The sequence below is a fragment of the Acetobacter fabarum genome (assembly GCF_011516925.1).
GTDB classification, from domain to species: domain Bacteria; phylum Pseudomonadota; class Alphaproteobacteria; order Acetobacterales; family Acetobacteraceae; genus Acetobacter; species Acetobacter fabarum.
The window spans coordinates 57,672-115,342 of the sequence record NZ_WOTG01000007.1 but is presented as its reverse complement, the minus strand read 5'-3'; the positions used below and the strand labels follow the sequence as shown (position 1 = coordinate 115,342).

Genomic DNA, 57,671 nt, shown 5'->3' with positions numbered 1-57,671 from the left:
AACCAGCAGAATTTTCAAATATCTGGAAACCAAGAATTACATCAAAAAACTCAACCACCGGCAGATACAACTCAACACCCGCATGCTGCTGGACCCATAACCTGTTCGGCCAAACCCACCTGCGCGGCATAATCCAGATCAACCCATCATCTTTTTCTGGTCATAGCTTTGGAAGACCTTATTTTACACTGCTGCGCAGATCATAAACACGCCTGCCTCTTCAGAATTTTTTATATTCTACGCTCCTTTTCCTCCTATGGTTTACTGAAAAACCATTGTGTCAGTCTGGCACTTCCGGCCGTTTGGGCAGCCTGAATTCGCCCTGTATGGATGGGTCGCCAAATTGGCATATCTAGACTGGAGCAATACCCGTTAAATCACTGCTTCGTTACCGGTAAGGCGTTGAAAGGATAATCGTCTCCAGCCGGCCACACGAGGATCGGTCAGGGTGAAAAAACAGTCTTTTCTACATCTCTACACGCAGGATCTCTGGTATTTCGGGCTATCATGCGTTCTGGGCTGCATGGTGAGCTTCCCCCGCGCAGCTCTGGCGGATAATAGTGCCGAAATTGCACAATTGCGCAGCATGGTTCTGCAACTTCAAGCACAGGTTAAAGACCTGCAGAAAAACCAGCGGACACCCCGTAGCCCCCTCCGCCACCAGCCCCGTGCGGAACAGAACCCCACCCGCCACTATGCCTCTGGTCAACAGGCTTCTGGCACAGCGGACACACGTCTGGCACGCTCACCCTCCATGCCAAGCCAGCAGACGGAAGAACTGGCCGGGCCAATCCGGATCAACAACCAGCCAGTCGAACCATTTTCTGCCGACCCTGCCCCCACAGCCATGGCGCAGGACACGCCAAGCGTTAAAAACATCAACCTGTCTTCTTCCAGCCCTACCGCGCTCACCCAGACAGAAGTGGACAGCCTACCCCCTATTTTTAAAATTGGCTCAGTCTCAGTCAAACTGGGTGGTTTTGTGGATATGTCCAATATCTACCGAGACAAAAACCTGACCGCAGGCCCCGCAACCCCTTGGGGTGCCTTCCCTTACTCCGGAAACCCCAATGCCCATGCCTCCGAATACCGCCCGACCGCCCAGCTCAGCCGCTTCAGCCTGCTGATTGAGGGCAGACCCGCCCGGGGGGTTACCGTTGAAGCTTACGTGGAAAGCGATTTTGGCGGTTCTGGCAGCAATTCCAATGCCGTGCAGACCAACAGCTACGTGCCCAGAATGCGACAGGCCTATCTGGCGGCAGACGACCGGGATCTGGGCCTGCACTTTCTGGCCGGTCAGGCATGGAGCCTGACCACGGGCTACACCAGCACCCTGCTGCGCAGGCACGAACAACTCCCCCCTGTTGTGGATAGCAACCTTATTCCCGGCGTAACCTTTACCCGTGTGCCTCAGGTGCGCTTTATCAAGGACTTCCACCGCAAGTGGTGGCTTGGCCTGTCAGTTGAAACCCCGCAGGCTACCCTTGGGTTTGATGATTCCACGCTGGATTCCGGCGGCAACATTCCACCCGCCATGGGGCAAACGTCTGGCCCGCATGTAATCTATAACAGCACGGGTACAGGCATGCTGGACCCCGAAGCCCATTACAGCCTTGATGCCGCGCCGGATATTGTTCTCAAGACTGCGGTGGACACTTCTGCCGGGCATTACGAACTATACGGCTTGGCGCGGTGGTTCCGCACTATTGTTGTCAATGGCGGGGCCAGTGGGGGGCTTGGTGGTCAGGCGCATTCCCGGGTTGCCTTTGGGGGCGGTGTTGGTGGCTCCATGGCTGTGCCGCTTCTGTCTGGTAAAATGCAGCTAGTGGGGGATGTGCTGGCAGGCAGAGGAATTGGCCGCTACGGCCCCAGCCAGTTACCCGACATGACCTTCCGCAGCACCGGCGCACCCGCCCCCTTGCACGAAATTATTGGCTCCCTTGGCCTGATCGGCCACCCGACGGACAACCTGCTCCTGTATTCCTATGGTGGTGTGGAAGCCGCCCACCGCACGGTTTATGAAGGAGCAGATGGCAACTATTATGGCTATGGCTCCCCCAATGCCAGACTTTCGGGCTGCTCCCTGATGATGGGGGTCTGCAATGCCCAGACCCAGTCCCTTATATCGTACACAATGGGTGGGTGGTGGCACCTGCTGGATGGGCATTACGGTAGTGTTATGGCGGGCCTGCAATATACCTATGTTCGCAAATTTGCTTTTCGGGGCGTGAATGATACCGGCACCACAACCCGCCCAACCGTAAACGGCAACACGGTTTTTGTAACCTTCCGGTATTACCCTTTCCAGAACTAGGCCAGAAGCAGGCCGGAGCCTGAAATACCTGAAGACAAAAACCGGAAAACACAGGGGCCTACAACTCCCCCTAATCCTGCTTGGCCGGGACTAATCCAGCCTTACAGGGGGGCGGATAAAGGTTTCAATCCTGTCCGCAAAAATGGAGGCCAGACCACGCAGTAATCCGTACAGTTCAACCTGATGTTTTCTGTAAAGCATGATATGGCCAATACGGGCAGAAAGCCCACGCATAAAGCCGCCCCCCAACACACGCCCACCCGGCAGGGCCGCCCAGCCATTATAATTGCCCAAGGCAACAATAGCCCCCTTGTTATGAAAAATGCAGCCAGGCACTTCTTGACCGTGTTCAATCCAGGCAGGCAGGTGCCGGGCAAGGTGAATGGCCTGCTGGCGGGCAACCTGCGCGGTTGCTGGCAAAGGGTCATCCACAATAAAGGAGCAGTCCCCCATTGCAAAAATCCGGTTATCATCCACTGAGCACAGGTTGGGTTTAACCTGTATCTGCCCCGCACGATTGAGCGATAGCCCCCCATAGGCACGCGTAACTTCCGGCGCTTTAACCCCAGCAGCCCAGACACGCAGCATGGCAGGCACATGCGTGCCATCCTTGAGGATAAAGCCGCTCTGATCCGCCCCCGCCACTCTGGCCGATGTGCGCACGGTTACCCCAATACGCTCCAGCTCCTGCTGCGCTGCCACCGAAACAGATTCGGGAAAAGCCGGGAGAATACGTGCACCGGACTGAAGCAGCGTAATACTGAGTTTGGGCGGCTCCTTACCAAAGGCATGCAGGCTGACCGGGTCCACGATTTCGAGCGATTTATGCAATTCCGCAGCCAGCTGGGTGCCCGTTGCACCGCCACCAACAATGGCAATATCCAGCTTGGATGTGCTGGCGAACGCCTTGAGCAGTTCCATGCGGAACTTCTCGTTAAAAGAATTGGCTTCGACCAGATTATCAATAAACAGGCAGTTTTCCTTAACTCCCGGTGTACCAAAATCGTTCGCGCAGCTCCCCACCGCCAGCACTACGGCATCATATGTCAGTGTCCGGCTTTCCAGCACCGGTGTGCCATCGGACGCATGAAAAGGGCTGAGAGTTAGCTGCCGTTTCTCCCGATCCAGAGAGACGACCTCACCGGGCCAGAACTCAAAATGGTTGCCGCTGGCCTGCGACATAAAACTGATCCGGTCATTTTCGTTCATGACCGTCCCTGCTGCAAAACAATGCAACATGGGCTTCCACACGTGGCAGAAGCTTTTATCCACCAGTGTAATGCGGGCCTTACCCTGCCTGCCCAGCGTTTTACCCAGACGCGTTGCAAGAGCCAGCCCGGCCACACCACCGCCAACAATAAGAATTTCAGACCTGGATGCCATCGGTTTTACCAACCTCTTTAAAAAACACGCAGAATGGAAGAGCAGCCAAAAGGGTTTCCCGCATGGGAAACACAGAAGAATTATTTTAGTCCGGGAGTTTCAGTCTGATACTTTTATAAAAAAGTATCTTATTCAGTCAGTACATTTTGCAAAACCCGGTGGAATATCACTTCCACCGGGCTGTGTTCATCAGAACGGTGCGTCAATATCAACAGTGTTGATCAGCTTGTGGTTAACAAACTCCTTGATCCCCAGACCGATCAACTCGCGGCCATAGCCGGAACGGGCAATACCCCCGAACGGAAGATCGGCCTTTGGTGCCAGCGGATGGTTGATAAACACCATGCCTGTGCGGATCCGGGCTGCAACACGTGCACCACGTGCCTCATCCCGCGTAAAGACAGACCCACCCAGACCATAGGGCGAATCATTGGCAATACGCACGGCGTCATCTTCATCTTTCGCACGGTAAAGCTGTGTCACCGGGCCAAAAAACTCCCAATGGCGGGCTTCGTTATTCTCATCCAGACCGGTCATGAGCAGCGGCTGGAAGAACGCGCCCTTACCCGGCACGGGAGCACCAATAACTTCTACCTTTGCGCCATGGCTCATGGCCCGCGTTACCTGATCGTGCAGGTCATCCTTGGCACTCTGGGAAGAAAGCGGAGCCAGTGTGGTGGCTGGGTCCATAGGGTCACCCGCCTTAAGCTCGGCAACACCTTTTTTGTACAGCTCCAGAAAGCGGTCATACACGGCATCAGCCACAATCAGGCGCTTGGCAGACACACACACCTGCCCTGCATTCCAATGGCGGCCCAGCACGGCCCATTTGGCAGCCTTTTCAACATCGGCATCATCCAGAACAATAAAGGCGTCTGCGCCACCCAGTTCCATGGTTGCCTTTTTAAGGGCTTTGCCAGCCGTACCTGCAATAATAACGCCAGCACCTTCGGACCCGGTCAGGGCCACGCCGCAAACGCGGGGGTCATTCAGGATCATGGCTGTATGCGGGCGCGCAGCATACAGGTTGCGGAACAGGCCTTTGGGCAGACCGGCTTCTTCCATCAGGCTCTGGCAGGCTGCTGCACACTGCGGCAGGTTGGAAGCATGCTTGAGCAGCACGGCATTACCAGCAGAAAGCTGGGGCGCAATAATGCGCACAACCTGATAGAAGGGGAAATTCCAAGGTTCAATTGCCAGCACAATACCCAGCGGTTCATGCACCAAAGTAGCCTTGCCTTCCGAAGGATCGGCAACCGGCAGGGATTCAGGCTGGAGCAGTTTTTCGGAAAATTTTGCGTAATATTCAAAAATTTCGGCTGAAAGAATCACTTCTTTTTTGGATTCTTCAAACAGCTTGCCCATTTCCAGCGTGCCAAGCAGGGCATATTTATCCACATCCCGGCGCAAAATGGCGGCGGCGGCCGTCATGACCCGTGCACGTTCTGCAAAGGATGTTTCGCGCCAGCTTTCATAAGCTGCGTGAGCCTGTGCCAGTGCGGTCTGCACTTCCGCATCCGTTGCATCGGGGAATGTGGCTAGAACTTCGCCCGTATAGGGGTTTGTTGACGCGTAGGCCATTTTTTCCTCACAAGTATTAAAAGTCGCCAAGGCAGAAGTGTGCACAATCTACCCCGCACCCGATGCGCGACCGCGCACAACATCGGGGCGATTAAAAATAGACCAGTCTATTTAATTGTTGGCGCATGAGAAGCAGCCGGATGCTGCCCGCTCTTGCGCCCACAACCTGGAACAACAGTGCACGACCATAACTCCACACAAACAGCACCCCGCCAAAACCGTGGCTTGCTGGTTTGTGCTACTCATCTTGTCTATATATGTATGGATATAGCTGCGGTCAACGACGAAAATAGACCGATCGGCTCATATCCGCCCTGCACGTTACGCACATGCTTGTAACAAAAGCATTTTAAAAAAGACCAAACCGGGTCGGTTTGAGCTACACACCCCGCCGGATCAGGGCAGAAGGAGCCGCTGGGACGCCTGCCATGTTTTTTCAAACGGCTGGGAGCGGTGCGTAATCTTGACCATTAAGGTCGCGCCAAGCCAGAGCTGGTATAAAGCTCCCGCCAGTGCCTGAGCCTCCATACCGCGCTGGACCGAGCCTTCCTGTTGCCCTTCCGCAATGGTGCGGGCAATGCGGTCTATGGCTTTGGCTGTGCCGGTATCCAGAATTCTGCGCATGCGTTCGGACAGGTCAGATACTTCGGCTGCCAGCTTAACAATCAGGCATTTATCGCCTGTTTTCCCATCCACATGCGTTTCCTGCCAGAAGCGAAAATACGCAAACAGCTGGTCCGCTGCATTACCAACATCGGGTGAGAACAGAGTGTCCATTTTTTGCAGATAATCATCCATGTAAATCCGCAAAAGTTCTTCGCCAAAAGCCTCCTTCGAATCAAAATAATGGTAAAATGATCCTTTGGGGATACTTGCAACTTCCAGTATCTGGGAAATGCCTACAGCAGAAAACCCACGCTCCCCAACAATAGACCGTGCGGCTTCTACAATACGCCTTCTGGCTGCATTATGCTTTTCTACAACACTCATGCGTATTTAATAGAGTATCTACAGTGCTCAGTCAATACAACTAGACCGATCGGTCTATAAAATCCCCTTTTACTCTGCCGAATTCTTTGCGCCATGCGGGCACCAAAGGGGCCTCTCCGGCTCCATGCCCCACATACTCATCACATTGCTGCTCATGCGCTTAACCTGCTGTGCAAAGCGTTCAAAATCTGTTCCAATTACGGCATGGCCACCGCACAAACATCTGCCGCATCCCCGATCAGGAAGGTTCTTTCCGTCGTTCTGTTCAATCTGCTTGTCTATATTGTTATAGGCATGCCCAATGCGGTCCTGACCATTTTTGTGCATACAACGCTGGGCTACAGCACAACGCTGGCCGGGCTAACCTTTGCCCTACAATATCTGGCCACCTTTGCGGCCCGCTCCTCCGCCGGACGGCTGGTGGACAGAATAGGCCCCAAACCCGTGGTTATTGGCGGGTTACTGACTTGCGTCTGCTCCGGCCTGCTCTTGGGGGGGGCGGGTCTGCTGCCATATGCCCCCTCTGCTTCCCTTGCCATTATATTGCTCAGCCGTCTTTTTCTGGGCTGGGCAGAAAGCTGGACAGCAACGGGTGTTATCATATGGAACATCCACCGCGTGGGGGCCGAGAACACAGCACTGGCCATATCATGGAACGGAATATGCTCTTACGGGGGCATTGCTCTGGGGGCACCGGTTGGTGCGGCACTTGCACTCCTGCCTGCACCGTATGGGGGGCTGGTTTCAGTTGGTGCCCTTTCTGCCGCATTACCACTCTTCGGGCTTGCTCTTATTGGCTTTTACCACGGAGCCCAGCCTCACCCATCAACTGAAACACCTATTGCTTTCAGCAAGGCATTGCATCTGGTTCTGTGGCACGGCTCGGCCCTTGCCGCAGGCTCTATCGGGTTTGCCGCCATCTCGTCTTTTCTGGCACTGTATTATGCAGCCCATCATTGGACTGGCGCGGCTACGGCACTTGCTGTTTTTGGCATCGTGTTTGTGTGTATCCGGTTTTTCTTTGCATCCCAGATCAAACGGCGCGGAGGCGTGTTTGTCGCCATTGTTTCCTTGCTGGTCGAAGCGATTGGACTGGTTGTTATTGGTGTTTTTCCGTCCCATACCAGTGCATTGCTGGGGGCAGCCCTAACAGGGGCAGGCTTTTCGCTTCTGTTCCCGGCATTAGGGGTTCTGGCGGTTAACAAGGCAGGCCCTCATAACCGTGGTGCCGCACTCAGCGCTTATTCCATCTTTCTGGACCTGGCCATTGCGTGTTCGGGCTTTACACTCGGGCCTATCATTGAACTTGCGGGCTACCCCGCCATGTTCCTGGCCAGTGCTACCTGCTGTCTGGTCGGAGCCATGATCAGCTATCTGTTAACACGTGCGCCAGACCACACCTGACCGGGCTTAACCCCAGACATAAAAAAAGCCGCCCCGAAAGGCGGCTTCAGACAGCATTTCTGCTGGTCTGGTCTTAAACTGCCTTGAGATTGACAGCAGACTTTTTGCCGTTACGGCCAGCTTCGATTTCGTAAGAAATCTGCTGCCCTTCGCTGAGCGAAGCCATACCTGCACGTTCGAGAGCAGTAATGTGAACGAACACGTCCTGCGCACCATCCTCAGGCTGGATAAAACCGAAACCCTTGGTCGAATTAAACCATTTTACGGTGCCTGTTGCCATAACTAGGCTCCTTTTTAACGTCGTGGTCGCGCACAGAACACGTGCGCAATCGTAACTTCTAACAGGACAAGGCTGGCACAACGCGCACCAACTCGCCTTATAAGAGCATCCACTCTATATTTTTCCCATACACCCAATACAAAGGCAAGTTATTATTTTTATAATGGACATAATTTTATTTTATAAGATCAAGAAATTTATGCATGACATTGAATTTGTTACACCTTATTAATTTACATATCATTCCGATTTATTTTTACACATCTCTTTTTTATAATCTTTTAAAGACTGTTCCTTTCCATAGCCCCCTCCCCAACATTGCCCCTGCATGCTGGGTGGAAACCACAGTTCGCGTTATGGAGCACTCTTTGGTCCATACAAAAACACCAAGGCCTGTCTGCATGCCCCACTCCTCCGCCCCACAAAACCAGACAACGGGTTCTGATGGTGTTGTCTGGAAAGATTTTCCTCAGGCGGCCCTTCTTAACCTTGTAACAACAGAAATCGTGCGCAATTTTGCACGCCCGTTACAAGATGATAACCGGCGCGTACATGCCCCTACGCTATTTGCGGCTTTAGGGAGTGTTTGTGGGTTTGCCGCCCAAACCAGCCTGCTGGCGCTCATACATTCTGGGCAACGGCCGGAGCAGGATATAATGGCCCATACACTGGCTGGGGGGCGGACCTTTCTGTTTGGTGAGCAGCTCAACCAACTGCTGATGCAAGGTGACGCCAGTGTGCATAACCCCGGCCTATGGCCCTGCCTGAGTGGGCCAGCACTCCAGAACGGCTGCTCCGCACAGGACTTACCGGACCTGAACGCCCAGTTTGCAAGCGTTGCCAGCCGTCTGGGCACAGCAGAAGAAGGCATGCCTGATGTTGAAGCCCACTTCCGCCCCCTGATTGCTACAGAAAACCTGCGCGAAGCCATGTGGGCATACGTGGAACCTATTTTTCAGCAGGACTACCCCGATCAACCCGGACCATATGGTCCGCTCCCCAAGCCGTTCTGGGGCTCCGCCATGACCGTTGCCACAGGCATGCTGTTCAACGCCATGTTCAAGGTCATGGACACACACATTGCCATGACCATTATCCTGCAATCCGCCATTTTTGGTTCAAAAATTATAGAAGCCTGAAACAGCGGCCCCAACCCGGTCAACTCACGAGTTGACCGGCCTTGTCTGCCTTACGGGCTTTACGGCGGGCAAGGCGTTCCTTCATGGCCATCCGCTCATAGCGGATTCTCTGACGCACCCAGTTCAGAATACCGGAAGACATCAGCACAATAATACCCACGAATGTCCAGCCATCCAGCGGCTGGCGGAATACGAGGTAGCTCAGGGCCACCCCCCACACCATCTGGCTGTACTGCGGCAGCGCAACACGGTTGGCAGGCGCTCTGGCTGTTGCCATCATCATCATCAACTGCCCCAGAGCCGCAAGAAAGCCATAACCAAACAGATAGACCCATGCTGTCATTGTGGCAGGCCATTGTGCATGCAGCCCCATAAGCAGCCCATTGCCAACCAGAGGACCAATCAGGCTTGAACCAAACAGGGACAGGCGCGTAGGTTCCTTATCCGCCAGACGATAGGCAATAACACTGCCAGCGTTGGCAAAAGCTGCGATCAGCGCACACAGATGCCCCCATTGCAGCGCCCGAAGCCCGGGGCGCAGAACAATAAGAACCCCGGCAAACCCCAGCACAACCGCCAACCATGCCCAGAATGACACTTTTTCCTTGAGCAGCAGCACGGACAGGATTGTCACAAACAGCGGCATAAGAAACATGAGCGAAAGGGCTTCGGGCATGGGGAGCAGCATAAACGCTTCCACACTGGCAGCCGTAGCAGCAAACACACACCCTGCACGCAGCAACCACATGCACCATTTTTGCGGCCTGACGATATCTAGGTAGGATTCACCGGACCTGCGGATAAAGGGCAGAATAAGAAAACCAAAAACCCCGCCAGAAAAAGCCACTTCAAATGGATCAAGCTGGCCAGCCAGCAATTTGGAAAATGCATCACTCACTGCAAAAGACGCATAAGCGCCAAAGGCCAGAGCCATGCCGGAAAAAAGAGTCTTTGTGTCCATTGAAGCCGCTATATCTGTGAGAAAAGTCCTGTATTCAGGACAATATTTGGTAGCAATAAGGGCCAGCTAGCACAAAGTAAAACGGTAATTTTTGCGCTGTATTTCTGGCATCAGGTTTTTCAATCAATCCCATGTTGCGCATAAGGCAAACTCAGGCCAACAGAAAACACCTCTTTTGCACCATGCGGAGCCCGCTACCTCAGGGTAGAGGAGCATCCGGTGCGTCACCTGCAAGATCCTTCACCAAAAACCACCATTTTTCACGCGTTTTTTTATTCTGTTTTGCGTGATACATGGCCTTATCGGCCCGTTTGAGCAAACTTTCGGCATTTTCACCATCCTGCGGGTACAATGCCACCCCCAGTGTCATACCAACAGTTGCGGTGTCCTCCACTGTAACCGGAAAAGGCTTTTCAACTGCTGTATGCAACGCGGCCAACACAACTTCCACCTGCTCAACCGCCTGCGTGGGTGTCAGTCCTTCAAACACCACAACAAACTCATCCCCACCCAACCGGGCAACAAAATCTGTCTGGCGTATCCGGGCTTGCAGGTTTTGCCCCAGTTGCTGCAAAAGCCTGTCCCCAGCTTCGTGCCCGTATGTATCATTCACCTGTTTAAAGCCGTCCAGATCAATCATGCCAATGGCAACACTGGTCGTCTGGCGCTGCGCACGGGCAAGAGCTTGCGGCAGATACTCCGTAAGCGCCAGACGGTTGGGCAGGCCGGTCAGCATATCATGGCGGGCGCGGGCAGCTTCCTGCTCCTGCAAGCATTCAATGCGCTGCTTCACGTCAAGCTTGTCCAGCGCATGGCCCAACAGGCTGGCAACCCGTTTGCACAATGCAATGCTTGGCGCATCAAAAACCTGCGCCTGAGGGGAAACAAAGGTCATGATCGCCCATATCTGGCCATCACGCCAAATGGGTGCACACAGCACCGCACGCCAGTTATTGGTGCGTATAAACTCAAAGCAGGGGCTATTGGCCTGCTCTGCAAGTTCATCGTTGCTATAAGCAAGCTCCCTGTCGCGCCATGCGCGCATAATCACCAACGGCTGGGACAGGGAGCAGGATTGATCCAGACAGTTGTTGATCTGCTCTATCCCTTCGGTACCCTCCCCGGCATGGGATAAAACCTCCAGATGCCCCACGTCGCTTACTCGACCAATCCAGACCGCATGGAACAGTGTATCCCGCACCAGATCCAGGCAGGCCCGGCGACACATCTCGCGTTCATCCGTGGCCAGCAACACGGCATCTGCCGCGTTCACCAGTGCATGGTACAAACGCCTTGCGACATCCCTGCTGGTCACATCCTCGAGCGTCCAGACAGAAATATCATTTTGCAGATCAGACAATTTTACGCCTGAGCAATCAGCAATCAGAATCTGCCCATCAGAGCGGGCAAGGCGCACGCCGGTTATCCGCACTGTACGCTTTTGCGCAAGCTGCTCATAAAACTCCGCAATACGCTCGAACTCGGCCTGGTCTGCGTACAGAATTTCGGTTGATTGACCAACAAGGGCATCAGGCTCCAACCCAAACATATGCGTGACATATGAGTTGGTCATCTGAACAACCCTGTTTTTTACAAGAAGAATCCCCACAAGGGAATTATCCAGCAAGGCGGTTTTCAACTGCTGGCTGTAAATCCTATCCAGACCCATGGAAATATTAATGCAGACTTCCTTGAGCAGGATCTGGAGCTGATCATCAAAAATATCTGCTTTTTCATGATAAACACTAAAAACAGCCCAGACCTTGCCATCCCTGTAAATCGGCAGAGCCGTATTGGAACGCAACCCCAGCTTGAGCGCGCGTTCTTTCCATGGCGCAAGGGCGGCGTTACTTGAGAAAGACGCATTAAAAATAGGTAGCCCCGTGCGCCAGACCTGACCAATAGTACCCCGCCCTTCCGGCAGGTCCCCCCGCGCGGAAATGGCAATATTATTCAGATACGCCCGCGCACCGCTTATTGCGAGCATCTGAAACCACTGCGCTTCATCCGGTCGGGCAATAAGGGCAATTCTAAAATGGGTATAGCGTATGGCCATATCGCAGATTTCCTGCAAAAGCCCCGCTTCATCATTTGCCTGACTGGCACATTGGCTGGCCTGCGCCATAAACATGTTAAAATCGGTCAGCCTGCGCAAATGCGCCATCTGCTCACGATCACGCCGACGGATTAAAAACTCCCCGACGAGCAATAATAGGACAAGCAGCAGTGCCTCCGCACTCCAGCGCGCGGGAGCCTGCTGGCTGTATGCGTGTCACACGCGCGAGGAAGATACCAGCGTCTGCACAACAAACGGGTAACCCGGCACAGGGGCCAGCGCGACCATTTCCGGCTTTACAGACAACAAAGGGTGAACCTGCACCTGCATATGCAGCAAATGGGTCAGGGACTGCCCGCTCCGGGTATCAATAACCGTAAAATCCCAGTTCCGGTAATCCGATGGCAGTTCCTGCTCATCCAGAAACCTGCTGAGCCGGTAAGGAGACCCTAAAAAATATCCTGCTTTCCCAACATCTTTTTCGCGCACCCGCATTGGCAGCACGACTGTTCCCAGACTTTCCGAATAATGCACAGGCCCCAGAAAGTGATGTGGCATTTTGGGAACGGGTAAAAAATCCCGCAATGGTTCATCCAGCGCTTTTTTCTGCTCCGAGCTGGACCATTGTATGCTCTCACCATCAGCCCCCAGAACACTAAAAGTCGAGTAAGCCGGGCGCGAAAGCAGATAGTGACGAAGCGACAGCTCAACCTGGGGAGAAAGAGGAGTGCCAAGCTTGTCATCCGCACCGCGCAGCGCGGCCAGCGCCATATCCAGCTCGGTAAAGCGGGTATCCAGCCGCTCCATAATCAGGTTGGCATAAGCCTGACTATCCCGGCGGGCAGCCTCGTTAATTCTGGAAATGGCATGCTGGTATTCATCAAACTCAACTGCTGTACCGCAGATTGCCACAACCAGAACCGGCAGTCCGTAGCTCACCATCATTTTTGCCGGCTTTTTTATGGCTCTGAAAACCTGAGAAGCCACGACAAAGAAGGATGGGAATGGACTCACGCGCATGACCATATGCTGGATTTTATAACAAGCTCACAAGCAATATATACGACGCTATGCCTGAGACTCTATGTTTTTTAAGTAATGGATACAAATATTTTACAGATTTTTTGCAAAAATCAGCACGCGGCCCAAATTCATAAAAAGTCAAACCAAATATGGATTAAATTTTCTGGCCACTCGCATGCGCTGCATCACGTCTTTGCAAAATCCAGACATGCTCAAACCCCGGTTCTTTTCCCTTTATGCCTCTGGGCACAGGCAGGCGCTCAATACTCTCGATATTATAAGTCTGCCCGTAATACCGCTCCACATCATGCGCCATAACGGCATAGGGCGGACCAGACAGGCGGGACTGATCATATTCAACACAAATCAAAAACTGTTCTGATTTACAGGAAATTTCCATAACATGCTGCGCATAACGCACGCGTATATCCTCAGGTAATGCCACCAGAGCAGCCCTATCGTAAACCGCATCAACCGGACCGAGTATGGCATGTGTCAGCACAAAAATATCTGCTACAAAAATTTTTATATCAGGACCTTCAAACACCATGATTTCTGGAGACAGAGAAAACACAGCGGGTTGAATCCCCAATTCAGCAAAAAGCTGTTCAACCGCCAGGCGGCTCAGTTCCACACCGACAACTTTGTACCCCTGTTCTAGAAGCCAGTGGATATCCAGTGTCTTCCCACATAACGGCACAAAAACCCGCCCCCCTGGAGACAAACCGAGCCTGGAAAAATACTGCACCAAAGCATGATGCGGACAAGGAGTATGAAACCCGATTTCGTTTTGACGCCATTTTGCAAGCCAGAACTCTGCGTTCATGAATACACATGCCTCCGCCAAAACAAATAATCGCTCACCGCGCGTGGGGTGCCAATAAAATAACAACCGTACCCAGCAGGCATAAACCCACACCCATAAAATCCCACGGGTCTGGTCGCGCTCCTTCTGCCAGCCACATCCAGAAAACCGCCACCAGAATGTAAATACCTCCATAGGCCGCGTAAGCACGCCCCGCCACGGATGTATCAATCAGGGTTAAAAGATACGCGAACAGAAGCAGGCAACAACACCCCGGCACAAGCCAGAGGGGCGTTTTTCCCAAACGCAACCACCCCCAGAAGGCAAAACACCCGCCGATTTCAGCTATTGCAGCAGCCAGAAAAATTAAGCCTGTCTTCATGCTCTCTTGTCGCAACCATCTATCTGATCCTTCACCGCTCCTTTAAAAGCGGGCCGGATAAAGGGTCATGCCTGCATATCACGCTTCAGAGCAAAAACCTGACATTAAAATTAAGCCATTTAAACCAGTCAGGCACCGTATGAAGCAATGCTTTACCTTGTTTGTTTTTCTCCACGATCTGCTAGCAAAACCCTGCTTTTCCGCCCCGGAGCAGGAGCGGGAAATTATCCTTTAAATAACTGTAAAATTAGATTTTTTTTACCTATTTTTAAAAAATATATGGACGCTCCACTGTTGTAACGCCAATGTGACAATGGTGGTATGAGAATCACGATAAGCTTCATGGTGGGGTTTTGCTGCGAAGCAATTCCCCCAGATCTTAAAACATTTTTGACGCCTTGCGATAACAATAAAAACATTACGTGTGTCATCACAAGGGAATATATACGACATGAGTTTGGTTATTTTTGACAAATTTATTGAATATAACGCACAAACACTAGAACTATATTTTATTTTTTCTGTTCTGTTTTATATAACATGCCATTTTCTGAAAAATAATTTTCCAATTTCTCATACTTTCAACAAAATTTATTTGACTTTGCAATCACCCATATATTCAATTTTCAAAAGACCTCACACACCAAACCATGCCTTGCGCAATGCGGTTCTTCCATCTGGCATGAATGTCATGAGGCAGATGTCCCTCTGGTTTAGCCTTCTGCTTAAAGATTGAGTCCATGCCAGAACTTGCAAACCCGCTCACGCTCTCAGGCTATACCAACACGTTTTACGCGGCCATTCTTGAACAGGCGACTGATGGCGTCATCATCATTGATGACCAGAACAGGATTGTTTTTTTCAATGCTGCGGCAGAGCATTTGTGGGGATGTTCGGCATCTGCGGTTCTGGGGAATAATGTTGACCTACTGATCCCTCTGGGGCACCGCCAGCACCATAATGACTATATTGAACACCATCGCAAGACGGGGATTCACCGCCTTGTCAACACCTCGCGCGAAGTTACGTTTGTTCGCAGCAATGGGGATTATGTTGCCGCAGAGCTCTCGTTATCTACTGCTCTGATCGGGAAAGATAACAAACGCTATTACATGGCCTTTATTAAAGGTGTGACCGAAGAAGTCCACCGCCGCAAGCTACTGGAACTGCAAAGCGAGGTTTTTGCCGCACTCGCAGACTACACAACCATACACGATGTTGCAGACATGCTGTGCAGCAAGGTGGAAGAACTTGTTCCCAACAGCATAGCCACACTCCTGCACATTACCCCACAGGGGGGACTTTCCATTCTTTCGGGGAAAAGCCTGCCCAGCAGCAAGGTCAACAAGCTGGACAATCTGGCTTTAAGCGCTTCGGATATCCAGACCTTGCGCACAAACCCACACCATGCCTGCGCCCTGATCTGGACCCCAAAACAGGGTCAGAGCCAGCTCAACGATCTGCATGACTGCTGGGCATCGGCCATCTGCAACGGTGCGGGAGAACTGATCGGTATTTTTGCACTTTTCTCACGCAACAAGGAAAAAATCACTGACTGGCCGCAAAAAATTGTCACAGGGTGCATTCCGTCCTGCGCATCCATTATAGAACATGAAAAAACACTCTATAAAATCAATAATTTTAATAATATTGATTCCCTAACTGGACTTCTGAACAGAACAGCCCTGTCCACCCGCCTGAGGCAGATGCTGGCACAGACCGGGCAGGCACCCTTTGCTATTCTGATGCTTGACGTTGATCTTTTGCAGGATGTCAACAATGTCATGGGGTACAATAGTGGGGACATCCTGCTCCAGACCATTGCCCGACGCATTGCCGCTTTTTGCCGCGGGCAAAATCTGGTTGCCCGTTTGGGAGGGGATGATTTTGTGGTTGTCATGCCTGATGCAGACCGCAACAAAGCCTGCAAACTGGCCCATGACCTGAACTGCATATCCCGCGAACCCATAGAGGTTAAGGGCCGTGATCTGGTTGCCTCCCTGAGCATAGGGATCAGCCTTTACCCCGATGATGGCACGGAAATAGAGGAAATACTGGGTGCTTCCGAAATTGCCATGCGGCAGACCAAAAAGCAGGCCCGTGGCGGGTTCCGTTTTTTTGGCAAAGGCGGCAACAGCAATATGCGCGAACGCCTGATTATTGGCTCTGCCCTGCGCGAAGCATTGCAGAAAATGCAGCTTCATCTGGTCTATCAGCCCCAGATTTGCGCATTAACGGGCACCCTGTGCGGCGTTGAGGCACTCAGCCGCTGGCAGCACCCCACACTTGGCTTTATTCCCCCCTCCACCTTTATTCCCATTGCCGAAGAAACCGGGCAGATCGAAGCCATAGGTTTATGGTCGCTGGATAAATCCTGCCAGCAGGTCATAGAATGGGAGCAGAACAATGTTTACGTTCCCATTGTCAGCGTAAACATGTCTGCCGTTCATTTTTGCAGCATGGACCTGCCAGACCAGATCCTATCCGTATTGCAGAAATACAATCTGGCCCCGCATCGCCTGACCATAGAAATTACCGAAAGTGTGGCCATGCGGCAGGACCCCGAAACAGCCGCCAACCTGACTGCCATCCGCAATATTGGTGTTGGCCTGTCCATGGATGATTTTGGTACGGGCTTTTCGTCCCTGTCGCGGCTTGCACAACTCCCGCTAACAGAGATCAAAATCGACCGTAGTTTTATTGAGAATTTTGAAAACAACATCAGTTCTCTTGTTGTTGCAGAAGCTGCAATCAACATTGGCAAACGCCTTGGTATCAAGGTCGTTACCGAAGGTGTTGAGCACGAAGCGCAGGAAACCAAGTTGCAACAACTGGGTTGCGATATTCTGCAGGGCTATTTTTACAGCAAACCCCTCCCCGCAAAGGACATGCCTCTTTGGCTGGACACATTTCCCGCCAGACGGGCCATCTCCCCCTTGGCCTGAGCGTGCCTGTTCTTTTATAACTCTTTTACCACGCAGGCATGGTGCGCTTCTTCTCACGCACGGCGCCATGCGCACTCATTTTATGACACTTGCCAGACACCACACGTTCAGACACTTTGCCAGCCATGATCAGTCCTTTGGCCACCCCCATACCCCAAAACGCACAGCCAGTATTGTGTGAGACCGAGCTGGTGGCTGTTCTGGTCAGTATCAGCAACAATACGCCACACATTCTAACGCTGGAGCATGGCCGCTCCTTTCCGTCCGGCCCGCTTATGGTGGAGCATCGCTCCTTGCAAAAAGGGATGCGCAACTGGGTGGAACACCAGACCGGCCTCAAGCTTGGTCATACAGAGCAGCTTTATACCTTTGCCGACCCCCTGCATGGGCAGGGCCACCAGATGGTGCAGATTTCCTACATGGCGTTCATCCGCCAGAACTGCGACCACAGTCTGGCCGAGCGTTCCATTTATGACTACTTCCCATGGGAAGACCGGCGGGATGTGACAACCTGCCCATTGCTGCATACCATTGCCTCGCGCCTCAAACAGTGGGCGGCCAGTAACACGCAGCGCTGGCAAAGATGCACCACTGTTTTTGGCCTTGAGGACCACGCCTGGAACGATGAACTCAGCCTCCAGCGTTATGAACTGCTATGGGAGGCCGGGCTTGTGCCCGAATCCTCGTGGCAGAATGGCGCGCACCTGCCGGGCCTGAGCATGCACCGCGACTACCGGCGCATTCTGGCCACAGCACTTTCACGCATGCGGGCAAAAATACGCTACACACCGGCAGTGTTCGACCTACTGCCCCGGCAGTTTACCCTGTTGCAGCTTCAACAGGCCATGGAGGCTCTGGCGGGGCGCGCCATGCACAAACAGAACTTCCGGCGGCTTGTGCAGCAGCAAAAACTGGTCAGCCGCACCGCGGAATACGATTCCCCCCCACAGGGCCGGCCAGCACAACTGTATCAATTCGCACCCGAAACAGCCGAACACTGCTATCTGGCAGGGGCCAAACTTCCTTTACCTGCCATCTCCTGAAAAAGTGTTTGGTTCGGCCCTTGCAATTCCTGAATGCTATATATACTCAATAAGAGCATATATAGCACGGGAAACGGAACACAACCATGTCTGCCTCTCTCATGCCCAGCAGGGATGAATTATACCACCCTGTTGCCCACATTATGCTGCGGGACCAATGGGAAGCCAATTACGCGGCGGATATTGAAGCCATCCTGCACTTGAAGCAGGAAAAAAACGCCGTCATACTGGCCCATAATTACCAAACACCGGAAATCTTCCATTGTGTGGCAGATATTCGGGGCGACAGTCTGGCTCTGGCACGTGCGGCACAAACGGTGGATGCCTCTACCATGGTGATGGCGGGCGTGCATTTTATGGCCGAAACCGCAAAACTGCTGAACCCGGAAAAAACTGTTCTTATCCCGGATGCCACGGCAGGGTGTTCCTTGGCCGAAGGCATTACCGCAGACAACGTGCGAACGCTCAAAAAGCGCTACCCCGGTGTGCCCGTTGTAACCTACGTTAACAGCACAGCCGATGTAAAAGCGGAAAGCGATGCCTGCTGCACATCGGGCAATGCACGCCGCATTGTGGAAAGTCTCGGTGTTCCCCGCGTGATTATGATCCCCGACGAGTTTCTGGCCCGCAACATCGAAGCCGAAACCGGCATAGAAATGCTGACATGGCCAGCCCACTGCGAAGTGCATGAACGCTTTACCCCGCAGGAAATCCGCCAGTACCGGCGCCTGCACCCCGATGTGAGTGTCATTGCGCACCCCGAATGCCCACCCGATGTGGTTGCAGAGGCCGACCATGCAGGCTCCACTGCACAGATGATCAGCTTTATTGACCAAACCAAACCGCAAAAAGTCCTGCTGGTTACAGAGTGTTCCATGAGCGACAACCTTGCGGCACTCTATCCGCAAACGCAGTTTGTGCGCCCGTGCAACCTATGCCCGCACATGAAGCGGATTACCCTGTCCAACATCCGTCAGGCGCTGGAAACCATGCAGACGGAAGTGACCATCCCTGAACATCTGCAACACCCCGCCCGTATGGCGGTGGAGCGGATGCTGGCAATTTAAGCCCCCATACCGGAGCCTGACATGACTACAAACCTGCATCTTCCCACCCTTTTATGGGAACCCATTGTGCGCACCGCACTCATGGAAGATCTGGGAATTGGGGGGGATGTCACCACACAGGCGCTGGCCCAGCCGGGGCAGCAACTGCATGCCATCTTCCGCAGCCGCCAAAGTGGTGTTCTGTGCGGGCTGGAAGGAGCCCGACAGGCTTTTGCCATACTGGACCCCAGCGTGCGCTTCAGCCAGATCAAGCAAGATGGCAACCAGATTGCACAAGGGGACGTTCTGGCCACCGTGGAAGGCAACGCCACCACCCTGCTGGCTGGGGAGCGCACGGCATTGAACCTGCTGTCACACCTGAGCGGCATCGCGACGCATACGCACCATATTGTGCAAGCCGTGGCTGGCACCAAAGCCCGTGTGGCCTGCACCCGTAAAACCCTGCCAGGGTTAAGAAGCCTGCAAAAATACGCGGTGCGCGCCGGGGGCGGGAGCAGCCACAGGCTCCGGCTGGACGATGCCATCCTGATCAAGGACAACCATATTGCCCTGTGTGGCGGCAACATACAAAAAGCCCTGCTTTCTGCCCGTACATACGCAGGACACCTGATGAAGGTGGAACTGGAAGTCGATACCCTCGAACAGCTTGAGGAAGCCCTGTCCGGCCCGGGAGCGGACGTCTATCTGCTGGATAACATGTCCGTACCCCAGCTTGAACAGGCCGTGCGCATGATTAACGGGCGCGCACTGGCCGAGGCCTCTGGCGGCATCACGCTCAAAACAGCCCCCGCCATTGCCCAGACCGGGGTAGATGTGCTCTCGCTCGGCTGGCTGACCCATAGCGTGCAGGCACTCGATATTGGTCTGGATATTGTGCAGAGCTAGGCATAGGTCCCTGCCCTTCCCCCCCCATAAACCCGGTAAAACCACTTTTTGCAGGCATGAACACACCACAGGGCACCCAGACTGCGGGCTTTCCGCTTGAGATACGAGTGCCATCCTCCTAATATGCAAAACGTAGAAGCACTGGTATTTTGCCAGCCCGCCATGCAATGCTCAAAGGTGCCTGTTAATGGAGTGGTCCGAAGAAATAATCGCCCAGCTTAAGGACCTCTGGGCGGAAGGTCTTTCAACGGCGGAAATCGGCAGGCGTCTTTCCATTACCAAGAACGCAGTGGTCGGCAAGGCGCACAGGCTGGGCCTGCCGCCGCGGCCCTCCCCCATCCGGCGGAACGGCAGCAAACCCAAGGCAGCGGCCGACAAAGCCGAGCAGCCCACGCTTATTCCCCCCACACCGGAGGCCCCCGTTAGCCGCGTGGCTGCTCCGGCTCCGTCCGTGGCACCTGCTACACAGCCGGTTGCTGCAACCGCGCCTACACCTGTTGCAGCCCCCTCCCCAGCACCTGCTACGGCGACTGAGGCGGGTACGGTGGATGATAAAACTGCCAGAAAAGAAAAAGCGGCACCCGCTGCGCGCACCAGTGCCAAACCCAAAACACTGCTGCGCAGCATCTCGGACCCCGAACCACAAAAGCGCCGCGGCCCATCCTGCTGCTGGCCTATTGGCGACCCTGGCACACCGGGTTTTCATTTTTGTGGTGCAACGCCCATTCCGGGCAAACCCTATTGCGAGGAACACGCCCAGATCGCCTATGTGCGTCTGCGTGACCGCCGCGACAGTGTAGCCTGATCAGCCACACCCAAGCATGATGCCTGATGGTGGCACTAGCACCACCATCAGGCTAACAGGCAGATAATCAGCCTTCAATCGCCTTAACCGGCTCAGCCGCGCTATCAGCCGTTTTGGTTGTGGCACTGCCTTCGGCCAGCATTTCCAGCTGCCCTGTAATCTGGCCACCATCTTCCACCTTCAGGCGATGGCAGGCGGCCTTACCCAGCAGGCGGCCGCTACCACGTACGGTCAACCCGCCACGTGCGGTCAGGGAACCATCCACCGTGCCGGCGATTTCCGCATTTTCTACTTCCACACCACCACGGAACAGGCCACCTGGCATAACAACCAGTTCCTTGGCCGTGATCATGCTGGATTCAACCGTCCCTTCAACCACCAGACGCTCTGCATCCTGCACCGTGCCCTGCACGCTAATGCCGCGCCCGACAACCAGAGTACGCTGTTCCGGGCCATCCTTTTTCGGCTGGATCTGCGTGGGCAGGCCACGGGCGGCAGCAGCTCCGGGCATAGGCGGAATGCCAGCACCTGCGGGAAGAGAAGAACCAGACGGAAAAGGTGCACGACCCATAGGTGAAGTTTCCTTTGAATTATCAGAATGCGATACGGGAGCCCCAGCCGCAGAACTACCCTGAGCCGCCGCATTGGACGGAAGAACAGTGCCAGATGCCCCTGCCGGACGCGCAGAACCCTGCTGCACGGTAGAGGGTGCCTGTGTGTTTGGCTGACTATCTTCAGGCTTACGTCTTTTGAACAAGAAAATCCCCCGCCTTTCTGGCCGCCTGTATTCAGGCAGCAGTCCACGTTAACAAGCCGCTCCAACACCGGCCCGGCTTCGTTCAGAACATTTTCATGCACGGAGCCGTCCGGTAAGCAGCGCATGTTGCTTAAGCCTTACTGTTGCCCTTTTTGTGGCAGCGCGCTAGCCAAACAACCGCACAGATCATTTTTTCAGGAAAAAATTTTATCGCCATGACCGGTCAGGACACACAATACGACATTCTCGGTATTGGGAATGCCATTACCGATATTCTCGCCCGCACGGATGCCGCCTTCCTGCAAAGCCAGGGGCTCACGCCCGGCAGCATGACGCTGATCGACGTGGACCGGGCCAACGCACTGGAAGCCGCTCTGGCTCCCGAGCAGGTCATGGGTGGTGGTTCCGCAGCCAATACCTGCGTTGTTGCCGCACAGTTTGGCGCGCGCGTTGCCTACCTTGGCAAGGTCTCGCGCGATGATGCCGGGCTAAAGTTCACGCAGGATCTGCGCGATAACGGGGTGCAGTTTCCGTCCGCTCCGCTGAATACGCAGGTATTTGACAACCTGCCCACAGCCCGTTGCGTGGTTATGGTCACACCCGACGGGCAGCGTACCATGGCAACCTATCTGGGTGCCTGCACCTGCTTTACCCCCGAAGACGTACTGCCGGACATGATTGCCGCATCCAGCATTATTTATCTGGAAGGGTATCTGTTCGATCCCCCGCATGCGCAGGAGGCATTCCGCCGGGCCGCGGCTCTAGCCCACAAGAACGGCCGCCAGGTTGCGCTTTCCCTCTCCGACCCGTTCTGCGTTGGTCGCCACCGTGCTGCGTTCCTTGATCTGGTCAAGAACCACGTCGATATCCTGTTCGCCAATGAAGACGAAATCTGTGCATTGTACGAAACAGAAAACTTTGACACAGCCGCCCGCCGCACCGCGCAGGACACAACCTTTGCAGCCCTGACGCGCTCAGGCCTTGGCAGCGTGATTGTGCATGATGGCCAGCTGACCACCGTAGCCCCGGTTCCAACACAGGTTGTGGATACAACAGGTGCGGGCGATGCCTATGCCGCAGGCTTTCTGGCAGGGCTGACATCCGGCCGCAGCCTGCCTGAATGTGGGCGTCTTGCCTCTGTTGCTGCGTCGGAAATCATCTCGCACTACGGTGCGCGTCCGCTTTCCAACCTGTGGGAAGAAATGGGCTTCTAAAGCAGGTGCCCCGTCCGGCGGGCGCGCGTCACTCCGTCAGGAGGCCGCGTTTTCGCCGGGCACGCTGATCACCCGCCCACCCTTGACCTGAAGCGCCACACGCCCTTCACACAAAGCCTGCGCCACATCCCCAAAGACTCTGCCCCGCCAGCCCGACAGCAAGGTGGGAGCCTGTGCCGGGTCCAGCGCCAGAGCCTCCAGCTCATCCATGGAAGCAACCAGGCGTGGCGCCACATCGTGCTCCTCGCAACAGGCGGTCAGCAGCACCTTGAGCAGAGCCACCAGAGATGCAGGTGCTCTTGCGTTATCCTTACCCTTGCCCCGTGCAGGACGCGGCAGTTCCGACTCCGGCAAAGCCTGTGCCTGCTTGACCGCTTCCAGCAACGCCATGCCGGTGCGGCCTTCGGCCAGTCCGCGGGATACGCCACGCACACGGGCAAGCGCATCCACCGTACCCGGTGTTGTGGCTGCTATTTCCAGCAGGCTTTCATCCTTGAGCAAACGCTGGCGCGGCACATTCACGCGTTGGGCCTCACGCTCGCGCAGGGCGGCAACTGCACGCAGCACACCCAACATACGGCGGTTGCCTGTGCGGGCCTTAAGCCGTTCCCACTGCTTTTCCGGATCAGGGCGGAAGGTTGCCGGGTCTTCCAGCTCTGCCATTTCAGCAGCGACCCAACTCAACCGCTTGTCCTGCTCCAGCTTGCGCACCAGCTTTTCGTAAACCAGCCGCAGCCATGTCACATCGCCCGCAGCATAATTCAGCTGGGCTTCGGAGAGCGGACGGGCTGACCAGTCCGTAAAGCGGTGGCTTTTATCAATCATATGGCCAGTCAGGGAGCCAACAAGACTGTCATACCCAACCTGATCCCCAAAGCCCGCCACCATGCCAGCAACCTGCGTATCAAACACAGGTGTCGGCAGGGCATCGAACTCATGCAGAAAAATTTCCAGATCCTGCCGCGCTGCATGAAACACTTTCAGCACCGAGGCATCGGCCATCAGTTCTGCCAGAGGGGTCAGGTCAATCCCTTCCGCCTGTGCGTCAATCAGCACAACAGCATGTGCACTACCCACCTGCACCAGACACAACTCCGGCCAGTACGTGCGCTCACGCATGAACTCCGTATCAACCGTTACAAAACGTTCGGCATGAAACGGTTTAAGAGCTTCCGCCAGGTCCTGGGTAGAGGACACAAGCTGGGGCTGGGGAAAGACGGGAGTGGGTAATTTGGCCATGTTTCTTCCATACACCAGCCAACCAGAAAGAGACAGCCAGAACCCATATACCCCATACGAAACTTGACGAACGCGCCGACAAGCCGGACACCCAAGAAAACCATAGCTGCATGGAGAAAATGATGAACACGGCAGATGATGGACGCCACGCGCTTACCCAGCTTGGCCGCCAGATTGCTCCCCCCAACAGCCCGGAAGAGGCCGTGCTGGAGCGTGTGCCAGCCCCCAACCCGGACAAGCGCTATATGGTGCGCTTTACCGCGCCGGAATTTACGTCCCTGTGCCCTATTACCGGTCAGCCGGATTTTGCCCATATTGTGCTAGATTATGTACCGGACCAGTGGATTGTGGAGAGCAAATCCCTCAAGCTGTTCCTGACCAGTTTTCGCAATCATGGCGCGTTTCACGAAGCCTGCTCCGTGCAGATCGCAAGCACTCTGGTTGACCTGCTCAACCCGGTCTGGCTGCGCATTGGTGCCTACTGGTACCCGCGCGGTGGTATTCCCATTGATGTTTTCTGGCAGACAGGGGATGCCCCCGCTGGGGTATGGATTCCCGCGCAGGATGTCCCGTCCTACAGAGGCCGCGGCTGAATCCGGACACAAAAAAAGCCACCTGAACGGTGGCTTTTTTTAAAAATCTGGCTGAACACAAATTTTAGCTGGCGCTGCCTGCTTCAATTTCTGCCCGTACTGCCTGAATCTGATCCTGCAACACAACAAGGCGGGACGTATCCGTCTTGTCTGCCTTGTCCCATGCTTCAGACAGGGCCTCCAGCTGTGCTGTGGCCATATCAATGGAAATGTCGCTTACCGGCACAGCCTTGTCGGCTAGCACCGTGCATCGTGCAGGGGTAATGTCAGCAAAACCTCCCCCCACAAAATAGCGATCGGTCACTTTGTCCCCTTCGTAAAGGGCAACAACGCCACCACGCAGAAGAAGCATCATGGGCGAATGTTCCGGCATGGCGGCAATATCACCCTCCATGCCCGGAAGAACGGCCATATCTACCTCACGCGACACCAGAACCTTTTCAGGGCTGATTATCTCAATCTGGATTGGCATGAATGGTGCTCCCTCCAGAAGCCGGCTGTTAGGCCGACTCCCTCAGTTTTTCTGCCTTGGCAACAGCTTCTTCGATCGTCCCGACCATGTAGAAAGCCGCTTCTGGCAGATCGTCATATTCACCAGCACAGATCGCCTTGAAGGAACGAACCGTATCGGTCACGGATACCAGCTTGCCGGGGGCACCGGTAAACACTTCTGCCACATGGAACGGCTGGGACAGGAAGCGCTGGATACGGCGAGCGCGGGCCACAACCAGCTTATCGTCTTCAGACAGTTCATCCATACCCAGAATAGCAATGATATCCTGCAAGGATTTGTAGGTCTGGAGAATACGCTGCACTTCGCCAGCTACTGCGTAATGTTCTTCACCCACAATCTGCGGGTCCAGAGCGCGGGACGTGGAGTCCAGCGGATCCACAGCCGGGTAAATCCCCATTTCTGCGATGGAACGGTTCAGAACGGTGGTGGCATCCAAGTGGGCAAAGGTTGCTGCCGGAGCCGGGTCGGTCAAGTCATCGGCAGGGACATATACGGCCTGAACGGACGTAATGGAGCCTTTTTTGGTGGACGTAATACGTTCCTGCAGAGCGCCCATTTCCGTTGCCAGTGTCGGCTGATAGCCCACGGCAGAAGGAATACGGCCCAGCAGTGCGGACACTTCCGAACCAGCCTGCGTAAAGCGGAAGATGTTGTCCACGAAGAACAGCACGTCCTGGTTTTCTTCATCACGGAAGTATTCCGCCATGGTCAGACCAGTCAGGGCCACGCGGGCACGGGCACCCGGCGGTTCGTTCATCTGACCGAACACCAGCGCCACTTTGGAGCCTTCGGTCGAACCGTTTTCACCCAGCTTGATCACGCCTGCGTCCTGCATTTCAAAATACAGGTCGTTCCCTTCACGGGTACGTTCACCAACACCGGCAAATACGGACACACCACCGTGCGCCTTGGCGATGTTGTTGATCAGTTCCTGAATAATAACGGTCTTGCCAACACCTGCGCCACCGAACAGGCCGATCTTGCCACCCTTGAGGTACGGGCAAAGCAGGTCAACAACCTTGATGCCGGTCATCAGGATTTCGGATGCGGCAGCCTGCTCGTCAAAAGCAGGGGCATCGCGGTGGATGGGAGCGCGACGTGCGGTCTGGACAGGGCCCTGTTCGTCAATCGGTTCACCGATCACGTTGAGGATACGGCCAAGGGTTTCCGGACCGACAGGCACGGAAATCTGTGCACCGGTGTCAACCACTTCCGTACCACGGACCAGACCATCGGTCGTGTCCATGGCGATGCAGCGCACTTCGTGTTCGCCGATTTCCTGGGCCACTTCGAGCACCAGAACCTGATCGCCCAGCTTGACATGCAGCGCGTTCAGAATTTTGGGCAGTTCACCTTCGAACTGCACGTCAACAACCGGCCCTTTAATGGTGGTAATGCGGCCAACAGCATTGGTCGTCGTGGCCGCAGGGGCCTGGGTCTGGGTTGTGGTATCCGACATGGGTCAGCTCCTGCGGGGCATACGATCGGGCTCAGACAGCCTGTGCGCCCGAAATGATTTCGATCAGTTCGTTAGTAATATTGGTCTGGCGGGTCCGGTTATAGACCTGCGTCAGACTATCGATGGTGCGGCCTGCATTGCGCGTCGCGTTATCCATGGCCGTCATACGGGCACCGTTTTCACCCGCAACCGTTTCCAGCAGCGAAGCATAAATCTGGACCTGCAGATTGCGCGGCAGCAGCATGGCCAGCAGCGTTGCTTCATCAGGTTCAAACTCATACTGGGCCACATCGTTGGAAGCTTCGAGCGTACCAGATGCCTCTTCCACGACCATGGGAACCAGTTGCTGGCATGTCGGCACCTGTGTCATCGCATTGCGAAACTTGTTGAACACAAGTGTGCAGACATCAATCTCGCCTGCTTCAAGCAGGGCATTGATCTTGTCACCCAGGTCACTGGCGACGGAAAAGGGAATTTCCTTCGCACTTGTCCCGATCACATGATCAACAATCAGGTCCGCATGGTCACGCGTGAAAAAGTTCAGCGCGCGACGACCAACCGGAAGCAGGCGCACCGTCTTGCCTTCAGACTGAAGGCGACGGATGGTCTGCACCGTAAGGCGATGCACGTTGGAGTTAAAGCCACCGCACAGGCCACGGTCACTGGTCATGGGCACAAGGAGATGCACCTTGTCCTGCCCGGTACCGGCCAGAAGAAGAGGCGCTCCGTCCTCCCCCTTGGTTGCACCGGCCAACTCACCCAGCATACGGCGCATGGCTGCCGCATAAGGACGAGCAGCTTCTGCGCTGGCTTGCGCCCGCCGCAGCTTGGCCGCTGCCACCATTTTCATGGCGCTCGTGATCTTCCGTGTCGATTTGATACTTCCGATCCGGGCGCGTAGTTCCTTAAGGGAAGCCATGAGTGCTTCTGCTCCCTCAGCCGGCGAAGTTGCGGTTGAAGGCGGTCAGATATTCGGTCAGCCGCGCTTCAAGATCCTTGGAAATGGCCTTGTCCTTGCTCAGCGTGTCCAGAATGTCCTTGCCTGCGCTCCGCACATCGCTCAGCACTGCACGTTCCCAAGCCACAACCTTGCTGGCTGCAATGCCATCGAGGAAGCCACGGGTACCAGCAAACAGCAGAACAACCTGTTCTTCAACCGAAAGCGGCGAAGCCTGCGGCTGCTTCAGCAGTTCCACCAGACGGGCACCACGGGCAAGCATCTTCTGCGTTGCCGGGTCCAGATCGGATGCGAACTGGGAGAAGGCTGCCATTTCACGGTACTGGGCAAGCTCAAGCTTGATCTTGCCTGCGACCTGCTTCATGGCCTTGATCTGTGCCGCAGACCCAACGCGGGAGACGGAGCCACCCACGTTAACGGCAGGGCGGATACCCTTGTAGAACAGATCGGTCTCAAGGAAGATCTGGCCGTCCGTAATGGAGATCACGTTGGTCGGGATGTAAGCTGCAACGTCACCGGCCTGCGTTTCAATAACGGGCAGAGCCGTCAGAGAACCTGCGCCATTGGCATCGGACATTTTAGCAGCCCGTTCCAGCAGACGGGAATGCAGGTAGAACACGTCACCCGGATAAGCTTCACGGCCCGGCGGACGACGCAGCAGCAGGGACATCTGGCGATAAGCCACAGCCTGCTTGGTCAGATCGTCATAGCAGATCAGGGCGTGCATGCCGTTGTCGCGGAAGTATTCGCCCATAGCGCACGCGGCGTAGGGTGCGAGATACTGCAGCGGAGCCGGGTCAGATGCGGTAGCGGCCACGACGATGGAATACTTCATCGCGCCTTTTTCTTCCAGCAGACGCACAAGCTGTGCAACTGTGGAGCGCTTCTGGCCGACAGCAACGTAAATGCAGTAGAGGGACTTCTTGTCGTCGCCCTGCTCATTCACGCCCTTCTGGGCCAGAATGGTGTCGGTCAGGATGGTGGTTTTACCGGTCTGACGGTCACCAATCACCAGTTCACGCTGGCCACGGCCAATCGGCACCAGAGCGTCAATCGCCTTGATCCCGGTCTGCATGGGTTCGCTCACGGACTGGCGCGGCATAATGCCGGGTGCCTTGACTTCCGCACGACGCAGTTCAACGTCAACCAGCGGGCCCTTGTCGTCGATCGGGTTACCCAGACCGTCCACAACGCGGCCCAGCAGGCCCTTACCAACCGGCACACTGACAACCATACCCGAACGGGTGACACTGTCCCCTTCACGGATGTTGGTGTCATCACCGAAAATAACGATACCGACGTTGTCGCTTTCCAGGTTCAGGGCCATGCCCTTCTGGCCAGCGGACGGAAAGTCCACCAGTTCACCCGACATGACATTCTGCAGGCCAAATACGCGGGCAATACCATCCCCAACGGACAGGACTGTGCCGGTTTCGACCACATCAGATTCCTTGTCGAACGAGGCAATCTGCTGCTTGAGGATATCCGAAATCTCTGCGGGACGGATTTCCATCACGCGGCTCCCTTCATGGCGTAATGCAAACGAAACAGGCGGGTTTTGAGGCTGGCATCATACAGCTTTGCCCCGACGCGGACGACAAGACCGCCGAGCAGGGCGCTGTCAACACGCTCGCGAATATTGATGCGGGAATAACCGGCTTCGGCCAGACGAACCTGAAGCTGGGCCCGCTGTTCGGCCGTAAGCGGCACAGCACTGCTGACCTCGGCCACAACCTCGCCACGGCGGGCCACGGCCAGAGCATCCAGCGATGCAAGAATGCGGCGCAGGACCGGCAGACGACGGTTATCAGCCACGACGCCCACAAAATTACCAAGAATCTGACCGAATCCCTGAGCCTCAAGCACAGCCAGAACGGCCTTGCGAGACACCAGGATATCCAGACGCCTGTCTTCCAGAACAGTGCGCAGGGGCGCACTTTCATCAATCAGGCGCGCAAGTGCGCCACCTTCATCAAGCACGGTGTCCAGCTGCTGCTGTTCGGCAGCCAGATCATAAAGCGCAATCGCGTAACGGCCTTCAAGACCGTTGGCCGCAAAAGCTACTGCTTGTGCTGTCGTTACGCCCGAGGCCACCACTCTTTGGTTCTTTCCTTCTGTGCGCGCCGGCATTCCACACTGACAACGATGCAACCCAGACCATCAGGCGATGAATCCAGATTTTGATGCACCTGTTGGCGCGGCCTCTAGCATGACCACAACAGGCACGCAACTAGCTGAACAACCCTATTTTATTCAACCCGCCACTGGCAGCGCATTCTGGCCGACCAAAATACCAGACCAAAAGCCCTTAAACGCCGGAGCCGCGCACCCTATTAGGTGATAAAACCCCACGCCCGGAACGGCCAATGGGAGCCAGACGCAATCCACTACGTTCACGAAACGGTGAGGTAACAGACATTCAGACTTTTTGGGAGGAACCTTGGAGCGGACAGAGGGAATCGAACCCTCCTCGGTAGCTTGGAAGGCTACTGCATTACCACTATGCTATGCCCGCACTCCGAAGTGTTGGTTTTTATAATCCATCCCCCACACGCGCCGCAAGCCCCCACCAGTTTTTTTACGCCCACGCTCTCCGCGCACGACAATAATCTGCAACAGGCACTTGACTTTAGAGCCACAACATATTTTGTTCCGCCTCCTGTGATGCCCGCAAGATTGTGGCTGGTCAGACGAACGGGTTTCCGTTATAGGTCTTTTCCAGCCGTGGCGGACACGCTGCAGGGGTGTAGCTCAATTGGCTAGAGTGCCGGTCTCCAAAACCGGAGGTTGTGGGTTCGAGACCCTCCACCCCTGCCAGATTTTCTCGTGGTGTACGGAAGGTTCCGCTTTTCACCTGTAAAATGCGGCTTTATCGTACAATCTGAGTGGTGTTGATTTAAGACTGCCCCCTTGGCAACCGAGCGGGGCGGAACAAGGAGAGTGTGCTTCGTGTCGTTCAGTCCCGGTAAGTTCCTGCATGATGTGCGTACCGAGGCGGAACGGGTCACATGGCCCACCCGCCGCGCAACATTTGTCACCACCGGCGCCGTATTGGCCATGGCAGGTATGGCATCCATCTTCTTCTTCGTCGTTGACCAGTTGATCGGTCTCGGCGTGCGTCAACTTTTCGGGCTGGGAGGCTGAGGAAACGGCATGGCCAAGCGTTGGTATGTGGTCCACGTCTATTCGGGCTTCGAAAAGAAAATCGCGCAGCACATCCGCGAAGATGCGGCCCAGAAGGGACTGAGCGACCATATTGACGAGATTCTTGTCCCGTCCGAGGAAGTGATTGAAGTCCGCCGTGGCCAGAAGGTGAACGCGGAACGCAAGTTCTTCCCCGGTTACGTGCTGATCAAGATGGAAATGACCGATGAGTCATGGCATCTGGTCAAGGACACCCCCAAGGTTACGGGTTTTCTGGGTACCAAAAACCGCCCTACACCCATTTCCGCGGCGGAAGCCGAACGGATTATCCGCCAGACAGAGGAAGGTGTGCAGCATCCCCGCTCCGCCGTTACCTTTGAAGTGGGCGAGCAGATTCGTGTGGCTGATGGCCCCTTCACTTCCTTCAATGGTGTTATTGAAGAAGTGGATGAAGAAAAAGGCCGCCTGAAAGTCAGCGTTTCGATCTTTGGCCGTTCCACACCGGTGGATCTGGAGTTCAATCAGGTCGAAAAGCTGTAATTTTTCAGCTCACAGATACGATATTAAAAAAGGCGGCCTCCGGGCCGCCTTTTTTATTGCTGATTCGCACCGTCCATCTGCCTTGCAAACACAACAAACCCATTCCAGCGTTTGGAACACTCGGGCATGTTCCGGGTTGTATCCTTGTCTGTTAGCCTGACGTGGTTTTTGTTTTGCCAAGGAGTTACCATGCCTTCAGCCCTGACTCTTAGAGGAACAGCCCTTCTTAACAATGCCCTGCTGAACAAGGGCACGGCATTTACAGAAGCAGAGCGGCGGGAATACGGGCTGGAAGGACTCCTGCCCACACAGGTGGAAACACTGGACCGGCAGGTGGAGCGAATCCACAGGCACCTCGAAGCCAAACCCAGCAATCTGGAGCGCTACATCTATCTGAGCGGCCTGCGTGACCAGAACCAGACCCTGTTCTACCGGGTGCTCATGTCCAACCCCGCACAGTTTGTGCCCATTGTGTATGCGCCTACTCTGGCGGCTGTCTGCCAGCAGTTCAGCCACATCTACCGTCGCCCGCGCGGCATGTACATCAGTCTGGACATGCGCGGCCGAATCCGTGATGTGCTGCGCAACTGGCCTACGGATAACGTACGCTTCCTGTGCGTCACCACTGGGGGGCGTATTCTGGGGCTGGGCGATATTGGCGTGAACGGCATGGGCATTCCCATTGGCAAGCTTGACCTTTACACGGCCTGCGGGGCGGTCCCGCCGGAAGTGCTCCTGCCTGTGCAGCTCGATATTGGCACAACCAACAGCGCCCTGCGGGCAGACCCGCTCTACCTTGGGCTGCGCAGGGAGCCCCCTCCGCTGGAGGAACTGGACGGGTTTGTGGAAGAATTTGTAAGCGCGGTTAAGGAGGTCTTCCCCAACTGCTGCCTGCATTTTGAGGACTGGAAGGGCACAGACGCCCTGCATTATCTGGACAAATACCGCAACACGGCCCTGTGCTATAATGATGACATTCAGGGCACTGCGGCCGTTACGCTGGCCGGCCTGATTACCGCGCTCAAAATCAAGAATGAAACACTGGCGCAGCAGCGCTTTTTATTCCTCGGGGCAGGCTCCTCCGGGCTGGGTACCGCGGATATGCTGATTTCCGCCCTGAAGCAGGAAGGCATAAGCGAGCAGGAAGCTATTGAGCGCATAACGCTCATGGATGTGAACGGCCTGCTCGAGACCTCCCGCACGGACCTGAGCCCACAGCAAAAACGCTACGCCAAAGCCATGCCCCCCTCGCGTGATCTGCTGGCCACAATCAAAGCCATCAAGCCCACCGTGCTTATTGGTGTTTCAACCAGCGGGGGAGCCTTTACGCAGGAGGTTGTGGAAACCATGAGCGCGCTGAACGAGCGCCCCATTATTTTCCCGCTCTCCCTCCCCCAGAAAAACGCGGAATGCACAGCCGAGCAGGCATATGAATGGTCACAGGGACAGGCACTTTTTGCCGCCGGTCTGCAGTTCCCCGAAGTGGAAATGAACGGGCGAACCTTCTACCCCGGTCAGGCCAACAATTTTTACATCTTCCCGGCTCTGGGGCTGGCTGTGTACGCCACATGCCCCAAACACATTACGGATGACATGGTCATTGAAACCGCCCGCGCACTGGCGGATCAGGTAGACCCGGCATCACGCGAGCGGGGCCGCCTGTTCCCGCCCCAGAGTGACATTCTGGAGGTATCGGTTACGTCTGCTGCGCGTATTGCCGAATTTATTTTTGATCAGAGCGCCGCAACGGTAGAACGGCCTAAGGATATTCGGGCCTGGATTGAAAGCCTGACGTACAGCCCACGCTACGCGGACTGATTTTTTACAGACCACAAAAAAACCGGGGCCGTGTTTCTGCCCCGGTTTTTTTCTTCGATTCGACTGGACGTATGGCGTCAGGCGTCCAGCGGAGGAGCCGGATCAAACCCGAAAACCCGGCCATAAAACGCCAGTTCCATGGTCCATGCCTGACGGATGGTTGCCTCCTGGCGGAAGCCATGCCCCTCGCCGGGGAATTCATGCAACGTACAGGGAGCACCTGCCGCACGCAGCGCCGCTGCCATGGCATGCGCCTGAGAGGGCGGAACAACCTTGTCCTCCGTCCCCTGCAACAGCAGCACCGGCGCCCTTATCCGGCTGGCGACAGAAAGGGGTGAGCGCGCCACATAAACAGACTCCGCTTCCGGCCACGGGCCAACCAGACCATCAAGGTAGCGCGCTTCAAACTTATGCGTTTCCTGTGCCAGTGCGCGCAGGTCAGTGACACCATACAGACTAACACCCGCAGCAAACAGGTCGGATGCCGCCAGCGCCAGCAACACGGTCATTCCCCCCGCACTGGAGCCGCGAATAGCGATTCGCTCGGGGTCAACGCGGCCAGTAGCCACCATATGGTGGCAGGCGGCAATGCAGTCCGCCACATCCACAACGCCCCACTGGCCTTGCAGCCGATTGCGCCAGGACCGCCCAAAGCCTGTGGAACCCCCGTAATTGACATCCAGCACGGCAAAACCGCGCGATGTCCACCACTGCACCTTAAAGGAAAAACCATCCTGCGCCCGGGCGGTTGGGCCACCATGCACCAGCACGATCATCGGGGGTTTTTCATCCTGCGGCACACAGGCACGGCTATTGGCAGGGGGGTAAAAAAAGGCATGCCCCTGCTGGCCATCGACCCCATCCACCGCAAAACGCACCGATTCGGGGCGGGAAATATCTGCCGCCTGCAAATCCAGCGTGGCAGAACGACGGAGTACCTGCTGCACACCGTGCTCGGCAGAACCCACCACCACGGCGGGCAGGGCATCCACCGGCGCCTGCACCCATGCAAACCGCCCATCTGCCAATGCAACAGGACATTGGTCTGGCTGCCCTGCAAAGCTGTGAGTGTGGCCCTCAGCCGTACGTACAAAACACTGGCCTTCGCCATCACGCACGCTCAGGGCCATGCACCCGCCATTGGCCAACGGCTGGTAGCTACTTTGGCCAAACACCCATGCGGGCTGGCCAATCTCCCCCTCTGGCATGGCATACGCCACCAGATGCGGGGCGGGCTGATGCACGACCTCCCATACCCGCCAGAGTTCGGAACGGTCAGAAATCACAAGCAGGTGGCCATCTACCGTCCAGCGCGGCTCCACCAGCGACTCGTCGCCTGCCCCTCCGGCCAGAACCTGCACACCTTCAAGTGCCGCAATGGTGCCATCTGCCCCGCGCACCACACGCCCCATGCACAGGCGCGTGGAGTCCCACGGCATGTTCGGGTGGTCCCACTCAATCCACGCCAGCAACGTGCCATCGGGCGAGAGGGTGGGGGACATGTAAAAATCCGCACCATGTTGCAGCACCAACCCTTCCGGGCCAGCCCCCCCACCAAGGGCGACCAGTGTGCTCTGGGGCTCACCAGCCGCACGGTGGTCCTCACGCACGGCCACAACCGAAAGGCTGGCGGGGTCAAACCGCAGGTCGGCAAAGCGCACGCCTTCCGCCCCGGCCAGAAGGGTGGAAGCTCCACCTCCCTGCCCCAGCAGCCAGACCTGCGCCGTGCGCCTGTCCGCATAGACAATACCGTGGGGGGAGACGGCATAAGCGCCTCCGCCATATTCATGCACACGGGTCCCGACATCGGCCTGCGCAGGCAGCACCTCGGCCACGCCATCGGGCTCCGCCCAGCGCATCAGAACTGTCCGCCCCCCCTCTGCCGGCCGGCGCTCCAGCCAGAACACGGCCTGCCCTGTGCTGCGGACCTCTGAAAAAGTCAGGCTTTTACCAGCCACCAGAGTAGCCGTTACGGGGGAGGGCCAACTACCACAGCGCATGGGCTGGGACATTTGAGCATGAGCACTGTTCTGTTCCATCATTCACCCAGTTTATCATGCAAAACACCCTGAACGGAAAGGCATGTGCCGCTTTGCATTCCATGCTAGGCAGGGCATACGGACCTGCTGTTTTTTCCTGTGGGCTTGACATGACGGGAGCGACTCTGCTCCTCCCCACTCCTGACGATGTTCTCTCTGAATTGGATTGTCTGTCCTGTTACACGCTCTGGAATCCATCTTTTCGCTTGATTACCTGACAACCCTGTTCACCCGGTACGGTTATGGGGTGGTTGGAGTGGTTGTTATGCTGGAAAGCATGGGCCTGCCCCTTCCTGCGGAAAGTCTGCTGATTACCGGGGCCATTTTTTGCGCCACCACCCACAAGCTCCAGATCGAAGGCATTATTGTTGCCGGGGTGACAGGGGCGATCATGGGGGACAATCTGGGCTACCTGCTTGGCCACCGGCTGGGCCTTGGGCTTTTGCGCAAGCACGGTCCACGCTTTGGCTTAACCCCTGAGCGCCTGCTGCTGGGACGTTATGTTTTTCTCAAGCATGGTGGGCCGGTTATCTTTTTTGGTCGCTTTGTGGCCATCCTGCGGATGTTTGTTGCCATACTGGCCGGAGCGAACCGTATGCCCTGGCATACGTTCCTGTTCTATAACGCGCTTGGCGGCGTGTTCTGGGCTGGAGGATACACAACATGCGCCTACCTGCTGGGAAGCGAGATTGCCAAACTCTCCGGCTGGCTGGCCGTAGGCTTTGGGGCCGCGACTCTGGTGGTTATTGGCGTGCTGTTCGTGTTCATCAAGCACAATGAAAAACGTCTGACGGAGGAAGCCATGAAAGCAGCAGAACAGGATGAGCAGCTCAAAGCCCCCCTGCCATGATGGGCCGCAGTCCCTGGCGGGTTAACAGCACACAACCGGAGCTCCATGGGCGCGTAGCCCTTGTAACCGGCGCAAACAGCGGTCTGGGATTTGAGGCCGCACTCGGCCTTGCCCACCGTGGCGCAAAACTTATTCTACCAGTCCGCAACCCCGAAAAAGGGCAGAATGCCCTGGACCGCCTGCGCGCGGACTGCCCCCAGGCGGATGTGACCCTGCTCCCGCTTAATCTGGCCTCCCTCCGCTCCGTGGCGGAATGTGCGCGGGCTGTTGGCGCGCTGACAGACCGGATTGATCTTCAGATCAATAATGCCGGGGTCATGGCCCCGACGCGGCGCATGGAAACCGAAGATGGATTCGAACTCCAGCTCGGTGTGAACCATCTGGGCCATTTTGCTCTGAGCGCGCATCTGCGCCCCCTGCTGGAAGCGGCAGAAGGAGGCGGTGTGCTTGTAACCGTAGCCAGCCTTGCGGCGGGTAAAAACACCATCCACTTCAACGACCTGCAATTCCGCCACAGGTATAGCCCGTTCGGAGCGTACCAGCAGAGCAAGCTGGCCAACCTGCTTTTTGCGCAGGAACTGGCCCGCAAAGCGGGGGAACGGGGCTGGAACATCCACTCCCGCGCAGCACATCCGGGATGGGCGGCTACCTCCATTGTGGCTAACGGGCAGGCATCCACCCTACCCAAGCCGCTGGGGCTGATCGAACAGACCCTTGGCACGGCTATCCTGCGCGTTATGGGCCAGTCCGCCGCCAAAGGGGCCGAACCCCTGCTTTATGCAGCCCTTGCCCCCCAGGCGCGGGATGGAGATTACTATGGCCCGCAGGGAACGGGCGAACGCCGTGGCCCACCCGGCCCGGCCATTGTGCCCCCCACAGCCCGCAAGGCCAGTCTGGCCGCCCGCCTGTGGGACGTTTCGGAACGGCTGACCAACACGGCCTGGTAAAAACCAGGCCGCTTACCCGTGCGTGGAACGGCGCGCACGGCTCTGCTGGCGCAGAACGCGCTCGATCCAGTCATTCAGCTTACGGGTGGTATCCTCCGCCTCTTCCCGGTCCGGGTAGATGGTGGGGAAACGCAGCGCCAGCCAGCGCCATGCCACCAGCCGCTTATGCCGTTTTTCGGCCCGCTCCAGTTCCTCACGCCCGGCGCGTTCGGCAGCAGGCAGCGGGCCTGTGCCCGGTGGCAGCACACGGCGGCCAGCAGCGTGGTCCGCCGCCCAGCCAACCAGACGCCTGATCCCGTTATCGCGGTCATCCACCGGGCACATGGCGTAGGACCAGCGGGTGGTCAGGTCCAGCCCTTCCACCCCTTCCAGCGCGGAGGCAATGGCAAAGGCCTGCTCCATATCCGACAGGCGGTAATTGGGATCATCCTTGCGCAGAACCGCCCTGTGAATGCGTGAGAGCACGCCATACAGACTTTGCGAGCCTATTTCGGACGCAACAGCTTTTACAATGTCCGCATCGGGCTGCACGTAGGGGCGCAGGTCATCGGGCAATTCGGCATCGGCATCCAGCTGGCGACGCACAAAGCTCGGGCTGCCTGCACCGGCCAGAACGGCCACAACGCCTGTCTCGTGCTTGCCAAAACGGCCCGCACGCCCGCCAATCTGCTTGACTTCCTGTACGGTCAGGTCGCGTGTCTGCCGGCCATCGTATTTTTTGAGCGCGGCAAACACCACCCGTTTGATGGACAGGTTAAGCCCCATGCCAATGGCATCTGTTGCCACCAGAATATCAGCCTGACCGTTGTTAAAGCGCTGCGCCTCCGCCCGGCGTACTTCCGGGCTGAGTGCGCCATACACCACAGCCACACGCTTGCCGTGCTGCATAAGGGCTGCACGCAGGTCCAGCACCTCCCTGCGGGAAAACGCAATCAGCGCATCCCCCGCCCCAAGGTCGGCCAGACGCACAGGCTGGCTGGCGGCCTTGAGCGGACTTTTACGCTCGAGCGAGATTTCATCCAGCGGGTCACCACATAGTTCGGCAATCCGGCGGACCATGGGAATACAGTCCGGCGCACCCAGCACATACAGGTGCCGCGCTGGTGCCCCCATAATGGCGGCTGTCCATGCGGCACCACGGTCCGTATCAAACAGCATCTGGGCTTCATCAATGACGGCCACATCAACCGGGCTGTAAAAGGGGCACATCTCCACCGTTGCAGCCAGATGCCGGCTTCCGGGGACTTCAATCCGCTCCTCCCCGGTGGACAGGGAAGCCTCAACCCCACGTGCGGCCAGCGCTTCACGGAACTCATGCGCCAGCAGACGCAGGGGGGCCAGAGCCAGCCCGCTCTCCGCCTGTGCCAGCGCATTAAGGGCTGTGTAGGACTTGCCGCTGTTGGTTGGCCCCGTGACCAGCGTAATCTGGCGGTTGAGGGCACGCGCGGTGCGGAAATGGGCCGCGTATTTGTCCAGCGCCGCCACACGGGCGATCACGGCATTGGCGACCTTGCGCCCCATATCCGGCGCATGTTTGCCCTTGCCCGGACCTGTTGCGGGGCCACGTTCCTCCTTGCGCCACTCGGACAGGTTGCCCCGCAGGGCCACAAGTGCTGCGGGGTCAAACTCCCACCGCTCCCGCCCACCGGGTTCCTGCACCTTACGCGCAACGGGTAGCCGATTCTCGGCAATCCAGCGCAGGGCCTCACGGTGGGAGCAATGGAGGAGTCGCGGCACCTCATTGAACGGCACAAGGCTGCTTTCCCATGCCTTAAGGTGCTCTTCCTCCTGTGCGCGTTTGTTCTGGGCGGTCTGTTCTATCCGGCTGGCGGCCCGCTGGCGCTGAGCCTCTTCCTTGCGGGCGGTCTCCAGAAAGGGGTCGCCTTCGGGCAGGTCAAAGGCAATGGCCACGGCCATAAGCAAAAGGTCGGTCTGGGCAGGGGATGGCACGCGCCCGATATCCACCAGATCCGCCTGAATGGCGGCAAACGCCGCATGGGGCGATGCTCCATACCCACGCAGGCGTGCCAGACTGACCGGAGCCAGAGCGTGCTCAAGCGCCTGATCATCCGCCGCCGGGTCGGTAATCCCGCCGACGGCCTCTTCTATTTCCTCCCGCGTAATCCAGATTCGGCCACTGCGGCGCGTACGGTCCAGCAGGCGGGAAATCCATTTTTTGCGCCGCACCTGGCACAGCGCAGCCCGATAGACCTCAACCGGAACTTCGCGCGCTCCGGGTTCAAGTGCCCGGGCAATGCGGCGCAGAACCTCTGTTTCTTCCTTGGGTTCGGGCTGGAGGCCCGTATGGGCCACGGCACGGGCAAGCGCTTCACGCGCGGGGGAGGCGGGGCTATCTGACGTCATGCCCTACTCTTGCGTCATCCCGGGCGGCGGAACAATGGGCCTTGCCCAATACTTCATGGAAAAATCAAACATTGCGCCCCGGCAATGGGGGGAACGGCGCAATATACGCTTGATATGGCAGCCGCCTTGTGCCCATTGTGCCCGCCACTGGCGGTTTGTGGCTTCCAAGCGAGGCTGTTCCTGCCCTGCTGTGTGAAGCAGGAACACGTCTTGTGACGAATTTGCACTGGCGTCCCACGCGCCTGCCCCTTAAAAACGCCGCCAAAGCACCAGGGTTGCCTTTTGCCTGTTGAAGCACTGCCCCCTTTGGGCAAAAGCGCGCCATCTATCTGATCTGCTATAAGCGGAGTACAAAGCGGTCCATGTCTGAAACCATTCTTGATAACGACGTTCTCCCCCGGATGTCTGCCTCTGAAGTGCCGAGCAGCCTGCTGCCGGTAGAAGGGCAGGACGGTGTGTGGCACCTTGCTCCCCCTACCAAGGAGTACGGCCACCTTTACCCGGCCAAGGTGCTGACCGTGCACCACTGGACCGACCGCCTGTTCACCTTCACCACCACGCGTGACCCCGGCCTGCGGTTTGAGAACGGCCAGTTCGCCATGATCGGGATTGAAGTGGACGGTAAGCCCCTGCTGCGCGCCTACTCCATTGCCTCCCCCAATTATGCGGACGAAATGGAGTTCCTCTCCATTGCCGTGCCTGATGGCCCGCTGACCTCGCGCCTGCGCCACGTCAAGGTAGGCGACACGGTTCTGATCGGGCGCAAGCCCACCGGCACCCTGCTGCTGGACAACCTGCGCCCCGGGCGGAACCTGTACTTCCTGTCCACCGGCACGGGTCTGGCTCCCTTCATGAGCCTGATCAAGGACCCGGAATGCTATGAGCGTTACGACCACGTGATCCTCAGCCATACGGTCCGTATTTCTGGCGAGCTGGCCTATGCCAACCATATCCGCCACGAACTGCCCCAGCACGAGTTCCTTGGCGAGGACATTAGCGGCAAACTGCTTTACTACCCCGCCGTCACGCGTGAGGACTTTGCCGTAACCGACCGCATTACCAAGCTGATCGAAACCGGCAAGATCTTTACGGATCTGAATATCCCCGCTCTGGACCCCGAGCATGACCGCGTGATGATCTGCGGTTCGCCCGAAATGCTGGCCGATACGGAAGCCCTGCTTCAGGCCCGCGGGTTTGATGAAGGCAACATGTCCACCCCCGGTGCTTACGTGGTGGAAAAAGCGTTTGCCGAACGGTAAAGGTAGTCCCACCTTACTGTAAAAGACCCTCAGCCCAGCACCAAAGGAGCCCTGCCCCATGACGTATGACTTTGATCTTCTGGTCATAGGAGCAGGCTCCGGCGGTGTTCGGTGCGCCCGCATTGCCGCCGGCCACGGTGCGCGTGTTGGTGTGGTGGAAAGCCGCCACTGGGGGGGCACATGCGTCAATCTTGGCTGTGTGCCCAAAAAGCTGATGGTCATGGCCAGCGATTATGCCGACATGGTGGAAGACAGCCACGGCTTTGGCTGGTCCACCGCACCGGGCACCCATAGCTGGCCCACCCTGATTGCCGCCAAGGACCGCGAAATTACGCGCCTGAACGGTATTTACGTCTCCATGCTGGAAAAAGCGGGCATTACCCTTTTTACCGGCCATGCCGAATTTGTGGATGGGCATACCCTGCGTATTACCCCCTCCCCTCTGGCCCCCACGGAACAGCCCCGGACCATTACCGCCGAGCGGATTGTGATTGCCACCGGCTCCACCCCCACCAAGCTGGATATTCCCGGAGCAGAACTGGCCATTACCTCGGACGAGGCCTTTGCCCTGCCGCAGCGCCCCGAACGGGTGGTCATGATTGGGAGCGGGTATATCGGCATTGAATTTGCCGGTATCTTTGCAGGACTTGGCTCGCAGGTAGACCTTGTTTACCGCCGCGACCTGCCCCTGCGTGGCTTTGATGAAGACATGCGCACCGCACTGGCAGACGCCATAGATGCCCGTGGCATTACCCAGCACCGCCATGCCAACCCCACCAGCATAACCCGGAACGGCGCCGAGCTGGTCCTGACACTGGATAACGGGCAGACCCTGCGCGCAGACTGCATCTTCATGGCCACAGGCCGCCGCCCCAAAATTGATGCGCTGGGACTGGGCAAGACATCCATCACCACCGCCGATAACGGCCGCATTCAGGTTGATGGCAATAGCGAGACGGCACATCCCGGCATTTACGCCATTGGGGACGTGACCGACCGTATCAACCTCACCCCCGTTGCCATTGCGGAAGGGCATAATCTGGCCGATCGCCTGTTTGGGCAGGCCCCCCCGCGCCAGTGGTGCTACGCGACCACTCCCAAGGCAGTCTTTTTCTCCCCCCCTCTCGCCACGGTTGGTCTGACGGAGGAGGAAGCCACACAAAACGGGGCTGTGGATATTTACCTCACCCGCTTTAACCCCATGCGCTACACGCTGGCAGGCCGCGTGCGCAGAACGGTCATGAAACTGGTTGTGGACCAGCAGAGCCAGAAGGTGGTTGGTGTGCATATTCTGGGCGACGAAGCACCGGAAATGCTACAGGCCGTAGCCATTGCCGTAACAGCCGGACTGACCAAAGCCGACTTTGACCGCACCATTGGTATTCACCCCACCTCAGCCGAGGAACTGGTGACCATGCGCACCCGCACACGCACCACCCCCAAAGCTGACAAGTAAGGACAACCCCCATGGCCGCATCCGCACAGAACACTCCGCACAAGGCGCATGATCTGGCGCTCAAAAACGGTTCCGTTGTCCTGCCTGATGGCACGGTGGAAACAACGGTATATGTGCGTAATGGCCAGATTAGCGCCATTGGCGGCACGGCAGATGCAGCGCGGGTTATTGATTGTAGCGGCCTGACCATTCTCCCCGGCGTGATCGACACTCAGGTTCATTTCCGTGAACCCGGGGCGGTGGAAAACGAAGACCTTGAAACCGGCAGCCGGTCCGCCGTGCTTGGCGGGGTCACTGGCGTTTTTGAAATGCCGAACACCAAACCCACCACCTCCACGCCCGAAGCCGTGGCCGACAAGCTGGCCCGCGCCAAAGACCGGATGTGGTGCGAACACGCATTTTATGTTGGTGCAACATCCGACAATGCCGACCAGTGCGGGGAGCTGGAAAAACTGCCCGGCACTGCGGGGATCAAGGTGTTCATGGGGTCTTCCACAGGCAACCTGCTGGTCTCTGATGATGCCATGCTTGAGCGCGTCCTGCGCTCCGGCCAGCGCCGGGTGGCCATTCATGCCGAAGATGAAGCCCGGCTGATCGAACGCATGGGAGAACGTGTGGAAGGGGACCCCTCCTCCCACCCCGTCTGGCGGGATGATGAAACGGCATTACGCGCAACTGCCCGTGTGCTGCATCTGGCCCGCAAAACCGGGCGGCGCGTGCATATCCTGCACATTACCACCCCTGCGGAACTGGAACTGATTGCCCAGCACCGCGACATCGCCACCTGTGAGCTAACGCCCCAGCACCTGACACTGGCAGCCGAGGATGCTTACCCGCGTCTGGGCACGTTTGCCCAGATGAACCCCCCCATCCGCTCCGCTGCACACCGCGACGGACTGTGGCACTGGGTCACGCAGGGTATGCCCGATGTAATTGGCTCCGACCATGCGCCCCATAGTCTGGCCAACAAGAGCAAGCCCTACCCGGCCTCCCCTTCCGGCATGCCGGGTGTGCAAACACTGCTCCCCCTTATGCTCAACCATGTGGCCCACCACCGCCTGACCTTGCGCCGGCTGGTGGACCTGACATCCGCCGGCCCCCAGCGCCTGTTTGGTCTGGTTCGCAAAGGCCGGATTGCCGTGGGGTATGATGCGGACTTTACCATTGTGGACCTGAAGGCCCGCTGGACCATAGAGCAGGACTGGCTGGCCTCCCGCTGTGGCTGGTCCCCGTTTACGGGCGAGACCCTGACCGGCAAACCTGTGGGCACCGTTATTCGCGGGCAGCAGGTGATGTGGGAAGGAACACTGGCGGACAAAGCAACAGGTCAACCCTTCCGCTTTGACGCGACCGACAAGTAAAACGCAACGTCGTCAGCTTCCAAAACGGCAGGCCCCGCGCCGGTTATATCAGGGAAACACAGCCGATAAGCGGTTCAAGCGCCGCTTATCGGCCCTAATATTGCCCCTGCAACAACTACCGGCAGAAAACCTTACCCACACACTTACTGAGACAACCGCAAAGCGGAAATCTGGCCAGCGATGTTGGAAAAGGCCGTTTGCATATCCGAAGCATTGGGTGATTCGAAGTAATGGTTACTATCGGTTGCACACGCCTTCATGGTGTTGATTGCAGCCGTATCCACCGATGAACCCTGATGCGTATAGAGAATAACAAACAGGTCTATGCCCATCGCCTTCATGTTAGAACAGACCTGCACCACAAGATTATCCAGTATGGGTCGCACAGTATCCTGAAACCCATAATAATACCCGTTTACCGTAGCCAGGTTATTATCCAGCAAACGCCCGAATGCTGTTTCGTCACTATTCCACCATCCCCCCATATTGTCATAATAATCAGGATAGCCATAGTAACAGGGGCACATCTGGTTCGTGCCATCGGTCATCAGCACCAGAATCTTCTTTGTGCTGGATTGCCCGTAATCATAGGGCATGTCCGGCAATGAACTGGACCACAGACCTTTCCACTTGGGGCTAATTGTAAACCAGCCCATCTGCAACGCATTCTGGATCAGGGTTCCACCACGCTGCAGCATGGGCATAAGGCTGATTTCTTTTTCAACGGTCGCCTTTGCCGCAGTCTCGGGCAACAGTGCAAGCGGCGGACAGCCCAAATTGGGGCCGACTTCACCGCTGGAAACCCTTGGGGGAGCAGACGCGGATAATGTAATTGGGGCTGTTTCCGTAATGCCGGGGCGGCCGGAAACACTCCAGTCATTATCCCCCTGCAGGTAGCTACAGCCGCCAAACCACGAACAATAATAAGGTGTTTTCTGGTAAGTGGTGGGCCAGAAAAACGGCTTGAACAGATAACTGGATACGGGCGGATTCTCACTCATATCTGCCGTTCCATCACTCGCATAACGTGCGAACACACATCCACCCCAGCCATTTTTGCCATATTTCAGGGTGGAAATATTGGAGGAACTATCCAGCCAGTCTGTATGCGAGTTGCCAATATTTACCTCGCCACCAAACGGCACAACAGAAACCCATGTGGTTGTCGTTGTTGTACTGTCCCCATACACCGTTTCGACCAGATTGGTTGCGCCCGTTCTAAGAGCCAAAATACCGTCCGAACCCAGTGAGTTCGTATTATCCAGCACAAGAGCGACCTCAAGCCCGCCCCCTGCCGCAACAACCTGAGCCTGCGCCACAACCGGGATCTGATTCCAGCCAAAAATTTTAGCAAACACCATCGGCACATATGCTGTGGCCGAGATGTTCAGCGTAGATGCATCCACAAACGTAATTTTGGGCCCAGGCGTTTGTGATCCAAGCGGACCAATCCCATTGGCAACGTGATTGACTGCAAAATTCTGCCAGAACACCAGTGTAGCATCTGCATCACGGGTGGAAGCCTTGACCTCCCTCCCAGCTGTAAGGGCTGCCGCATCAATAGCGGTTTGCAGTCTTACACGCGTCAGATAGGTGCGGGAAAAGTCGATACCCATGGCAACAGAGGCAACCATGGCAAACATGACTATACCAACAACCAGCCCCACAGCGCCCTTTCGATCCATCATGTGCATTCTTTCGCTGTTGCTGTGGTATCAAGTTTGCCTACGCCAATATTGGTACCAAAAAAACGGGCTGGCAAAACGGACTGGCTGCTGAGCACCGGACTATCCCGGTTGGTCATAAGCCCCGAAGCAAACTGCCATAACCCGGGCCGGGCAAATGCCTCCACTGCAATAAATGTCTGAGCAGGATTCATGGAGACACCGGATATTGCATATTGCGAAAGACTCGCTGATGTAATCCCGCTTTTAAAGGTAGTGGAGCCAACCTGCTTCTGCCAGTAAATGGTGAGCTTATTATTACTATCCGGTCCTATCGCTGTAATGATAACGGCACCATTGGTTGTACCGACAATGTCCAGAGGTGCCGCGATCTGCTGCGCATCGGCAAAAAAAACATTCAGGTCATACGGGTCTGAAATATGCTGGCACTGGGCAATAATCTGCCCCACCTGCGTCGTCACAGAGTGAAGGCGCATCCAGTTCCTGAATTCAAAAATCATGTCTGCTGCCCCCAGCAGCAGCAAAAGAGCCACAGGAGCAACAAGCGCCAGTTCCAGCGCTACAGAGCCCTTACGGTTAGCAGCTAATCGTGCCTGAAAACGGTTCATTTTTAACCAACGATGATACTTTATGGACCATACTCCTAGAGTTCATAATCCACCTTCCAAAAAAAGTAAGGTATGGCTGAGTATAAACAAATGTATAAATCATTGTATCCCCCCCAGCACCCCCAAATCCACTGCCACTGGAAGAAACAGCCGTAGCATTATTTGCCGCCGACGTTATTGTCAGGTTTTCGGGTTTTAAAATTGTCGGGGCACGTAGCGTCACAAGAAAAACAATAGCCTGAGCACGACATGTTGGAGAGGCCTTTACGTTTGGCACAATCGACTGCCCGGTTGATGCAAAGCGTATTGCTTCGTCCACCCCGTTCCGCAGCGCAGCCTCGGTTTCCAGCTGCCAGCCAACCTCTATCGTGCCCACCACAACCATAATCAGCAACAGAGCCGTTAGCGCAAACTCGACTGCGGCCGCACCACGACGATCATTGCGCAACATAAGGGCGCGTCCTGAATTTGGAAAAAGACGCCATGACAATGTTTGCCTGCGCCTTTGGCATATCCTGCATGAGCGTATTCCGCGCATTATTCCGGTATCCAGCCAAGTATTGTGCCAGTGCAAAATTGGCCCGCACCCTGCTTGAAGTCGTATCCGGTGCAGCAGCAATAGGTTCCAGAATATCCAGCGCCTGAGCGTACTGCCCACTCAACACATACGACAGCCCCAGATTGCTCTGAGCAGACACTTTCATTGGATCAAGCCCCATGGCCTTCCTATAGGCCGCCTGCGCAGGCACATATTGGCCCTGCAGGTCATACGAAACGCCCAGATCAACCCATGCCTGCACATCGCGCGGATAACGCTTGACCATATCCTGTAACAGCACCGTTGCCTGCGGCGGATCGATCTTCAGCTTGATCTTGGCCAGACCTTTGGTTGCTTCCAGGGAATGCGGCTTGTGCTGGAGGGCTTTTTCAAAAAAAATGGCGGCTGCCTGATTACGGCCCATGCTGGCATTGACCTTACCCAGTTCAGTCAGGGCTTTAGGGTCATCCGGATGTTCATTCAGATAATGCTTTAGCACCTCCAGAGCCGCCTGAGGGGCGCCATCCCGCAATTCTGCATCGGCCTTGACAACTTCATCCGTCATCGCCGACTGCGTTCCGCAACCGGCAAGCAACGGGAGCAGCAGAAACAGCAGGACATTCATGTATCTGATACGGTACATCTCTATTGTACTCTTCTCTTCCCTTAGATTAGTTATAAAACGTCTTCACAACCTGAAGGAAGGCTGGTCCACCAGCAATAATGAACACGATTGGCAGAAAAAATAGAATCATAGGCAACGTCAGCAATACCGGCAGCTGAGCAGCACGGGCTTCATACTCAATCATGCGATTCTTACGAATTTCAACAGAAAGAGCGCGCAACGCCAGCGTTACCGACGACCCGACCTGAATAGTCTGGCTTAAGGAATTGGCAATACGGCGCATATCCAGCAATCCCGTGCGGCTTGCCATCAACTGAAAAACTTCCCGTCGATCAGTAATCATGTTCATCTCCTGAGCCGTCAACTGAAACTCAAAAGCCGTACTCGGATTGACACTCTTCATTTCCAGCGCCACGCGATTAATGGCCGCTTCAATTGCCAAGCCTGCATCCGCACAGATTACCAGCATATCCAGCGCATCAGGGAGTCCTTTTTCTACCGCTTTAAGATAACTCTTCCTCCATTGCCGAATAAGGATATCAGGTAACAGCAAGCCAAAAATGGCCCCGGCAACAGGAGCAATAATATGCAATGCAGGTTTGGAAAAAAAATCATAGGAAAAAAACCAAGCAACAAAGCCGCCAACCGGTAGCAGGATCAGCTTACATCCAACAAAGATTTCCAGATAATGACTTCCTATATAAGAACTTGCACGCAAGCCTTCTGTAAACGCCTGAATGCTCTTTTCATCTATAATTCCACTTTTGAGAACAACTTGGCCTATTTTTTGAAATACTACTGAAAATCTACCCCCTTTTCGTTCTTCAACAGAATTAGGGTCGAGCTCGCCTACAGTCGCCAGAATAACCCGTAAACGTTTGGCACGTCTGTCGTCACTGCGTGTTTTGGCCACCAGAATGAGCACAGAAGCGCAGAACACCGCCAGCAAGCAAAGGAATATGATGATGTTCAGATAAGATGCCATTAGAGATCAAGAGTTCTGCTGATAATTATCTTCATAACGGCCATCCCCAAAACAAACAAAAAGATGGCAGACGCCAAGAGGTAATGACCAGACTGCGTCCAAAAAAGCTGGTTGATATAGTCCGGATTAACGAACTCCAACAGAATGGCAATAAAAAAGGGCAGTGCAGCCAGGACGTAAGAACTCATTTTAGCTTCGCTGGAAAGTGCAAGGCCTCGTTTGTAAATGGCAATCTGCTGCTTGATCGTATCTGCTAGCGATGACAGCACATCAGCCAGCGCGCCCCCCGTAGAAGACTGAATACTGATAACCGTTGCCAGAAAACGGTATTCCTGAAGATCAACCCGGTCCGCCACAGCCTGCAGAACCTCCCCCAAACTCCGGCCCACGGCAACCTCGCCCGCAATGACTTTAAACTCCCTGCACGTTGGTTCGTCGCTTTCCTCACTGACAACAATCATGCAGCGCGAAAGGGGGACACCAACACGTAAGGAACGCACCATCATACCAATTGCATCGGGAAATTGTGTATATAATTTTTTTTTGTATCGATTCCGCAGAAAATTACAAATAAAGCGGATAGTAGCAACCCATATGAAAAAGTTTATAATAACGCTCCATATACCGATAACACTAAACAGATAGTAAAGCGTTATGGTCGGGAATATGGAGGACAATAAATATATCTTCAGCAAACCCACATCACTATGTGCATAATGTTGTGGATTATACTTTGAAGCCCAGATCAAAAATTTTCTGATAAAACCAGATTCAACAATATATACAGCCCACTCCACCGGTGTACGTTTGCGTGGCTCAATATTGTGCAGAAGGTAAGAGCTTATTTCTTTATAGATACGCTTATTGCGACGATCTTTAGCTATGCTGGACTGATAAAGAAGGTACGCAAGAACATTAATACCCGCAAAAAATAAAAAACCAATAACCAGAAGGAAACTGGTCATAAGGACACGCTTTCAAACGCGGCATTCCATACGCCATCCATCTGGTTATAAACGAGTTTTTCATAAAAGCTGGGGCGAATGCGCGAGACTTCATAGCTTGTCAACAGCTTGCCTTCTGCATCCTCACCATCAAACTGCATCCGGAAAATATCGTTCAGAACGACAACATCCCCTTCAACACCCGAAACGTCTGTCACCTGAGTAATCCGGCGGCCGCCATCCCTATGACGCCCAACCTGAATAATCATGTCAACCGCACCAACAATCTGGTTACGGATCGCAGAAATAGGCAGACCGAAGTTGCCCATCTGCACCATGCTTTCAATACGTGTCACGCCATCACGCGTTGTGTTCGCATGGACCGTGGACATACTGCCATCATGGCCGGTGTTCATGGCCTGAAGCATATCAAACGCTTCAGCACCACGGACCTCCCCGATAATAATGCGGTCAGGGCGCATACGCAGAGCATTACGCACAAGATCGCGCTGCGTCACTTCCCCCTTGCCTTCCAACGACACAGGGCGTGTTTCCATACGCACAACATGCGGCTGTTGAAGCTGGAGTTCCGCGGCATCTTCAACGGTAATCACACGCTCGCCAAAATCGATAAAATGCGAAAGTGCATTCAGTAGCGTGGTTTTACCAGAACCCGTGCCGCCAGAAATTACAACATTCAAACGGATCCGTGCTGCAATTTCGAGAATTTTGGCAACGGCAGGCGTGCAGCTACCATTATTAACCAACTGCTGAAAACTGATTTTGTGGCGCGAGAATTTACGAATGGACAGATAAGGACCATCCAGCGCCAGAGGCGGGAAAACAATATTAACACGCGAGCCATCTTTAAGGCGCGCATCGACCATCGGGCTTGATTCATCCACACGTCGGCCGACATCTGACGCAATGCGCTGGCAAACAGACGCAAGGTGGCGCGCATCCCGGAAGCGGATATTGGACGGCTGCGTTTTCCCGCTCCGTTCAACAAAAATGCTGTTGGGCCCGTTGACCATAATATCTGCAATACTATCGTCATCAAGCAGCGGCTGAATGGGGCCCAGCCCCTTCATGTCATGAACAAGTTCAGTCGCAATACGGCGCTGCTCACGCAGATTGAGCTGAATCCGCTGCTCCGTGGCAACCTGATCGACCACCTGCTCGACCTGTTCAAGCAGGTCCTCGGCCGACAGGGATAAAACTATTGTAGGATCAAGCCGGTTTAAGCACAGCGGACGCAAAATAAGCGACTGATCGGACAGCGCAGGGCTTTCAACCTCTGCGGCAGGTGCCGTTTCCTGCGGAGCGACTGCTGCTGCATCAGGCACGCTAAACTCGTCTTGCACATTTTGCATGCGGCGCAGACGATCAACAATCTCATTTTGCTTGCTAGAGCTCATTTCTTAAACCGTGCTCCCAAAGCTTTTATTTTTTCTTTGAGTTGTGCAAAAAATCCTCCCTTGGAAAGGGAGGAACTCAACGTAACAGCCAGTGCACCATGTGCCAGCTGTTCAATAGTCTGGCGGTACACTTTGTTTTTGGTAACAACCAGCTTGCCGTCGATTTCAGCGTTTCCACAATCTGCGGGCAGATACGGCATGAGTATATCAGGCTCTGTGCCCAGACTCTGCGTAATCTCGTCCAGTGACAAGGACCCAGGCCGCCCCACATTGTTGACAACAATAAACGGCTTGCTGACAGGCGAAACACGCGGAAGGCTGGCCATGACCCGCAGTGCATCACGCACGGAGACAATGGTTGGATCCATTATTAAGATATACTGCTGTGCTTGCCCCAGAACACGCATATACACGTCATCATCCGACCATTTTACTTCGGTCAGGACAAAACGAAAACGAGGGCGCACAAGTTCCATCAACCGGGTAACAGCGTTACTCCCGATTTTGGGCAACGTGTTCAGATCCCCCATGCTCGACAGAACCTGCAAACGCTCTCCAACGGCCTGCATGCTACGTTCAAGCAGCAGTTCGTCCATACGGTCGGGCGTTTCCAGAGCAGACCGGAAGCCACCGTTGGTATTAATATCCAGCAGCGTTGCCATTTTGCCTGCGCGCAGGTCAAAATCGATCAGCAACGAATATCGGCGGGCTTCTTCTGCCAGAAAATAAGCCAGATTTGTGGTGAGAGTTGTCGCTCCCACGCCATCGCGCACCCCGATGCAGGCAATCAGGCTGGCCCCTTCCATCAGGCGATGCGTGTCACGCCCGTGAAGAATAATCGGACCAAAAATACGTAAAATCAGGTTACGGCTGAAGGGACGATACAAATATTCCGCCGCCCCAAACACGTGGGTTACGCTTCGGTAGAAATCCGCATCGGTGCGATCACCCAACACCATAATGGTTACGTCGGGTGGCAATAACTCCGTAACTGTACGCAGAACGCCTAATGCGTCACTTTCTCCACCAACATCGATAATCAGATAAGATGGAAACTCATGCTTACCCAGGTAGGAGATCGCAAACGCCCCTGACCCGCGCAAAACCTGCACTGTGCCGGACCGGAGCTCTTTCAGGCATTCGGTGAGCTGCGCCTCTGTATCCGCGTCCTGCACAAAAGCAAGGACGCTGCCCTGCTTTATGTTGTCAGTATCACCAGGCTGCTGCTGGGGCTGGGACTGCTCTGGGGGAAGTGCCACGTGTTATTGCCCCCCACCACTGCTACTGGTAGCGACTCCACCCCCGGAGTTCCCCTGATCCTCACCGTTCATATTCAACTCAGCCAGACCACTCCGGCCAAGGCTTTTGACACGGTCTTCGCGCCAACGTTCCACCGCAGCCACGGCTGTCTGCCCGTCAGACGGCGGCAGCGGACGACCTCTTTGCAAATCTCGTTTATTCTCTACCTGTGCGGCCGTGTTGGCATCGTAAACCCCCAGACTCCGCCAGTGATAAGACTGGTCAAGCGGTTCCATAACCGAACAGTCCGCCAAACCCATCAACAGGATAACCGCAGTGCCTGACACTATTTTATACGACATAAGGTGCTACTCCACCATAAAACCAGCATCGCCGGTTTCCAGACGCTGCCAGGGGCGTCTACGAGAAACATCGGTGCCACTCTGACGCATCATAAAAATACGTTCCATGTCATTTGGCGGCGTCCAGCCTTCATCCGGTGTGTGCAGCTCTTTTTCGTTGCTCACCGGCTTGACCAGATACGGCGTGGCAATAATGACCAGTTCGCTCTCGTCTTTCTGGAAGCTTGAGGATTTGAACAACGCCCCCAGCACAGGAATATCCCCCAGCCATGGCAGGCCTTGACCCGTAATTTTTGTGCTATCCGACATAAGGCCAGCAAGAACAAAGCTTTGCCCGCTTGCCATTTCCACGGTTGTATCTGCACGCCGGACAGTAATCGCTGGAATCTGAACAGAAGAGTTCCCAGCCGAGAGTGTTACTGCCCCGTTAGAAGAAAGCGCGCTCACCTCGGGCCTTACATGCAGACTGATACGGCCATCCCCTAAAACCGTGGGAACAAACGCCAAAGAAATACCATACTGCTTAAAGCTGACGTTGGTCGTATTATTGTAACTGGAAACCGGAACAGGGTATTCACCACCAACTACAAAATTGGCAGGCTGCCCGCTAATCGTGGTCAAGTTTGGTTCGGCAAGGCTATGCACCAGACCATCTCTGGCCAGCATATCCACAACCGTTTCCAGCGTGACCGACTGGCTACCGGCTTTAAAACGCGAGAGAAAGCCAATGCTGCTTTTGGTCGTTGCCAGTGTTTCCAAGGGGCTAGAAGTCGCAAGGCCGATAACTGCCGATGTTCCCAAGGCGTTAACGTTTTGCCATTCCACCCCAAGCTCACGCACCAACGAGCGATCCATTTCAACAATACGGATCTTGAGGTTCACCTGAATGGAGCCGTGCATTTTGGAATAATCGGACACAAAACCGTCTTTACCGACCAACCCACGAGCACGGTCGCTAAAACGCCAGGCTTTTTCAGGATTATCGGAATCCCCATCAATGTTCAGCCCGTCTGGCGTGGCCGTAGCCCGGAGCATCGGCACAATTTTGCCAGCAGAGTGATCCAGTGTATTGGCGGGATAAGTGGAGGGCTCAACACGCACCGCGTAATGGTCAATCGCCTGCCCATTGGTATCTGCCGCAACAATACTTGTGCGACCGGCGGACAGCCCGAAGACAAACACGCTGTGTGGACTTGCCGGACGTATTTCCGCAACCTTTGGATCAGCTGAAAACACGTTCTCGGCTGAGCCGGACAGTTCAACCAGCTTACCGTTCCCGACCTCAAGGGTCAGCACCGAAAGGGAGCGGGGCTGCGCCGCATGGCGCTTTGCAGCAACTGGCGCATGGTGCCTTCTGGGATGCGCTTTTGCTTTGCGCGCGGATGCCTCCATTGGAGGACACATGCCAAACAATACGATGCCACTTAGCGCAATCCGCATGGCTCTTTTAAAAGTGGACATCTTGAGCGCCTGAAATCCCATTATAGACATGCATAACCTTTACGCCGCCCTTCACCTGCTGACTATCAGACGCAGAGACAGAGTATTCCCAGACCGGGGGTGTGGCAAGATCATCATGTGAGCCACCAAGCGATTGAACTGTCAGCACTATTTGACCAAGTTGCTGGGCCGTACCCAGAACACCTGACTGCTCAGGCGTGACTTCCAGAGTTACTGTTCGCACGTCTATACCGGCCTGCTCAGTAACATTCCGGCTTCCACGCGGGGATAGAGCACCACCCACGGCAACAACCCGGATACCTGAAAGGACAATTTTAGAGACGAGGCGCGAAACATTGCTTCCGCCAGCACCATCTCCGACCCGTTCGGTCATCACCACATCGACTCTATCACCAGGTTCGATAAGGCCTGACACGCCTGAGGCCAGATTGACGCCAATGCTCAGTGCGCGCATCCCGGGCTTCAGAACCGCGGAAAGAAAGCCGTGGTCCCCGACTCGAAGAAACGCCTGTTCAACAATTCCGCCGCCCGCAGGAAGATCCATCCGCAGCAGCGCCCCTTCCAGAGCCTGCCGGTTCGCTGGAGTATCCTCCAGACTCCCTGGGGGGACATAATCATCGGGGATAGCCGATGTAACCAAGTCTGCCTCGCGGAGAAAATCACCCGCATGCATGGCATGCCGGACCGTGAGCAGTTTTTTTGTATGAACAACAACTTCCTGCTGGGCGGCCTTCTGCGGTGCAGGCGCGGGGGACATAATAACTTTCCCGAGCACAAAAAGACCAATCAAGCCGATCACACCAATGAACAACATCGCAATACGCGTGACCATTCTTACCGCCTACCACTCACCCCGCAGGGTCGTCATAATGAAGCCAATCGCAATAGCCACAGCATAGGGTAGGGACATACCCCGCCTAATCCGCCAGGCCTCGACGCGCAGAACGCGATTTTTTGTTGTCCTCTTTGATATGATTGGCAACCTGTTCCGACCAAAGAGATACAGCATGGCCAGAACACCGCCAGCCAAACCAATATTCAAAAGAAAAATAAGCTGCTCATACGGCATAAAAAACAATGAGGTTGCGGCAATCAGCTTAACATCCCCACCCCCGATGACTCCGAGACTCCACAAGAAAAAAAGCAGGAGATAAATCAGGGCACCAAAGGCAAGGGAAATCCAATGGACTGCCGCACCATTTAAAATCGCAAGAGCCAGAAGACCCAGACTGACCCAGTCCGGGATCTCCCGCACTCGCACGTCAACCCACATGGCATAGCAAAGGAGGGCATAGGCTGCCATGAGAACAAACCATGACACCACTAGACCCTCTGACCATTGCCCCTCAGGAGCGCAAAAGCACTCCCAAGGTTACACCTCGTAAACCGACGCAAGGCCGCAGCAATATCCTTCGCAATTACGACGAAATACTTTGTGCAATCAAGTTGAACGTCGAGTTGAGCTTGGAACCGAGAGTCGTCAAGCCAGTGATAATTACCACAGCAATCAAGGAAGCAATCAGAGCATATTCAATAGCCGTCACCCCGCGCTTATCCTTAATGGAAAAAAAACGGGCAACCACTGCTGCATATTCATTTACTCGCAACATGTATCATTCTCCTAAATCTAAAAAATCAATGGAGGTTACCCCCACTGGTTTACGCTAGTGTGTACTATTAATACACATCGGGTTACATATTAATTGCTTTAAATCAAAATTTCAAAAAAAATCCTCTCACCTCATCCTCGCGACGTAGAGTTGTAAATTTCCATCAAATTCCTTAATGTCGAACCATATCAAATCACATCATGCAAAGCGCATTACACAAATGCTCAGTTCGAAGAAGCCAAAAGATATAGTAAAATTTCTATATTCTGAATTAAAAAATATGAATTTCATGAATAAAGAAAGATGTAATGCATATTTGATAATATATATTATAGTTTTTACTATTATTTTCTCTTTTTTATATATTATTAAAGACGAAAATAAACCTGAAGACTATGCATTTGGTGGAGATTTTATACTGTTTTGGGCAGCCTCCAAGCAGTTAATTCACGGCCACATTTATGATATCTACAATACATCTGCTCATGATGCAGTCATGCAAAGCGCTCATGCCCTGAGCCACCCCTACAAACTACCATTTCTATATCCGCCTTCCATGCTTTTTTTCATCTGGCCATGGGCATTTTTTACTTATACATTATCTTACACTCTATGGGGTTTGACGGCCCCCTTCATCACCGCAAAAACATTGAGTATTTTGTGCCGCAACTGGTCCATTACTGCATTTGCATTTGTATCTCCTCAATTCTGCATTTCTCTAGTTACAGGACAAACAGGGCTTTTGATCGCTCTGATTTTAACATTGGGTTTTTACTATATTGAAAAAAATCCATTTGTTTCTGGTTTATTCTTCGGTCTCCTTATTATTAAACCACATGTTGCATTTCTTGTTCCTCTTGGTCTTATTTTTATGGGCCGTTGGCGCACAATAATTGGAATGATGACATCTGCCACTTGTATGGTAGGCCTTTCCTTGTGTGTGTTTGGTCTTGATGCTTGGATACGTTTTTTTGAATACTCACACATGATGCAAGATAGCATTTTGCATAACGTGGCTTTATGTCAGATCTTTATCACGCTATTCGGTTTTCTGTCCGTGCACCATGTGCCATTCTCTACAGCTTTATGGCTGCAAATTATATTTTCTTCTACAATCATAATGTTTGTTTTTTATAAAATAAAAAAAGGGAAGAATATTAAAAATAATCTCATTCTATGCTTGACCGCATCTCCTTTATGTACACCCTATCTTCTACACTACGACCTTACTTATATGATGATACCCGCAATATGGATGATTAATACAGCCATTGAAACGAAATTTCTTCCTTGGGAAAAACTTCTACTGATTGTTTTATATTTTTCACCTTTTTATATTTTGTCCCTAACCTTGCATTATCATATGCCGATTGAACCAATTATTGCCCTGATCTTCCTTTACGTAGCCTCCCGGCGCCACTCGTACCTTGAAAAGAACGCAGTTCAATGTTAAGTGAAAATAAATATATTAACGATAAACTAGAAAAAATAATTATAATCATCCCATATATTTATTTCATAAATCATAATTTCAAATTGATATTTATTGATTATAATATTATAACTATATTGTATATGGTGGAAATGATATTGGAGCTTCTCTTTACGTTATTTCGATCTCCAGGAAGAATGAGCCATAACACAACAGACTGGATATTAGCCATTCTGGGAACGTATTCGGCGCAGATCGTTTCTACTCATACCAGCAATACACATCTTGCCCCTGTTACATTGTGCTTTATCTTGTCGTTTATAGGCATTCTTATCAGCCTTTCAGCCAAACTCTGCCTAGGGAGAAGCTTTGCAATTGTTGCAGCTGTACGAGTTGTAAAAACTTATGGTCCATACCGTATCATCCGGCATCCAATGTATGCTGGCTACATGTTAACCAGCCTCGGTTTTCTCCTGTATAATTTCAGTCTTTGGAATATCTGCGCTATTTTTAGTACATGGTCGTTACAGATCCTGCGTATCAGAGCAGAAGAAAAAATGCTCTCCACAGATCCACAATGGTGTCTTTGGTCAAAGCAGGTTCGCTGGAAGATTTTCCCCTTTGTTTACTGATACGATTACCCGTTACGCGCATTATTCAATTATCACACCTCACACTCAAAAATTATTTGCAGTGTGATTAAAATAATGAAGTAGTTTTTGAAAATTTCAATTTATTATCTGGCTTATTGAAATTTCTTCGTCACATTATCATAATTAAAAAAATATACCGATTTGACCTTTTGTATTCTTCATATACCCTGTATTTACTACCGAGCTTTCCGATCAGAAATAAGAAGTTGGGTAAATATAGGGAACGTCATGGCACAAGATGAAAAAATCGTTGTTATTGGTGCTGGGCCAGCAGGTTTGACACTTGCCTATGAACTCCTGAAAGCCGGTCGGAAAAATGTAACTGTTTACGAATGCGACAAACAGGTTGGCGGAATATCAAAAACCATCAAGCATCATGGTAACCGTATAGATATTGGTGGGCATCGCTTTTTCTCCAAATCCGACTGGGTCATGTCCTGGTGGGAGAGCTTTCTGCCAATTGCGGCAACAAGCGAACAAAACGTTACCTTACAATATCAGGGTAAAGAGCGAGAGCTCGCTGTTGGACCTCAGTC

Annotated in this window: 53 protein-coding genes and 2 tRNA genes (2 of these 55 cut by a window edge); 24 read left to right on the top strand and 31 right to left on the bottom strand. The window is 54.7% G+C overall.

What is annotated here, in order from left to right; all coding sequences use genetic code 11:
* Both GOB83_RS09825 and GOB83_RS09820 read left to right on the top strand, forming a co-directional pair.
* Window positions 1-100, top strand: the end of a protein-coding gene (locus GOB83_RS09825) for a Crp/Fnr family transcriptional regulator (RefSeq protein ID WP_165925921.1). Its footprint begins 590 nt before the window's first position; 100 of the gene's 690 nt are visible here — the last part of the coding sequence; the start codon falls outside the window, past its left edge; its stop codon occupies window positions 98-100.
* A gap of 348 nt (window positions 101-448) precedes the next feature.
* Window positions 449-2,314 carry a hypothetical protein gene (locus tag GOB83_RS09820; RefSeq protein WP_264802388.1) on the top strand — a complete coding sequence of 622 codons (1,866 nt, stop codon included), beginning with the start codon at window positions 449-451 and terminating at the stop codon, window positions 2,312-2,314.
* Between the two features lie 90 nt (window positions 2,315-2,404).
* Here GOB83_RS09820 and GOB83_RS09815 read toward each other — a convergent pair whose 3' ends face one another.
* From GOB83_RS09815 to GOB83_RS09805, 3 genes are all read right to left on the bottom strand, one after another.
* A complete protein-coding gene (locus GOB83_RS09815) occupies window positions 2,405-3,697 on the bottom strand; it encodes an NAD(P)/FAD-dependent oxidoreductase (protein ID WP_165925920.1) in 1,293 nt (430 codons plus the stop codon).
* Between the two features lie 189 nt (window positions 3,698-3,886).
* Window positions 3,887-5,278 (bottom strand): NAD-dependent succinate-semialdehyde dehydrogenase, encoded by a 1,392-nt coding sequence (locus GOB83_RS09810; RefSeq protein WP_165925919.1) that lies wholly within the window; start codon window positions 5,276-5,278, stop codon window positions 3,887-3,889.
* A gap of 396 nt (window positions 5,279-5,674) precedes the next feature.
* On the bottom strand, window positions 5,675-6,268 hold the full coding sequence (locus tag GOB83_RS09805; RefSeq protein WP_095350193.1) for a TetR/AcrR family transcriptional regulator: 594 nt from the start codon (window positions 6,266-6,268) through the stop codon (window positions 5,675-5,677).
* Between the two features lie 204 nt (window positions 6,269-6,472).
* Here GOB83_RS09805 and GOB83_RS09800 point away from each other — a divergent pair, with 204 nt between their 5' ends.
* The gene (locus GOB83_RS09800; protein WP_165925932.1) at window positions 6,473-7,672 is read left to right on the top strand and encodes an MFS transporter; all 1,200 of its coding nucleotides are present in this window, start codon (window positions 6,473-6,475) and stop codon (window positions 7,670-7,672) included.
* A gap of 73 nt (window positions 7,673-7,745) precedes the next feature.
* On the opposite strand, the gene GOB83_RS09795 is transcribed toward GOB83_RS09800, so the two are convergent.
* Window positions 7,746-7,952: a cold-shock protein gene (locus GOB83_RS09795; RefSeq protein WP_086645119.1), complete on the bottom strand. Its 207-nt coding sequence runs from the start codon at window positions 7,950-7,952 to the stop codon at window positions 7,746-7,748.
* Window positions 7,953-8,353: 401 nt separating this feature from the next.
* Between GOB83_RS09795 and GOB83_RS09790 the strand changes: the two genes are divergently transcribed.
* Window positions 8,354-9,091: a hypothetical protein gene (locus tag GOB83_RS09790; RefSeq protein ID WP_165925918.1), complete on the top strand. Its 738-nt coding sequence runs from the start codon at window positions 8,354-8,356 to the stop codon at window positions 9,089-9,091.
* Between the two features lie 19 nt (window positions 9,092-9,110).
* On the opposite strand, the gene GOB83_RS09785 is transcribed toward GOB83_RS09790, so the two are convergent.
* The 5 genes from GOB83_RS09785 to GOB83_RS09765 form a co-directional block, all read right to left on the bottom strand.
* Window positions 9,111-10,052 (bottom strand): DMT family transporter, encoded by a 942-nt coding sequence (locus GOB83_RS09785; protein ID WP_242005813.1) that lies wholly within the window; start codon window positions 10,050-10,052, stop codon window positions 9,111-9,113.
* A 199-nt stretch (window positions 10,053-10,251) separates the two neighbouring features.
* Window positions 10,252-12,216: a diguanylate cyclase domain-containing protein gene (locus tag GOB83_RS09780; protein ID WP_165925917.1), complete on the bottom strand. Its 1,965-nt coding sequence runs from the start codon at window positions 12,214-12,216 to the stop codon at window positions 10,252-10,254.
* Between the two features lie 108 nt (window positions 12,217-12,324).
* Window positions 12,325-13,053, bottom strand: a complete 729-nt coding sequence (locus GOB83_RS09775; protein WP_165925916.1) for a hypothetical protein — start codon at window positions 13,051-13,053, stop codon at window positions 12,325-12,327.
* A 232-nt stretch (window positions 13,054-13,285) separates the two neighbouring features.
* Window positions 13,286-13,957 carry a thiopurine S-methyltransferase gene (tmpT, locus tag GOB83_RS09770; protein WP_165925915.1) on the bottom strand — a complete coding sequence of 224 codons (672 nt, stop codon included), beginning with the start codon at window positions 13,955-13,957 and terminating at the stop codon, window positions 13,286-13,288.
* A gap of 34 nt (window positions 13,958-13,991) precedes the next feature.
* Window positions 13,992-14,318 (bottom strand): YnfA family protein, encoded by a 327-nt coding sequence (locus GOB83_RS09765; protein WP_165925914.1) that lies wholly within the window; start codon window positions 14,316-14,318, stop codon window positions 13,992-13,994.
* A 740-nt stretch (window positions 14,319-15,058) separates the two neighbouring features.
* On the opposite strand from GOB83_RS09765, the gene GOB83_RS09760 reads away from it, so the two are divergent.
* From GOB83_RS09760 to GOB83_RS09740, 5 genes are all read left to right on the top strand, one after another.
* Entirely contained in the window at window positions 15,059-17,263 is a 2,205-nt protein-coding gene (locus GOB83_RS09760; protein ID WP_165925913.1) for a sensor domain-containing protein, read from the top strand.
* 125 nt (window positions 17,264-17,388) lie between these two features.
* Window positions 17,389-18,306, top strand: coding sequence for an NUDIX hydrolase (locus GOB83_RS09755; protein ID WP_165925912.1), 918 nt, complete (start codon window positions 17,389-17,391; stop codon window positions 18,304-18,306).
* 86 nt (window positions 18,307-18,392) lie between these two features.
* On the top strand, window positions 18,393-19,373 hold the full coding sequence (nadA, locus tag GOB83_RS09750) for a quinolinate synthase NadA (protein ID WP_165925911.1): 981 nt from the start codon (window positions 18,393-18,395) through the stop codon (window positions 19,371-19,373).
* Between the two features lie 21 nt (window positions 19,374-19,394).
* Entirely contained in the window at window positions 19,395-20,258 is an 864-nt protein-coding gene (gene nadC / locus GOB83_RS09745; protein WP_165925910.1) for a carboxylating nicotinate-nucleotide diphosphorylase, read from the top strand.
* A 187-nt stretch (window positions 20,259-20,445) separates the two neighbouring features.
* Window positions 20,446-21,063 (top strand): GcrA family cell cycle regulator, encoded by a 618-nt coding sequence (locus tag GOB83_RS09740; protein ID WP_165925909.1) that lies wholly within the window; start codon window positions 20,446-20,448, stop codon window positions 21,061-21,063.
* 67 nt (window positions 21,064-21,130) lie between these two features.
* Here the strand turns inward: GOB83_RS09740 and GOB83_RS09735 are convergent, their stop codons facing one another.
* Complete coding sequence (locus tag GOB83_RS09735; RefSeq protein ID WP_194301366.1) at window positions 21,131-21,820, bottom strand: bactofilin family protein; 690 nt, start codon at window positions 21,818-21,820, stop codon at window positions 21,131-21,133.
* A 215-nt stretch (window positions 21,821-22,035) separates the two neighbouring features.
* On the opposite strand from GOB83_RS09735, the gene GOB83_RS09730 reads away from it, so the two are divergent.
* On the top strand, window positions 22,036-23,034 hold the full coding sequence (locus GOB83_RS09730; RefSeq protein ID WP_095350184.1) for an adenosine kinase: 999 nt from the start codon (window positions 22,036-22,038) through the stop codon (window positions 23,032-23,034).
* Between the two features lie 36 nt (window positions 23,035-23,070).
* Here GOB83_RS09730 and rnd read toward each other — a convergent pair whose 3' ends face one another.
* On the bottom strand, window positions 23,071-24,273 hold the full coding sequence (rnd, locus tag GOB83_RS09725) for a ribonuclease D (protein ID WP_086645106.1): 1,203 nt from the start codon (window positions 24,271-24,273) through the stop codon (window positions 23,071-23,073).
* Between the two features lie 122 nt (window positions 24,274-24,395).
* On the opposite strand from rnd, the gene queF reads away from it, so the two are divergent.
* Window positions 24,396-24,866, top strand: coding sequence for a preQ(1) synthase (queF, locus tag GOB83_RS09720; protein ID WP_086645105.1), 471 nt, complete (start codon window positions 24,396-24,398; stop codon window positions 24,864-24,866).
* Between the two features lie 64 nt (window positions 24,867-24,930).
* On the opposite strand, the gene atpC is transcribed toward queF, so the two are convergent.
* From atpC to GOB83_RS09690, 6 genes are all read right to left on the bottom strand, one after another.
* Window positions 24,931-25,338 carry an ATP synthase F1 subunit epsilon gene (gene atpC / locus GOB83_RS09715; protein WP_086645104.1) on the bottom strand — a complete coding sequence of 136 codons (408 nt, stop codon included), beginning with the start codon at window positions 25,336-25,338 and terminating at the stop codon, window positions 24,931-24,933.
* Window positions 25,339-25,366: 28 nt separating this feature from the next.
* Window positions 25,367-26,839 carry a F0F1 ATP synthase subunit beta gene (gene atpD / locus GOB83_RS09710; RefSeq protein ID WP_165925908.1) on the bottom strand — a complete coding sequence of 491 codons (1,473 nt, stop codon included), beginning with the start codon at window positions 26,837-26,839 and terminating at the stop codon, window positions 25,367-25,369.
* A 31-nt stretch (window positions 26,840-26,870) separates the two neighbouring features.
* Entirely contained in the window at window positions 26,871-27,758 is an 888-nt protein-coding gene (locus tag GOB83_RS09705; protein ID WP_086645102.1) for a F0F1 ATP synthase subunit gamma, read from the bottom strand.
* A 16-nt stretch (window positions 27,759-27,774) separates the two neighbouring features.
* Window positions 27,775-29,310: a F0F1 ATP synthase subunit alpha gene (atpA, locus tag GOB83_RS09700; RefSeq protein ID WP_086645101.1), complete on the bottom strand. Its 1,536-nt coding sequence runs from the start codon at window positions 29,308-29,310 to the stop codon at window positions 27,775-27,777.
* Window positions 29,310-29,927, bottom strand: coding sequence for an ATP synthase F1 subunit delta (gene atpH / locus GOB83_RS09695; RefSeq protein WP_194301365.1), 618 nt, complete (start codon window positions 29,925-29,927; stop codon window positions 29,310-29,312). The genes atpA and atpH overlap by 1 nt, the downstream gene beginning before the upstream one ends.
* Window positions 29,928-30,238: 311 nt before the next feature.
* Window positions 30,239-30,312, bottom strand: a tRNA-Gly gene (locus GOB83_RS09690).
* A 225-nt stretch (window positions 30,313-30,537) separates the two neighbouring features.
* Between GOB83_RS09690 and GOB83_RS09685 the strand changes: the two genes are divergently transcribed.
* From GOB83_RS09685 to GOB83_RS09670, 4 genes are all read left to right on the top strand, one after another.
* A tRNA-Trp gene (locus tag GOB83_RS09685) sits at window positions 30,538-30,614 on the top strand.
* A gap of 132 nt (window positions 30,615-30,746) precedes the next feature.
* Complete coding sequence (secE, locus tag GOB83_RS09680; RefSeq protein WP_059024606.1) at window positions 30,747-30,941, top strand: preprotein translocase subunit SecE; 195 nt, start codon at window positions 30,747-30,749, stop codon at window positions 30,939-30,941.
* A 9-nt stretch (window positions 30,942-30,950) separates the two neighbouring features.
* A complete protein-coding gene (gene nusG, locus GOB83_RS09675; RefSeq protein ID WP_086645100.1) occupies window positions 30,951-31,481 on the top strand; it encodes a transcription termination/antitermination protein NusG in 531 nt (176 codons plus the stop codon).
* A gap of 189 nt (window positions 31,482-31,670) precedes the next feature.
* Entirely contained in the window at window positions 31,671-33,299 is a 1,629-nt protein-coding gene (locus GOB83_RS09670) for an NAD-dependent malic enzyme (RefSeq protein ID WP_165925906.1), read from the top strand.
* 77 nt (window positions 33,300-33,376) lie between these two features.
* Here GOB83_RS09670 and GOB83_RS09665 read toward each other — a convergent pair whose 3' ends face one another.
* A complete protein-coding gene (locus tag GOB83_RS09665) occupies window positions 33,377-35,338 on the bottom strand; it encodes an alpha/beta hydrolase family protein (RefSeq protein ID WP_373321569.1) in 1,962 nt (653 codons plus the stop codon).
* 265 nt (window positions 35,339-35,603) lie between these two features.
* On the opposite strand from GOB83_RS09665, the gene GOB83_RS09660 reads away from it, so the two are divergent.
* Both GOB83_RS09660 and GOB83_RS09655 read left to right on the top strand, forming a co-directional pair.
* On the top strand, window positions 35,604-36,188 hold the full coding sequence (locus GOB83_RS09660) for a DedA family protein (protein WP_086645156.1): 585 nt from the start codon (window positions 35,604-35,606) through the stop codon (window positions 36,186-36,188).
* Entirely contained in the window at window positions 36,185-37,135 is a 951-nt protein-coding gene (locus tag GOB83_RS09655; protein ID WP_165925904.1) for an SDR family oxidoreductase, read from the top strand. The genes GOB83_RS09660 and GOB83_RS09655 overlap by 4 nt, the downstream gene beginning before the upstream one ends.
* A 12-nt stretch (window positions 37,136-37,147) precedes the next feature.
* Here the strand turns inward: GOB83_RS09655 and GOB83_RS09650 are convergent, their stop codons facing one another.
* On the bottom strand, window positions 37,148-39,499 hold the full coding sequence (locus tag GOB83_RS09650) for a helicase-related protein (protein ID WP_086645096.1): 2,352 nt from the start codon (window positions 39,497-39,499) through the stop codon (window positions 37,148-37,150).
* 362 nt (window positions 39,500-39,861) lie between these two features.
* On the opposite strand from GOB83_RS09650, the gene GOB83_RS09645 reads away from it, so the two are divergent.
* Genes GOB83_RS09645 through GOB83_RS09635 form a run of 3 tightly spaced genes read left to right on the top strand, consistent with a single transcriptional unit; the run spans window position 39,862 to window position 43,575 of the window.
* Window positions 39,862-40,758 carry a ferredoxin--NADP reductase gene (locus GOB83_RS09645; RefSeq protein ID WP_095350180.1) on the top strand — a complete coding sequence of 299 codons (897 nt, stop codon included), beginning with the start codon at window positions 39,862-39,864 and terminating at the stop codon, window positions 40,756-40,758.
* 58 nt (window positions 40,759-40,816) lie between these two features.
* Window positions 40,817-42,214: a glutathione-disulfide reductase gene (gorA, locus tag GOB83_RS09640; protein ID WP_165925903.1), complete on the top strand. Its 1,398-nt coding sequence runs from the start codon at window positions 40,817-40,819 to the stop codon at window positions 42,212-42,214.
* Between the two features lie 11 nt (window positions 42,215-42,225).
* Window positions 42,226-43,575 (top strand): dihydroorotase, encoded by a 1,350-nt coding sequence (locus GOB83_RS09635; RefSeq protein ID WP_165925902.1) that lies wholly within the window; start codon window positions 42,226-42,228, stop codon window positions 43,573-43,575.
* 143 nt (window positions 43,576-43,718) lie between these two features.
* Here the strand turns inward: GOB83_RS09635 and GOB83_RS09630 are convergent, their stop codons facing one another.
* The 12 genes from GOB83_RS09630 to GOB83_RS09575 form a co-directional block, all read right to left on the bottom strand.
* Window positions 43,719-45,263 (bottom strand): Tad domain-containing protein, encoded by a 1,545-nt coding sequence (locus GOB83_RS09630; RefSeq protein ID WP_158093019.1) that lies wholly within the window; start codon window positions 45,261-45,263, stop codon window positions 43,719-43,721.
* Window positions 45,260-45,868, bottom strand: a complete 609-nt coding sequence (locus GOB83_RS09625; protein ID WP_165925901.1) for a TadE/TadG family type IV pilus assembly protein — start codon at window positions 45,866-45,868, stop codon at window positions 45,260-45,262. Before GOB83_RS09625 ends, GOB83_RS09630 begins: the two co-directional genes overlap by 4 nt.
* Window positions 45,837-46,319, bottom strand: coding sequence for a TadE/TadG family type IV pilus assembly protein (locus GOB83_RS09620; protein WP_165925900.1), 483 nt, complete (start codon window positions 46,317-46,319; stop codon window positions 45,837-45,839). Before GOB83_RS09620 ends, GOB83_RS09625 begins: the two co-directional genes overlap by 32 nt.
* Window positions 46,306-46,971: a tetratricopeptide repeat protein gene (locus GOB83_RS09615; RefSeq protein ID WP_206752413.1), complete on the bottom strand. Its 666-nt coding sequence runs from the start codon at window positions 46,969-46,971 to the stop codon at window positions 46,306-46,308. Before GOB83_RS09615 ends, GOB83_RS09620 begins: the two co-directional genes overlap by 14 nt.
* A 106-nt stretch (window positions 46,972-47,077) precedes the next feature.
* The gene (locus tag GOB83_RS09610) at window positions 47,078-48,016 is read right to left on the bottom strand and encodes a type II secretion system F family protein (protein ID WP_086645088.1); all 939 of its coding nucleotides are present in this window, start codon (window positions 48,014-48,016) and stop codon (window positions 47,078-47,080) included.
* Complete coding sequence (locus GOB83_RS09605; protein WP_086645087.1) at window positions 48,016-48,981, bottom strand: type II secretion system F family protein; 966 nt, start codon at window positions 48,979-48,981, stop codon at window positions 48,016-48,018. Before GOB83_RS09605 ends, GOB83_RS09610 begins: the two co-directional genes overlap by 1 nt.
* Window positions 48,978-50,378 (bottom strand): CpaF family protein, encoded by a 1,401-nt coding sequence (locus GOB83_RS09600; RefSeq protein ID WP_165925899.1) that lies wholly within the window; start codon window positions 50,376-50,378, stop codon window positions 48,978-48,980. The genes GOB83_RS09605 and GOB83_RS09600 overlap by 4 nt, the downstream gene beginning before the upstream one ends.
* Window positions 50,375-51,637: an AAA family ATPase gene (locus tag GOB83_RS09595; RefSeq protein WP_165925898.1), complete on the bottom strand. Its 1,263-nt coding sequence runs from the start codon at window positions 51,635-51,637 to the stop codon at window positions 50,375-50,377. Before GOB83_RS09595 ends, GOB83_RS09600 begins: the two co-directional genes overlap by 4 nt.
* A 3-nt stretch (window positions 51,638-51,640) precedes the next feature.
* Window positions 51,641-51,979, bottom strand: a complete 339-nt coding sequence (locus tag GOB83_RS09590) for a hypothetical protein (RefSeq protein ID WP_086645084.1) — start codon at window positions 51,977-51,979, stop codon at window positions 51,641-51,643.
* Between the two features lie 6 nt (window positions 51,980-51,985).
* Window positions 51,986-53,440 carry a type II and III secretion system protein family protein gene (locus GOB83_RS09585; RefSeq protein ID WP_242005812.1) on the bottom strand — a complete coding sequence of 485 codons (1,455 nt, stop codon included), beginning with the start codon at window positions 53,438-53,440 and terminating at the stop codon, window positions 51,986-51,988.
* Window positions 53,427-54,272, bottom strand: a complete 846-nt coding sequence (gene cpaB, locus GOB83_RS09580) for a Flp pilus assembly protein CpaB (protein WP_086645083.1) — start codon at window positions 54,270-54,272, stop codon at window positions 53,427-53,429. The genes GOB83_RS09585 and cpaB overlap by 14 nt, the downstream gene beginning before the upstream one ends.
* Before the next feature lie 9 nt (window positions 54,273-54,281).
* Entirely contained in the window at window positions 54,282-54,743 is a 462-nt protein-coding gene (locus GOB83_RS09575; RefSeq protein ID WP_165925897.1) for an A24 family peptidase, read from the bottom strand.
* Between the two features lie 11 nt (window positions 54,744-54,754).
* Here GOB83_RS09575 and GOB83_RS15365 point away from each other — a divergent pair, with 11 nt between their 5' ends.
* The 4 genes from GOB83_RS15365 to GOB83_RS09555 all read left to right on the top strand — a co-directional run.
* Window positions 54,755-55,108, top strand: coding sequence for a hypothetical protein (locus GOB83_RS15365; protein ID WP_456304135.1), 354 nt, complete (start codon window positions 54,755-54,757; stop codon window positions 55,106-55,108).
* Between the two features lie 231 nt (window positions 55,109-55,339).
* Window positions 55,340-56,503, top strand: coding sequence for a glycosyltransferase family 87 protein (locus GOB83_RS09565; RefSeq protein WP_165925895.1), 1,164 nt, complete (start codon window positions 55,340-55,342; stop codon window positions 56,501-56,503).
* A gap of 176 nt (window positions 56,504-56,679) precedes the next feature.
* Window positions 56,680-57,114 (top strand): methyltransferase family protein, encoded by a 435-nt coding sequence (locus GOB83_RS09560; protein WP_165925894.1) that lies wholly within the window; start codon window positions 56,680-56,682, stop codon window positions 57,112-57,114.
* Between the two features lie 249 nt (window positions 57,115-57,363).
* On the top strand, window positions 57,364-57,671 hold the 5' end (the start) of the coding sequence (locus GOB83_RS09555) for an NAD(P)/FAD-dependent oxidoreductase (RefSeq protein ID WP_165925893.1). The gene runs 1,237 nt beyond the window's last position; 308 of the gene's 1,545 nt are visible here — the first part of the coding sequence; the start codon lies at window positions 57,364-57,366; its stop codon lies beyond the right edge, outside the window.

What these genes read in the sequence shown, in the direction of transcription:
- atpA (WP_086645101.1), bottom strand. Translation starts at nt 29,310, where the DNA reads ATGGAAATCCGTCCCGCAGAGATTTCGGATATCCTCAAGCAGCAGATT.
- cpaB (WP_086645083.1), bottom strand. Translation starts at nt 54,272, where the DNA reads ATGGTCACGCGTATTGCGATGTTGTTCATTGGTGTGATCGGCTTGATT.
- GOB83_RS09565 (WP_165925895.1), top strand. Translation starts at nt 55,340, where the DNA reads ATGAATAAAGAAAGATGTAATGCATATTTGATAATATATATTATAGTT.
- GOB83_RS09780 (WP_165925917.1), bottom strand. Translation starts at nt 12,216, where the DNA reads ATGGCGCATTTGCGCAGGCTGACCGATTTTAACATGTTTATGGCGCAG.
- gorA (WP_165925903.1), top strand. Translation starts at nt 40,817, where the DNA reads ATGACGTATGACTTTGATCTTCTGGTCATAGGAGCAGGCTCCGGCGGT.
- GOB83_RS09790 (WP_165925918.1), top strand. Translation starts at nt 8,354, where the DNA reads ATGCCCCACTCCTCCGCCCCACAAAACCAGACAACGGGTTCTGATGGT.
- GOB83_RS09755 (WP_165925912.1), top strand. Translation starts at nt 17,389, where the DNA reads ATGATCAGTCCTTTGGCCACCCCCATACCCCAAAACGCACAGCCAGTA.
- GOB83_RS09765 (WP_165925914.1), bottom strand. Translation starts at nt 14,318, where the DNA reads ATGAAGACAGGCTTAATTTTTCTGGCTGCTGCAATAGCTGAAATCGGC.
- GOB83_RS09600 (WP_165925899.1), bottom strand. Translation starts at nt 50,378, where the DNA reads ATGAGCTCTAGCAAGCAAAATGAGATTGTTGATCGTCTGCGCCGCATG.
- GOB83_RS09670 (WP_165925906.1), top strand. Translation starts at nt 31,671, where the DNA reads ATGCCTTCAGCCCTGACTCTTAGAGGAACAGCCCTTCTTAACAATGCC.
- GOB83_RS09660 (WP_086645156.1), top strand. Translation starts at nt 35,604, where the DNA reads ATGCTGGAAAGCATGGGCCTGCCCCTTCCTGCGGAAAGTCTGCTGATT.
- GOB83_RS09810 (WP_165925919.1), bottom strand. Translation starts at nt 5,278, where the DNA reads ATGGCCTACGCGTCAACAAACCCCTATACGGGCGAAGTTCTAGCCACA.
- GOB83_RS09610 (WP_086645088.1), bottom strand. Translation starts at nt 48,016, where the DNA reads ATGGCATCTTATCTGAACATCATCATATTCCTTTGCTTGCTGGCGGTG.
- atpD (WP_165925908.1), bottom strand. Translation starts at nt 26,839, where the DNA reads ATGTCGGATACCACAACCCAGACCCAGGCCCCTGCGGCCACGACGACC.
- GOB83_RS09795 (WP_086645119.1), bottom strand. Translation starts at nt 7,952, where the DNA reads ATGGCAACAGGCACCGTAAAATGGTTTAATTCGACCAAGGGTTTCGGT.
- GOB83_RS09785 (WP_242005813.1), bottom strand. Translation starts at nt 10,052, where the DNA reads ATGGACACAAAGACTCTTTTTTCCGGCATGGCTCTGGCCTTTGGCGCT.
- GOB83_RS09730 (WP_095350184.1), top strand. Translation starts at nt 22,036, where the DNA reads ATGACCGGTCAGGACACACAATACGACATTCTCGGTATTGGGAATGCC.
- GOB83_RS09645 (WP_095350180.1), top strand. Translation starts at nt 39,862, where the DNA reads ATGTCTGAAACCATTCTTGATAACGACGTTCTCCCCCGGATGTCTGCC.
- GOB83_RS09620 (WP_165925900.1), bottom strand. Translation starts at nt 46,319, where the DNA reads ATGTTGCGCAATGATCGTCGTGGTGCGGCCGCAGTCGAGTTTGCGCTA.
- tmpT (WP_165925915.1), bottom strand. Translation starts at nt 13,957, where the DNA reads ATGAACGCAGAGTTCTGGCTTGCAAAATGGCGTCAAAACGAAATCGGG.
- GOB83_RS09590 (WP_086645084.1), bottom strand. Translation starts at nt 51,979, where the DNA reads ATGTCGTATAAAATAGTGTCAGGCACTGCGGTTATCCTGTTGATGGGT.
- queF (WP_086645105.1), top strand. Translation starts at nt 24,396, where the DNA reads ATGAACACGGCAGATGATGGACGCCACGCGCTTACCCAGCTTGGCCGC.
- nusG (WP_086645100.1), top strand. Translation starts at nt 30,951, where the DNA reads ATGGCCAAGCGTTGGTATGTGGTCCACGTCTATTCGGGCTTCGAAAAG.
- GOB83_RS09605 (WP_086645087.1), bottom strand. Translation starts at nt 48,981, where the DNA reads ATGACCAGTTTCCTTCTGGTTATTGGTTTTTTATTTTTTGCGGGTATT.
- GOB83_RS09740 (WP_165925909.1), top strand. Translation starts at nt 20,446, where the DNA reads ATGGAGTGGTCCGAAGAAATAATCGCCCAGCTTAAGGACCTCTGGGCG.
- GOB83_RS15365 (WP_456304135.1), top strand. Translation starts at nt 54,755, where the DNA reads ATGACACCACTAGACCCTCTGACCATTGCCCCTCAGGAGCGCAAAAGC.
- atpC (WP_086645104.1), bottom strand. Translation starts at nt 25,338, where the DNA reads ATGCCAATCCAGATTGAGATAATCAGCCCTGAAAAGGTTCTGGTGTCG.
- GOB83_RS09805 (WP_095350193.1), bottom strand. Translation starts at nt 6,268, where the DNA reads ATGAGTGTTGTAGAAAAGCATAATGCAGCCAGAAGGCGTATTGTAGAA.
- GOB83_RS09775 (WP_165925916.1), bottom strand. Translation starts at nt 13,053, where the DNA reads ATGATGGTGAGCTACGGACTGCCGGTTCTGGTTGTGGCAATCTGCGGT.
- GOB83_RS09800 (WP_165925932.1), top strand. Translation starts at nt 6,473, where the DNA reads ATGGCCACCGCACAAACATCTGCCGCATCCCCGATCAGGAAGGTTCTT.
- atpH (WP_194301365.1), bottom strand. Translation starts at nt 29,927, where the DNA reads ATGCCGGCGCGCACAGAAGGAAAGAACCAAAGAGTGGTGGCCTCGGGC.
- nadC (WP_165925910.1), top strand. Translation starts at nt 19,395, where the DNA reads ATGACTACAAACCTGCATCTTCCCACCCTTTTATGGGAACCCATTGTG.
- GOB83_RS09615 (WP_206752413.1), bottom strand. Translation starts at nt 46,971, where the DNA reads ATGACGGATGAAGTTGTCAAGGCCGATGCAGAATTGCGGGATGGCGCC.
- GOB83_RS09650 (WP_086645096.1), bottom strand. Translation starts at nt 39,499, where the DNA reads ATGACGTCAGATAGCCCCGCCTCCCCCGCGCGTGAAGCGCTTGCCCGT.
- GOB83_RS09575 (WP_165925897.1), bottom strand. Translation starts at nt 54,743, where the DNA reads ATGGCAGCCTATGCCCTCCTTTGCTATGCCATGTGGGTTGACGTGCGA.
- GOB83_RS09655 (WP_165925904.1), top strand. Translation starts at nt 36,185, where the DNA reads ATGATGGGCCGCAGTCCCTGGCGGGTTAACAGCACACAACCGGAGCTC.
- nadA (WP_165925911.1), top strand. Translation starts at nt 18,393, where the DNA reads ATGTCTGCCTCTCTCATGCCCAGCAGGGATGAATTATACCACCCTGTT.
- rnd (WP_086645106.1), bottom strand. Translation starts at nt 24,273, where the DNA reads ATGGCCAAATTACCCACTCCCGTCTTTCCCCAGCCCCAGCTTGTGTCC.
- GOB83_RS09665 (WP_373321569.1), bottom strand. Translation starts at nt 35,338, where the DNA reads ATGGAACAGAACAGTGCTCATGCTCAAATGTCCCAGCCCATGCGCTGT.
- GOB83_RS09625 (WP_165925901.1), bottom strand. Translation starts at nt 45,868, where the DNA reads ATGAACCGTTTTCAGGCACGATTAGCTGCTAACCGTAAGGGCTCTGTA.
- GOB83_RS09585 (WP_242005812.1), bottom strand. Translation starts at nt 53,440, where the DNA reads ATGTCCACTTTTAAAAGAGCCATGCGGATTGCGCTAAGTGGCATCGTA.
- GOB83_RS09560 (WP_165925894.1), top strand. Translation starts at nt 56,680, where the DNA reads ATGAGCCATAACACAACAGACTGGATATTAGCCATTCTGGGAACGTAT.
- GOB83_RS09635 (WP_165925902.1), top strand. Translation starts at nt 42,226, where the DNA reads ATGGCCGCATCCGCACAGAACACTCCGCACAAGGCGCATGATCTGGCG.
- GOB83_RS09760 (WP_165925913.1), top strand. Translation starts at nt 15,059, where the DNA reads ATGCCAGAACTTGCAAACCCGCTCACGCTCTCAGGCTATACCAACACG.
- GOB83_RS09705 (WP_086645102.1), bottom strand. Translation starts at nt 27,758, where the DNA reads ATGGCTTCCCTTAAGGAACTACGCGCCCGGATCGGAAGTATCAAATCG.
- GOB83_RS09630 (WP_158093019.1), bottom strand. Translation starts at nt 45,263, where the DNA reads ATGATGGATCGAAAGGGCGCTGTGGGGCTGGTTGTTGGTATAGTCATG.
- GOB83_RS09815 (WP_165925920.1), bottom strand. Translation starts at nt 3,697, where the DNA reads ATGGCATCCAGGTCTGAAATTCTTATTGTTGGCGGTGGTGTGGCCGGG.